At 73.0% G+C, this 55,235-nt stretch carries 54 protein-coding genes (1 of these 54 cut by a window edge); 25 read left to right on the forward strand and 29 right to left on the reverse strand.

The features are described 5' to 3' along the window. Positions 1 to 922, reverse strand: the 5' portion of a protein-coding gene (locus ACIBO8_RS08675) for a neprosin family prolyl endopeptidase (RefSeq protein ID WP_396114493.1). 158 nt of this gene lie to the left of the window's left edge; the window shows 922 of its 1,080 coding nt (coding positions 1–922); its start codon is at positions 920 to 922; its stop codon lies off the left edge, out of view. 291 nt (positions 923 to 1,213) lie between these two features. On the opposite strand from ACIBO8_RS08675, the gene ACIBO8_RS08680 reads away from it, so the two are divergent. Next, on the forward strand, positions 1,214 to 2,362 hold the full coding sequence (locus tag ACIBO8_RS08680) for a sensor histidine kinase (RefSeq protein WP_396114494.1): 1,149 nt from the start codon (positions 1,214 to 1,216) through the stop codon (positions 2,360 to 2,362). A gap of 169 nt (positions 2,363 to 2,531) precedes the next feature. On the opposite strand, the gene ACIBO8_RS08685 is transcribed toward ACIBO8_RS08680, so the two are convergent. Continuing rightward, positions 2,532 to 2,693, reverse strand: a complete 162-nt coding sequence (locus tag ACIBO8_RS08685; RefSeq protein WP_396114495.1) for a hypothetical protein — start codon at positions 2,691 to 2,693, stop codon at positions 2,532 to 2,534. Positions 2,694 to 2,994: 301 nt separating this feature from the next. Here ACIBO8_RS08685 and ACIBO8_RS08690 point away from each other — a divergent pair, with 301 nt between their 5' ends. Continuing rightward, positions 2,995 to 4,983: a diguanylate cyclase gene (locus ACIBO8_RS08690; protein WP_396114496.1), complete on the forward strand. Its 1,989-nt coding sequence runs from the start codon at positions 2,995 to 2,997 to the stop codon at positions 4,981 to 4,983. On the opposite strand, the gene ACIBO8_RS08695 is transcribed toward ACIBO8_RS08690, so the two are convergent. From ACIBO8_RS08695 to ACIBO8_RS08735, 9 genes are all read right to left on the reverse strand, one after another. After that, positions 4,957 to 6,321 (reverse strand): tannase/feruloyl esterase family alpha/beta hydrolase, encoded by a 1,365-nt coding sequence (locus ACIBO8_RS08695; RefSeq protein ID WP_396114497.1) that lies wholly within the window; start codon positions 6,319 to 6,321, stop codon positions 4,957 to 4,959. The two genes, ACIBO8_RS08690 and ACIBO8_RS08695, sit on opposite strands and share 27 nt — an antisense overlap. Positions 6,322 to 6,344: 23 nt before the next feature. Beyond that, entirely contained in the window at positions 6,345 to 8,219 is a 1,875-nt protein-coding gene (locus ACIBO8_RS08700) for a helix-turn-helix domain-containing protein (RefSeq protein WP_396114498.1), read from the reverse strand. Further along, complete coding sequence (locus ACIBO8_RS08705) at positions 8,204 to 8,959, reverse strand: 3-hydroxybutyrate dehydrogenase (RefSeq protein ID WP_396114499.1); 756 nt, start codon at positions 8,957 to 8,959, stop codon at positions 8,204 to 8,206. Before ACIBO8_RS08705 ends, ACIBO8_RS08700 begins: the two co-directional genes overlap by 16 nt. Beyond that, positions 8,917 to 9,912, reverse strand: a complete 996-nt coding sequence (locus tag ACIBO8_RS08710) for a branched-chain amino acid ABC transporter permease (RefSeq protein ID WP_396114500.1) — start codon at positions 9,910 to 9,912, stop codon at positions 8,917 to 8,919. The genes ACIBO8_RS08705 and ACIBO8_RS08710 overlap by 43 nt, the downstream gene beginning before the upstream one ends. Beyond that, the gene (locus tag ACIBO8_RS08715; RefSeq protein ID WP_396114501.1) at positions 9,909 to 10,781 is read right to left on the reverse strand and encodes a branched-chain amino acid ABC transporter permease; all 873 of its coding nucleotides are present in this window, start codon (positions 10,779 to 10,781) and stop codon (positions 9,909 to 9,911) included. Before ACIBO8_RS08715 ends, ACIBO8_RS08710 begins: the two co-directional genes overlap by 4 nt. Continuing rightward, positions 10,781 to 12,034, reverse strand: a complete 1,254-nt coding sequence (locus ACIBO8_RS08720; protein ID WP_396114502.1) for an ABC transporter substrate-binding protein — start codon at positions 12,032 to 12,034, stop codon at positions 10,781 to 10,783. Before ACIBO8_RS08720 ends, ACIBO8_RS08715 begins: the two co-directional genes overlap by 1 nt. A 10-nt stretch (positions 12,035 to 12,044) precedes the next feature. Continuing rightward, positions 12,045 to 12,740 (reverse strand): ABC transporter ATP-binding protein, encoded by a 696-nt coding sequence (locus ACIBO8_RS08725; protein WP_396114503.1) that lies wholly within the window; start codon positions 12,738 to 12,740, stop codon positions 12,045 to 12,047. Beyond that, on the reverse strand, positions 12,727 to 13,485 hold the full coding sequence (locus tag ACIBO8_RS08730) for an ABC transporter ATP-binding protein (protein WP_396114504.1): 759 nt from the start codon (positions 13,483 to 13,485) through the stop codon (positions 12,727 to 12,729). Before ACIBO8_RS08730 ends, ACIBO8_RS08725 begins: the two co-directional genes overlap by 14 nt. A gap of 99 nt (positions 13,486 to 13,584) precedes the next feature. Next, positions 13,585 to 14,550 (reverse strand): alpha/beta hydrolase family esterase, encoded by a 966-nt coding sequence (locus ACIBO8_RS08735; protein ID WP_396114505.1) that lies wholly within the window; start codon positions 14,548 to 14,550, stop codon positions 13,585 to 13,587. A 148-nt stretch (positions 14,551 to 14,698) separates the two neighbouring features. On the opposite strand from ACIBO8_RS08735, the gene ACIBO8_RS08740 reads away from it, so the two are divergent. Next, entirely contained in the window at positions 14,699 to 16,966 is a 2,268-nt protein-coding gene (locus ACIBO8_RS08740) for a putative bifunctional diguanylate cyclase/phosphodiesterase (protein WP_396114506.1), read from the forward strand. Here the strand turns inward: ACIBO8_RS08740 and ACIBO8_RS08745 are convergent. Both ACIBO8_RS08745 and ACIBO8_RS08750 read right to left on the reverse strand, forming a co-directional pair. Continuing rightward, the gene (locus ACIBO8_RS08745; RefSeq protein WP_396114507.1) at positions 16,933 to 17,685 is read right to left on the reverse strand and encodes an endonuclease/exonuclease/phosphatase family protein; all 753 of its coding nucleotides are present in this window, start codon (positions 17,683 to 17,685) and stop codon (positions 16,933 to 16,935) included. The genes ACIBO8_RS08740 and ACIBO8_RS08745 overlap by 34 nt on opposite strands. Before the next feature lie 4 nt (positions 17,686 to 17,689). Continuing rightward, positions 17,690 to 18,628 (reverse strand): LysR family transcriptional regulator, encoded by a 939-nt coding sequence (locus ACIBO8_RS08750; RefSeq protein ID WP_396114508.1) that lies wholly within the window; start codon positions 18,626 to 18,628, stop codon positions 17,690 to 17,692. 50 nt (positions 18,629 to 18,678) lie between these two features. Between ACIBO8_RS08750 and ACIBO8_RS08755 the strand changes: the two genes are divergently transcribed. Then, positions 18,679 to 19,347, forward strand: a complete 669-nt coding sequence (locus ACIBO8_RS08755) for a type 1 glutamine amidotransferase domain-containing protein (RefSeq protein ID WP_396114509.1) — start codon at positions 18,679 to 18,681, stop codon at positions 19,345 to 19,347. A 4-nt stretch (positions 19,348 to 19,351) separates the two neighbouring features. Here ACIBO8_RS08755 and ACIBO8_RS08760 read toward each other — a convergent pair whose 3' ends face one another. After that, on the reverse strand, positions 19,352 to 19,702 hold the full coding sequence (locus ACIBO8_RS08760; RefSeq protein WP_396114510.1) for an STAS domain-containing protein: 351 nt from the start codon (positions 19,700 to 19,702) through the stop codon (positions 19,352 to 19,354). 120 nt (positions 19,703 to 19,822) lie between these two features. Then, positions 19,823 to 21,172: an AI-2E family transporter gene (locus ACIBO8_RS08765; protein ID WP_396114511.1), complete on the reverse strand. Its 1,350-nt coding sequence runs from the start codon at positions 21,170 to 21,172 to the stop codon at positions 19,823 to 19,825. A gap of 120 nt (positions 21,173 to 21,292) precedes the next feature. On the opposite strand from ACIBO8_RS08765, the gene ACIBO8_RS08770 reads away from it, so the two are divergent. The 4 genes from ACIBO8_RS08770 to ACIBO8_RS08785 are packed head-to-tail and all read left to right on the forward strand — an operon-like array spanning position 21,293 to position 25,002. Then, on the forward strand, positions 21,293 to 22,699 hold the full coding sequence (locus ACIBO8_RS08770; protein ID WP_396114512.1) for a ferric reductase-like transmembrane domain-containing protein: 1,407 nt from the start codon (positions 21,293 to 21,295) through the stop codon (positions 22,697 to 22,699). A gap of 17 nt (positions 22,700 to 22,716) precedes the next feature. Then, complete coding sequence (locus ACIBO8_RS08775) at positions 22,717 to 23,160, forward strand: FMN-binding protein (RefSeq protein WP_396114513.1); 444 nt, start codon at positions 22,717 to 22,719, stop codon at positions 23,158 to 23,160. Between the two features lie 28 nt (positions 23,161 to 23,188). Beyond that, positions 23,189 to 24,196 (forward strand): nitronate monooxygenase, encoded by a 1,008-nt coding sequence (locus ACIBO8_RS08780; RefSeq protein ID WP_396114514.1) that lies wholly within the window; start codon positions 23,189 to 23,191, stop codon positions 24,194 to 24,196. Positions 24,197 to 24,246: 50 nt separating this feature from the next. After that, positions 24,247 to 25,002 (forward strand): VOC family protein, encoded by a 756-nt coding sequence (locus ACIBO8_RS08785; RefSeq protein ID WP_396114515.1) that lies wholly within the window; start codon positions 24,247 to 24,249, stop codon positions 25,000 to 25,002. 385 nt (positions 25,003 to 25,387) lie between these two features. Here ACIBO8_RS08785 and ACIBO8_RS08790 read toward each other — a convergent pair whose 3' ends face one another. From ACIBO8_RS08790 to ACIBO8_RS08805, 4 genes are all read right to left on the reverse strand, one after another. Then, positions 25,388 to 26,461: an acyltransferase family protein gene (locus ACIBO8_RS08790; protein WP_396114516.1), complete on the reverse strand. Its 1,074-nt coding sequence runs from the start codon at positions 26,459 to 26,461 to the stop codon at positions 25,388 to 25,390. Then, complete coding sequence (locus tag ACIBO8_RS08795) at positions 26,458 to 27,327, reverse strand: alpha/beta hydrolase (protein ID WP_396114517.1); 870 nt, start codon at positions 27,325 to 27,327, stop codon at positions 26,458 to 26,460. The genes ACIBO8_RS08790 and ACIBO8_RS08795 overlap by 4 nt, the downstream gene beginning before the upstream one ends. 74 nt (positions 27,328 to 27,401) lie before the next feature. Next, on the reverse strand, positions 27,402 to 28,061 hold the full coding sequence (locus tag ACIBO8_RS08800; protein ID WP_396114518.1) for a response regulator: 660 nt from the start codon (positions 28,059 to 28,061) through the stop codon (positions 27,402 to 27,404). After that, positions 28,058 to 29,278, reverse strand: a complete 1,221-nt coding sequence (locus ACIBO8_RS08805; protein WP_396114519.1) for a sensor histidine kinase — start codon at positions 29,276 to 29,278, stop codon at positions 28,058 to 28,060. Before ACIBO8_RS08805 ends, ACIBO8_RS08800 begins: the two co-directional genes overlap by 4 nt. Before the next feature lie 163 nt (positions 29,279 to 29,441). Between ACIBO8_RS08805 and fabG the strand changes: the two genes are divergently transcribed. The 7 genes from fabG to ACIBO8_RS08840 all read left to right on the forward strand — a co-directional run bounded on the left by fabG (position 29,442) and on the right by ACIBO8_RS08840 (position 35,754). Further along, positions 29,442 to 30,146, forward strand: coding sequence for a 3-oxoacyl-ACP reductase FabG (gene fabG / locus ACIBO8_RS08810; RefSeq protein ID WP_396114520.1), 705 nt, complete (start codon positions 29,442 to 29,444; stop codon positions 30,144 to 30,146). A gap of 21 nt (positions 30,147 to 30,167) precedes the next feature. Beyond that, positions 30,168 to 30,935, forward strand: coding sequence for an enoyl-ACP reductase FabI (fabI, locus tag ACIBO8_RS08815; protein WP_396114521.1), 768 nt, complete (start codon positions 30,168 to 30,170; stop codon positions 30,933 to 30,935). Between the two features lie 89 nt (positions 30,936 to 31,024). Then, entirely contained in the window at positions 31,025 to 31,579 is a 555-nt protein-coding gene (locus tag ACIBO8_RS08820; RefSeq protein ID WP_396114522.1) for a PadR family transcriptional regulator, read from the forward strand. A 14-nt stretch (positions 31,580 to 31,593) separates the two neighbouring features. Continuing rightward, entirely contained in the window at positions 31,594 to 33,306 is a 1,713-nt protein-coding gene (locus ACIBO8_RS08825) for an acyl-CoA dehydrogenase family protein (protein ID WP_396114523.1), read from the forward strand. Between the two features lie 32 nt (positions 33,307 to 33,338). Continuing rightward, entirely contained in the window at positions 33,339 to 34,367 is a 1,029-nt protein-coding gene (locus ACIBO8_RS08830) for a ferrochelatase (RefSeq protein WP_396114524.1), read from the forward strand. Continuing rightward, complete coding sequence (locus tag ACIBO8_RS08835; protein ID WP_396114525.1) at positions 34,364 to 35,143, forward strand: HAD-IIA family hydrolase; 780 nt, start codon at positions 34,364 to 34,366, stop codon at positions 35,141 to 35,143. Before ACIBO8_RS08830 ends, ACIBO8_RS08835 begins: the two co-directional genes overlap by 4 nt. An 11-nt stretch (positions 35,144 to 35,154) precedes the next feature. Further along, on the forward strand, positions 35,155 to 35,754 hold the full coding sequence (locus tag ACIBO8_RS08840; protein WP_396114761.1) for an SAM-dependent methyltransferase: 600 nt from the start codon (positions 35,155 to 35,157) through the stop codon (positions 35,752 to 35,754). Here the strand turns inward: ACIBO8_RS08840 and ACIBO8_RS08845 are convergent. Then, positions 35,751 to 36,404, reverse strand: a complete 654-nt coding sequence (locus ACIBO8_RS08845; protein WP_396114526.1) for a hypothetical protein — start codon at positions 36,402 to 36,404, stop codon at positions 35,751 to 35,753. The two genes, ACIBO8_RS08840 and ACIBO8_RS08845, sit on opposite strands and share 4 nt — an antisense overlap. Between ACIBO8_RS08845 and ACIBO8_RS08850 the strand changes: the two genes are divergently transcribed. After that, the gene (locus ACIBO8_RS08850) at positions 36,403 to 37,929 is read left to right on the forward strand and encodes a PP2C family protein-serine/threonine phosphatase (RefSeq protein WP_396114527.1); all 1,527 of its coding nucleotides are present in this window, start codon (positions 36,403 to 36,405) and stop codon (positions 37,927 to 37,929) included. The genes ACIBO8_RS08845 and ACIBO8_RS08850 overlap by 2 nt on opposite strands. Positions 37,930 to 37,938: 9 nt before the next feature. Here the strand turns inward: ACIBO8_RS08850 and ACIBO8_RS08855 are convergent, their stop codons facing one another. Next, complete coding sequence (locus ACIBO8_RS08855) at positions 37,939 to 38,322, reverse strand: ATP-binding protein (RefSeq protein ID WP_396114528.1); 384 nt, start codon at positions 38,320 to 38,322, stop codon at positions 37,939 to 37,941. Continuing rightward, entirely contained in the window at positions 38,315 to 38,644 is a 330-nt protein-coding gene (locus tag ACIBO8_RS08860; protein ID WP_396114529.1) for an STAS domain-containing protein, read from the reverse strand. The genes ACIBO8_RS08855 and ACIBO8_RS08860 overlap by 8 nt, the downstream gene beginning before the upstream one ends. 160 nt (positions 38,645 to 38,804) lie before the next feature. Between ACIBO8_RS08860 and ACIBO8_RS08865 the strand changes: the two genes are divergently transcribed. From ACIBO8_RS08865 to ACIBO8_RS08875, 3 genes are all read left to right on the forward strand, one after another. Next, the gene (locus ACIBO8_RS08865; RefSeq protein ID WP_396114530.1) at positions 38,805 to 39,545 is read left to right on the forward strand and encodes an alpha/beta fold hydrolase; all 741 of its coding nucleotides are present in this window, start codon (positions 38,805 to 38,807) and stop codon (positions 39,543 to 39,545) included. 85 nt (positions 39,546 to 39,630) lie between these two features. Further along, on the forward strand, positions 39,631 to 40,047 hold the full coding sequence (locus ACIBO8_RS08870) for a MarR family winged helix-turn-helix transcriptional regulator (RefSeq protein WP_396114531.1): 417 nt from the start codon (positions 39,631 to 39,633) through the stop codon (positions 40,045 to 40,047). Positions 40,048 to 40,110: 63 nt separating this feature from the next. Continuing rightward, the gene (locus ACIBO8_RS08875) at positions 40,111 to 41,298 is read left to right on the forward strand and encodes a methyl-accepting chemotaxis protein (protein WP_396114532.1); all 1,188 of its coding nucleotides are present in this window, start codon (positions 40,111 to 40,113) and stop codon (positions 41,296 to 41,298) included. Positions 41,299 to 41,301: 3 nt separating this feature from the next. On the opposite strand, the gene ACIBO8_RS08880 is transcribed toward ACIBO8_RS08875, so the two are convergent. Then, positions 41,302 to 41,805 (reverse strand): NUDIX domain-containing protein, encoded by a 504-nt coding sequence (locus tag ACIBO8_RS08880; protein ID WP_396114533.1) that lies wholly within the window; start codon positions 41,803 to 41,805, stop codon positions 41,302 to 41,304. Then, positions 41,798 to 42,580 carry a hypothetical protein gene (locus tag ACIBO8_RS08885; protein ID WP_396114534.1) on the reverse strand — a complete coding sequence of 261 codons (783 nt, stop codon included), beginning with the start codon at positions 42,578 to 42,580 and terminating at the stop codon, positions 41,798 to 41,800. Before ACIBO8_RS08885 ends, ACIBO8_RS08880 begins: the two co-directional genes overlap by 8 nt. Positions 42,581 to 42,668: 88 nt before the next feature. On the opposite strand from ACIBO8_RS08885, the gene ACIBO8_RS08890 reads away from it, so the two are divergent. Beyond that, entirely contained in the window at positions 42,669 to 43,478 is an 810-nt protein-coding gene (locus ACIBO8_RS08890; protein ID WP_396114535.1) for a DUF3097 domain-containing protein, read from the forward strand. Here the strand turns inward: ACIBO8_RS08890 and ACIBO8_RS08895 are convergent. After that, complete coding sequence (locus tag ACIBO8_RS08895; protein ID WP_396114536.1) at positions 43,475 to 44,788, reverse strand: serine hydrolase domain-containing protein; 1,314 nt, start codon at positions 44,786 to 44,788, stop codon at positions 43,475 to 43,477. The genes ACIBO8_RS08890 and ACIBO8_RS08895 overlap by 4 nt on opposite strands. Positions 44,789 to 44,904: 116 nt before the next feature. On the opposite strand from ACIBO8_RS08895, the gene ACIBO8_RS08900 reads away from it, so the two are divergent. From ACIBO8_RS08900 to ACIBO8_RS08910, 3 genes are all read left to right on the forward strand, one after another. Then, a complete protein-coding gene (locus tag ACIBO8_RS08900) occupies positions 44,905 to 45,354 on the forward strand; it encodes an NfeD family protein (RefSeq protein WP_396114537.1) in 450 nt (149 codons plus the stop codon). Positions 45,355 to 45,364: 10 nt separating this feature from the next. Continuing rightward, the gene (locus ACIBO8_RS08905; RefSeq protein ID WP_396114538.1) at positions 45,365 to 46,480 is read left to right on the forward strand and encodes an SPFH domain-containing protein; all 1,116 of its coding nucleotides are present in this window, start codon (positions 45,365 to 45,367) and stop codon (positions 46,478 to 46,480) included. A gap of 166 nt (positions 46,481 to 46,646) precedes the next feature. After that, complete coding sequence (locus ACIBO8_RS08910) at positions 46,647 to 47,372, forward strand: hypothetical protein (protein WP_396114539.1); 726 nt, start codon at positions 46,647 to 46,649, stop codon at positions 47,370 to 47,372. 6 nt (positions 47,373 to 47,378) lie between these two features. Here ACIBO8_RS08910 and ACIBO8_RS08915 read toward each other — a convergent pair whose 3' ends face one another. From ACIBO8_RS08915 to ACIBO8_RS08925, 3 genes are read right to left on the reverse strand one after another with little or no spacing between them, the layout of a single operon-like run. Further along, positions 47,379 to 47,915 (reverse strand): GNAT family N-acetyltransferase, encoded by a 537-nt coding sequence (locus tag ACIBO8_RS08915; protein ID WP_396114540.1) that lies wholly within the window; start codon positions 47,913 to 47,915, stop codon positions 47,379 to 47,381. A 27-nt stretch (positions 47,916 to 47,942) separates the two neighbouring features. Next, the gene (locus tag ACIBO8_RS08920; protein ID WP_396114541.1) at positions 47,943 to 48,749 is read right to left on the reverse strand and encodes a TrmH family RNA methyltransferase; all 807 of its coding nucleotides are present in this window, start codon (positions 48,747 to 48,749) and stop codon (positions 47,943 to 47,945) included. Between the two features lies 1 nt (position 48,750). Then, a complete protein-coding gene (locus ACIBO8_RS08925) occupies positions 48,751 to 49,338 on the reverse strand; it encodes a dihydrofolate reductase family protein (RefSeq protein ID WP_396114542.1) in 588 nt (195 codons plus the stop codon). Between the two features lie 155 nt (positions 49,339 to 49,493). Here ACIBO8_RS08925 and ACIBO8_RS08930 point away from each other — a divergent pair, with 155 nt between their 5' ends. Continuing rightward, on the forward strand, positions 49,494 to 52,379 hold the full coding sequence (locus tag ACIBO8_RS08930; RefSeq protein WP_396114543.1) for a hypothetical protein: 2,886 nt from the start codon (positions 49,494 to 49,496) through the stop codon (positions 52,377 to 52,379). Here the strand turns inward: ACIBO8_RS08930 and ACIBO8_RS08935 are convergent, their stop codons facing one another. Then, positions 52,380 to 53,681, reverse strand: a complete 1,302-nt coding sequence (locus tag ACIBO8_RS08935; protein ID WP_396114762.1) for a hypothetical protein — start codon at positions 53,679 to 53,681, stop codon at positions 52,380 to 52,382. It lies immediately after the preceding gene. 82 nt (positions 53,682 to 53,763) lie between these two features. Between ACIBO8_RS08935 and murD the strand changes: the two genes are divergently transcribed. Then, positions 53,764 to 55,116 carry a UDP-N-acetylmuramoyl-L-alanine--D-glutamate ligase gene (murD, locus tag ACIBO8_RS08940; RefSeq protein WP_396114544.1) on the forward strand — a complete coding sequence of 451 codons (1,353 nt, stop codon included), beginning with the start codon at positions 53,764 to 53,766 and terminating at the stop codon, positions 55,114 to 55,116. Positions 55,117 to 55,235: the final 119 nt, after the last annotated feature.

Here is a 55,235-nt window from a genome sequence, read left to right on the forward strand (position 1 = left end):
AGACCGGCAGGCCCTTGCCCATGTCGGTGCAGGTCGTCTCCGTGGCGGAGGCCACCTCGCCGAACCACTGGCTCAGGCCGCCCCGCGTGTAGGCGCCGTTCCACAGGCTGTCCGGGAACGAGCCCACCCACTCCGAGTCGTACGCGACCCACCAGGCGCCGCCCGAGTGCCGGATGCCGAACCGCTTCTGCACGCCGGTCGGCAGGGTGTCGCCGGGCTTGATGGACGCGTCGGCGTACATCTCGAAGCCGCAGGAGTTGTAGCAGGTCTTCTTGCCGTCTTTCCAGTAGTAGACGAACAAGTGCGGGTCGGTGTCGCCGTTGACCTTGCGGTCCACGTTCCAGCCGACCTCCACGATCTGCTTGCTGTCCGCCGACTGCATGGCGATCTCGGTGAGCGTGTGCGCGTCCGCCTGGGCGAGCTCCGGCTTGGCGATGCTCAGGTTGGCCCAGGTGCCGTCGGTCGCCCCCACCTGACGGCCGCCGGCGTAGTGGTAGAAGTCGTCCGACTTGGCTGCCGTCGCGACGCCCGGGGGAGCCGGGGCGGCGGCGTCGTCGTCCTCGTCGGGCGCGTGGCCCTTGGGCGCGTACACCGGGACCGGGACGAGGGAGCCGCTCGCGTCGGCCGATGCGGCGTCCGCGCCGGCGGCGGCGACCGCGGCGCTGCTGGCGCCGGCCCGGGCTCGCGTCAGCCTCGACGGGCGCTCGCCCCAGGGCAGCACGGACGGTGGCTTGCGCTCCGAGGTCACCGCGGCCGTGTCCGCGGCGGCCGGATCTGCTGCGACGGGGTCGGCGGGCAGGGCCACGGCGGGTGCCGAGGGCATTTCCGCCGCGCCAGCGTTCAGGGTCCAGGCGGCTCCGAGGGAACCGACCACGGCTGCGGTGAGGCCGGCTGCCAGCAGGCTGCGGCGGGGGTTCGACACGGGGGGTCCGTCCTTCGTCGGGGAGCTAACAGCCTTCAGGCCGGTTTTGGGTGGTGGGCGCGGTGGTGGGGCGGGAAAACGTGGGTGACCATACAACGGGCTGGATGTCCCTGGCTGCGGGCGAGCGCGCATTCGAGCTGAACGGCTGAGGCTGGGTTCCCTGGACGCGGCCTACGCGAGATTTGTCCCCTATACCCTTTCTGTATCGGCCGGACCCGGGTTCTACCCCTCTTCGGAGCCGGGCCGCGCATCGCGGCCCGGCAGGCCGCCGCGCTGTTTGCGCTCGCCGGGATGCTGGCGCTGGTGGCCATCGGCAACGACCCCAGCCGCGCGCAGGACCTGCTGCTGATCGCCCTGGCCGACCTCGTGCTGGCCGGGGCCGGGTGGCTGCTGCCCTGGCGGCGGTGGCCACCGCAGCGGCCCGCCGTCCTGGCACTACCCGGGTTCGCCGTGCTCGGCTTCTCCACCTGGGCCTTCGGCGGCGTCGCCACGGGTACCGGGCCCTTCCTCGTCCTGCTCTACACCTGGGCCGCCCTGCACTTCTCCCGGCGCATCCTGCTCGGCCTGCTGGCACCCGCGGCGCTCGCGTACGTGGTGCCGCTGGTGGTGACCCACCAGCCGCCGGCCGTGCTCGGCAGCGCCCTCGTCCTGCTGCCGGTGGCCCTGGCCATCGCGCTGCTCATCGAGGCGCAGGCCCGGCACCTGCGCGACGACCGCGAGCGGCTGGCCCGGATCGAGCGGTGGCGGGCGGCGATGATCGGGACGCTGGCCCACGACATCCGCTCGCCGCTGGCCACGGTGCAGATGACCCTGGAGGAGCTGCAGGACGGGGCCACCGGGCACACCGCGCGGATGCTCACCGCGGCGCTGCGGCAGACCATGCGCATCGACCGGCTGGCCACCGGGCTCCTCGACCTCAACCGCATCGACACGAGCGGCCACCTGCACCTGGACCGCCGGCCCACGCCGGCGCGGCTGGCGGTGCTCGAGGCGCTGTCGTACGTGAGCTCCGCGGAGGTCCAGATCGAGATCCCGCACGACCTCACCATCTGCGTGGACCCGGAGCGCTTCGAACAGATCATCGTCAACCTGGTCGGCAACGCCCTCCGGTACGGCCTGCCCCCGGTCACCGTCACCATCTCCTCCGCCGAGAACGTCGACCGGCTGGAGGTCCGCGACCACGGCCCCGGCGTCCCGGAGGAGCTGCGCCCTCGCCTGTTCACCCGCTTCGGCGTCGGCGACCCCCGTGGCGTGGGCCTGGGGCTGTGGATCGTGCGGGAGCTGGCGCGGGCGCACGGCGGCGAGGCGCGCTACGAGCCCGCCCACCCCGGCACCCGCATGATCGTGACGTTTCCGGTGATCGCCCCGGGCTCGCTCACCCCCGCCGGGCGCTCATCCGCACAGCGCGTGGTCGACGAGGGTACGGGTGACGTCGCCTGACGGTGCCGGCACGCCCGGCTCCCGCTTCAGGGAGTCGGTGTTGATCGGGACTACGACGCTGCCCATGATGTCGCCGCCGTGCGACCACGAGCCGCCGCAGGAGTTCGGGATCCACAGCAGCCGAGGCCGTAGCGGGCGCCGGGCCGGTCGCCGTCGTCGGTGGTGCTGATCATCTCCCCCCGGCGGCCCCGCCGAACGAGGGGTTGAGCCGGGTCGCGTCGACGGGCTCGCCGGAGCGCGGGTCGTCCGAGGTCGCGTCCGGCCCGGGGAAGCGCTCATAGCCGACGGCGTGGGGACGCGGCACCTCCTGGTACGTGCCGGGGGCGTACATGTCTCCAGCCCGACCAGCACCCCCGGGGCACCCTGCGCCAGCAACGCGTCGGCGTCGGGCCGGAGCGTGGCCCGGATGCCGGCGGGGTGGGCGGCGGCCGGTGCGGCGGGCTCGCCGCGTCGATCCAGGCCGCTGCCCGGTCGTGGTGGTGCCAGCACTACCACCGCGCTGCCACCGGGGTACTCCTCAACCTCATCGTCGTCCGGGCGATGGTGGGATCATGCCCGCTGAGACGACGGCTCTTGCGTCGCGCCCCCGGTCCGGTCGCGTTGCGGCCGTCCGGTCGAGCGCGCTGCGAGCCATGATCGTCCCCGGGATGGTGTGGCCGTACCTGGTGGCCACCTGGGGGGCGGGCAACCGCCCGGTCATGCTGGCGGTGGCCGTCGCGATGATCGTCCTCGCGGGGCTGAACTGGTGGCAGGCGCCGGCGATCGCCCGGTCGGCGTACCCGTCTTTCATCCGGGGCGGGGTCATGATCGTCACCGTCACCCTCTCCGGGACGCTGACGCTGCTCGACGGCGGCGTCGGCAGCCCGCTCGGCGCCATCCTGCCGTTCGCCCTGCTCTTCTACGCGGTACGCCTGCCGGCCCGGATGTACCTGGTCGCCTGCGTGGTCATCGGCGTGGCGTACTGGGCGATCGTGGTCCTGGGCGACCCCGTCCCGTCCGGGTACGCGGTCGTGTACACGCTCGGGATCGGCGGCGTCTCGTCCATCTGCATGCGGCACGCCACCGCTCTGCGGTCCCTGCGCCGGCGGCTCGCCCGCATGTCCGTCTCCGACCCGCTCACCCGCTGCCTCAACCGGCGCGGCTTCGACGAGCGGCTGGAGCGGGCGTACGCCGAGGCGGTGCGTACCGGCGAGCCGGTCTCGGTGGTGGTCGTCGACCTGGACCGGTTCAAGGAGGTCAACGACGAGTACGGCCACCAGGCCGGCGATGACCTGCTCGCCTGGATGGGGAGCACGCTGACGGCGGAGCTGCGCCACCAGGACGCGGTCGGGCGTCTCGGCGGCGACGAGTTCGCGGTCGTGCTGGCCGGTTCGGGTCCCGAGGAGGCCGACGCCGTGGTGGCGCGGCTCCGGGCCGCTCTCGGCGGGGTCGCGCCGGCCAGCTTCGGCCGCGCGTCGTACCCCTCGGAGGCGTCGGACCTGGACGAGCTGCGCCGGCGGGCCGACGCCTGCGCGTACGCCGACAAGGGCCGCCGGGACAGCCGTGCGCCCACCCCGGAGGGCGTCGCCCGGGCACGCCAGGAGGCCGGTCGCCGGACGTCGGCGAAGGTGTCCCCCCGGGAGCGGGGGCGGCGATCGATCGCGGACATGGGCCGGCTGGCGGCCTCGGACAGTGCCGTGGGCGTGGTGTACGCGGCGCTCTTCGCCGAGGGGGAGCCGCACCGGGTCCTGATCGGCGTGCTCTGCGGCCTCGGCGTGCTCTACGGCCTGGCCGTGGTGGCGGCGGCCGACCGGCTGATCCGGTCCCCGATCGTCCGGCCGCTGATGCTGGTCAACGCCGTCCTGCTCTTCGCCCTGGCGGTGGGCGTACCCATGCTCAACGGCGGGGTGGCCTCCGCCACCGGGGTGGCGCTGCTGGCGCCGATGCCGCTGGTCGCCCTGGGTGCGCCGATGCGGATCGCGGTGCCGGTGCTCGCCCTCGGCGCCGCGTCCTACGTCGCCGTTGCCGTCGGCTGGGGCGTGCCCAGCCCCTGGTACGTCGTGATGCACCTGGCCGGCATCCTCGCGGTCGCCGCCGCGTGCGCCATCCAGGGCCACGCGGCGGCCCGCCAGCGCCAGCTGCTCACCCGGTTGTCGCGTGTCGACCCGCTCACCGAGGTGCTCAACCGGCGCGGCTTCGAGGAGCGGTTCGCCGCGGAGCTGCACGAGGCCCGCCGCGCCGGGCGGGCGCTGGGCCTGCTGATCTTCGACCTGGACGGGTTCAAGCTGCTCAACGACACGGCGGGGCACGCGGCCGGCGACGAGCTGCTCCGCTGGGTGGCCGCCACCCTGCGGGCGGGCGTGCCGGAGCACGGCGTCGTCGGCCGGCTCGGCGGCGACGAGTTCGTCGTCGTGCTCCCCTCGGCGGTGGACGCGCCCGAGACGGCGGAACGGCTGCGCCAGGCCCTCGCCGAGCGGACCGCCGCCAGCGTCGGCACCGCGGTGCTGGACCCGGACGCCGCCGGCTTCGAGGAGCTGTACGCCCACGCCGACGCCGAGCTGTACGCCGAGAAGGCCGCCCGCACGCGCGTACCCCGCCGCACCCGGCCGGTGCGGTCAGCCGAGGGAACAGCTGTTCGCTAGGTCCCCGGCGGCGGGGCGGGCAGCCTTCAGTCCGATCGTGGGCGGTGGCGGGGTGGTTGGACGGGGCAGCGTGGCGGAGGCGGGCGGCGGCGTGCCGCGCTCGGTCCAATCGGTGAGTGCGGTGAAGGCGCTGCGGAAGCAGGGCAGGATCGGACGCAGCCGGTCCGGGTACGCGTCGTAGAGCCCGTCGACGTGGTTGCCGTCCTCGACCCGGTAGTAGCGGAAGATCCGGTCGCGATGGCGTGAGCGCACCATCACGGCGTACACGTCGGAATCCTGGGTGATCGGCAGCAGCGCGTCGAGCGTCCCGTGCAGGGTGATCATCGGTCGCTGGATCCGCCCGGTGAGGCCGATGCGCGCGATCGCCGCGCGTACCGACGGCGGCCGCAGCTCGTAGTGGTAGTCGGCGTCGCAGGCCGGTGTGCCGGGGGCGCAGAACGGCGTGCCGGCCTCGGCCGCGCCGTCGTAGCCGGGGTCCAGTTCCTCGCGGTAGATGCGCTGGGTGAGGTCCCAGTAGACCCGGTAGTGGTAGTCCCAGAGGAATTCCGAGCCGGGTGCGAAGCCGGCGGCCAGGATCGCCGAGTGATCCGGGTACGCGCGCAGCACCGGCGGCAGGAACGTCAGCAGGTTCGGCCGGCCGGGATGCCACAGCGTGCCCTCCCAGTCGACGCCGCCGTCGTAGAGCTCGGGGTGGTTCTCCAGCTGCCAGCGCACGAGATAGCCGCCGTTGGACAGGCCGGCCGCGTAGGTGTGCCGGGGCGCCCGCCCGTAGTGCCGTGCCGCCGTCGCCCGGGCCGCGCGGGTCAGCTGGGTGACGCGCTGGTTCCACTCGACGATGGCGTCACCGGGGCGCTCGCCGTCGCGGTAGAAGGCGGTGCCGACGTTGCCCTTGTCGGTGGCGGCGAACGCGTACCCCCGGGCGAGCACCCAGTCGCCGATGGCCACGTCGTTGGCATACTGCTCGCGCACGCCCGGGGAGCCGCTCACCACCAGGCCGCCGTTCCAGCGGTCGGGCAGCCGCAGGACGAACTGGGAGTCGTGATTCCAGCCGTGGGTGGCGTTGGTCGTCGAGGTGTCCGGGAAGTAGCCGTCGATCTGGACGCCGGGCACGCCGGTGGGGTTGTGGGTCGCGGCGGAGGTGAGGCCCGCCCAGTCGGCCGGGTCGGTATGGCCGCTCGCCACCGTGCCGGCGGTGGTCAGGTCCGCCAGGCAGGCAGCGACCTGGTAGGCGGCATCCGGGACGGCGGGTACGGGCGCGCAGGCCGTCGCCGCGGCTGCGGGCGGGGACAGCGGGGTGAGTCCGAGGACGGCGGCCATGGCCAGGGCGACGGGGTGCACGGCGGTTCCTCCACTTCGGTGGGTCACGGATGCCCGTTCTGCAGGCGGTGCAGGCGCAGGGCCAGCTGGAGTTCCAGGGCCCGCTCGGCGCCGTGCCAGTCGGTGCCGAGCACCTGGCCGATCCGGGCGATGCGCTGGGTGACGGTGTTCACGTGGACGTGCAGCGCCTCCGCGGCCCGGACGGTGCTGGCACCGGACTCGAAATAGGACTCCAGGGTGCGGACGAGGGCCGTGCCGCGTCGGCGGTCGTACTCCAGCAGCGGGCCCAGGGTGTCGTTCACGAACGCGCCGACGTCCCGGTCCGCGCCGACCAGCAGGCCGACGAAGCCCAGCTCGGCCGCGCTCGCGCCGTCGCCGGTGCGGCCCAGCGCGGTGAGGGCGGAGGCACAGCGTTGCGCCTCCGCGTATGCCGACGGCACGTCCTGCGGTCCGGTGAGCGGGCCGGCACCACCGCCGGTCACCGGAGAGCCGAGGTACGCCCCCAGCTCGCGCACCATCCGCCGGGCGGCGTCGCCGGGGTGCTCGCCGCCCACCAGCAGCGTCACGTTGCCGTCGCGCTGGGCGGCCAGCCCGCCGCAGGCCGCCGCGTGCGCGGCGCTCCACTGGGCGGCCCGGTCCCGCTGCCGTGGCGGGCAGGCCAGCACCACCAGCACGTGCGCGACGTCGAGGTCGACCCCGAGCCGGCGGGCCCGCTGCCGGACCCGGACCGGGTCGTCGACCCGGCGGCTGAGCAGATCCTCCAGCAGCTCGCCGCGGACACGGCTCTCGGCCTGCGCGAGGCTGCGCCGGAACAGCAGCAGCAGGGCGGTGACGACACCCGCGCGTTCCAGGATCCGGGTGTCCGTCTCGGTGAGCTCCTTCGGCGCGTGCAGCACCAGCGTGCACAGCGCCTCGCTGCCGGCGCCCGCGGCGAGCACCCAGTGGTCGCCGCAGCGGGTGGCCCGGCCCAGGCCGGCCCCGGCCGCGGCCTGCGGATCCAGGTCGGCGATCAGGCCCACGGTGGTCAGGCAGTGCCCGTCGGCGTCGAGGATCGCCAGCTCGCCGCCGAGCACCTCGGCGACGACGGCGGCGAGGTCGTCCAGGTCGCCGCCCCGCAGGATCACGTCGGCCATCCGGTCGTGCGCCTCGGCGGCACGCTCCAGGGACTCGCTGTGCCGGCGGACGACGGTGTTGACCGCGCTCAGTTCCTCCAGGGCGGCCCGGGTCTCGCCGAGCAGGCGGGTGTTGTCCAGCGCCACCGAGGCGTGCGCCGCCAGCGAGCCGAGCAGCGTCACCTCTTCCCGGGTGAACGGCCGGGCACTGCGGTTGGCGGCGAACAGTACGCCGAGCGCCCGCGTACCCAGCCGCATCGGTACGCCGAGGATGGCGACCAGCCCCTCCTCGGTCACCGCGTCGTCGATCTCGCCGGTGTGCTGGAACCGGGCGTCGGCCGCGTAATCGGCGGTGACGTACGGCGCCGCGGTCTGGGCGACCAGTCCGCCGAGGCCCGCGCCGAGCGGCAGCCGCAGCTGCTGGAAGCGGGCCGACACCGAGCCGTACGTGACCCGCATGTAGGTGTCGCCACGCTCCTCGTCGTTGAGCGTCATGTACGCCACGTCGGCGTCGAGCAGCTCGCGCGCCCGGCGCACGATCGCGGCCAGCACGGCGTCGAGGTCGCGAAGGGTGGCCAGGTCCCCGACGGTGTCCACCAGCGCGCTCAGCTCGGTCTCCCGGCGGCGCCGGCGATCCAGCAGCGCCCGGACCCGCAGGGCCGCGGTCTTCAGCCGGTCGAGCTCGGCCAGCGTCTCCGGCGGCGCACCCTCGGCCCGGGCGTCCAGCAGCGGCCCCTCGAACTCGACCGGCGCGGCCTCGCGCAGCAGCAGCTCGAGGAAGGCCGCCGCGGTCAGTGCGCCGTCCATCCGCCGTCCATCACGAGGGACGCGCCGGTGACGAAGGACGCGTGCGGCGAACACAGGTACGCGACCAGCTCGGCCACCTCGGCCGGCTCGACGAGGCGCTTGACGGCCGCCGGGGCGAGCATCACCTGCTCGACCACCTCCTGCTCGGGCAGGCCGTGACTGGCCGCCTGCGCGGAGATCTGCGCCTCGACCAGCGCGGTACGCACGTACGCCGGGTTCACGCAGTTGGACGTGACCCCGTGCTCGGCACCCTCCAGCGCGATGACCTTCGACAGCCCCTCGAGCCCGTGCTTGGCCGCCACGTACGCCGCCTTGTACGGCGAGGCGCGCAGCCCGTGCACCGACGACACGTTGACCACGCGGCCCCAGCCCTGGGCGTACATGTGTGGCAGGCAGCGTCGCACCAGCCGGAACGGAGCTTCCAGCATCAGCCGCAGGATGAGCGAGAACGTCTCCGGCGGGAACTCGTGCAGCGGTGCGACGTGCTGCATGCCGGCGTTGTTGACGAGGATGTCCACGTCGAGGTCGAGCCGGTCGATCGCGTCCAGATCGGACAGATCGATGGTCCGGGCGTCCCCGCCAACACTCTCGGCTACCCGCGTGGCCGCGTCGCCGTCGCGGTCGAGCACGACGACGGAGGCGCCGGCCCGGGCGAGCCGTTCGGCGCACGCGCGGCCGATCCCGCTGCCGCCGCCGGTCACGAGCGCTGTCCGGCCGACGAGCTCCTTCTCCGTGTCCATGAACCCTCCACAAGGTTGTCGATCGGTCGCGGGACGGTGCGGGCGGGGGGTCTCAGGCGGCGGGCGGCGCCCCACAGGCCCTGACGGAACAGGAGGACGACCAGGACGAAGACGGTGCCCGTGACGATGCCGATGCCGTCGAAGCCGGACGTCGACAGGTAGTCCTCGAGCTGCACGACGAGGGCGGCACCGAGCGCGCTGCCCCACAGGGTCCCGATGCCGCCGAGGACGACCATCATCACGGCCTTGCCCGAGGTGGTCCAGTAGACCTCCTGCAGCGACGCGAAGCCGTGGCTGATCGAGAACAGGCCGCCGGCCAGCCCCGACAGCGCCGCCGAGAGCACGAAGGCGAGCAGCTTGTACCGCTCGACGGGATACCCGATGGCCCGGGCGCGGGCCGGGTTGTCGCGGATCGCGACGAGCACGTGCCCGAACGGCGAGTGGACGATGCGCCACAGGCAGAGCAGCCCGGCGAGGATGATCGGGAGCCCGGCGTAGTAGAAGACGAACGGATCGCTCAGGTCGAGGCCGAACAGCTCGCGCGGGATGCCCTGCAAGCCGTTCTCCCCGCCGGTCAGGCCGCGCCACTGGTTGGCGACGAAGTACACCATCTGCGCGAACGCCAGCGTCACCATCGCGAAGTAGATGCCGGTGCTGCGGACGCTCAGGTAACCGATCGGCACCGCGAGCACGGCCGCGACGAGGGCACCGCCCAGCACCGCCACCGGGAACGGCAGTCCGGTGTGGATGGCGATCAGGCCCGATGCGTACGCGGCGCTGCCCCAGAAGGCGGCGTGGCCGAAGGACAACAGGCCGGTGAACCCGAGCAGCAGGTCGACCGCCGCGGCGAACAGTGCCCACGTCATGATGTCCATCGCCACCGGCGGATAGATCAGCCACGGCAGCGCGAGCGCCAGGAACAGGCCGGTGACGAGCAGCAGGCGGCGGATCACGCGGGAGCCTCCTCGCGGCCGAACAGCCCGGCGGGACGCCACAGCAGCACGCCGGCCATGACGATGAAGATGAGCGTCTGCGACAGCGCCGGCACGTAGAGGTTGCCGAGCGCCTGGATCAGCCCGATCGCGAAGCCGGCCAGCACCGATCCGAAGACCGAGCCGAGCCCGCCGATCACCACCACGGCGAAGACCGCGATGATCAGGTCGGCGCCCATCAGCGGGTTGACCGCCCGCATCGGCGCCGCCAGCACCCCGGCCAGTCCGGCGAGCGCGACCCCGAAGGCGAAGACGGGGGTCACCCAGCGGCCCACGTTCACCCCCAGGGCCCGGCTCAGCTCCGGCCGCTCCGTCGCGGCCCGGACCACCATGCCGACCCGGGTGCGGGTGAGCACCAGCCACACCGTCGCGCACAGCACGACCGCGGCCGCGAGCACGAACACCTGGTACGCCGGGTAGTCGAACAGCCCCAGGTTCAGCGAGCCGGACAGTTCCGCCGGGCGCGGGTACGGCTGCGACTGCACCCCGTACTCGCGCTTGACGGCGTCCTGCAGCACCAGCGTGAGCCCGAACGTGAGCAGGAAGTTGTAGAGGGGGTCGAGCGGCGCGAGGTGCCGGATCAGCGTGCGCTCCAGCACGGCACCGGCCACGAAGAGCATCGCGGGTACGACCACCAGCGCCGCCCAGAACGGCACACCCGCCTCGGTCAGCAGGACGTACGCGCCGAAGGCGCCGAGCATGAAGAAGGCGCCGTGGGCGAAGTTGACCACGCCGAGCATGCCGAAGATGACGGCCAGGCCCAGCGCCAGCAGCGCGTAGAAGCCGCCGCTGACCAGCCCGTTGAAGCACTGCTGCAGAAAGCTCGTCATCAGAGCGCGCAGCCGCCGGCGGTCTCCGGCCGGAACGCCTGGTCCGCCGGGATGGTCTTGAGGATCTTCTCGTAGTCCCAGTCGGTGGTGACCTGGCTCCGGGGCTTCACCTCGGCCAGGTACACGTCGTGGATCACCCGATGGTCCTTGGCGCGGATGGTGGCGTTACGGGCGAACACGTCGTCGTACTGGTAACCCTCCAGCTTGGACACCACCTCGTCGGACTTGTCCGTGCCGGCCCGCTGGACCGCCTCGAGGTACTGCATCGCGGCCGAGTAGTTGGCGGCGTGGGCGAACGACGGCCGGGTCTGCGTCTGCGCGGTGAACCGGTCGGCCCACTGACGGTTGCGGTCGTCGAAGTTCCAGTACCAGGCATCGGTGAAGGTGGTGCCGGCGAACGCGTCCGGGCCCAGCGAGTGGATGTCGGTGATGAACATCAGGCCGACCGAGAGCTTGATGCCCTTCTCCCGCAGCCGGAACTCGTTGTACTGCTTGACCAGGTTGACCAGGTCGCCGCCGGCCTGCATGGTGCCGAGCACGTCCGGCTTGGGGCTGAGGCCGGGCGCCTTGAGCAGGAACGTGGAGAAGTTGTCGTTGGGGAACGGCGTGGGGTCCTTGGCGATCACCGTGCCGCCCGAGGAGCCGATCGCAGCGCTGAAGGACTTCTCCATGTCCTGCCCGAACGCGTAGTCCGGATAGACGATGTACCAGTTCTTGCCGCCCTGCTGGGTCACCGCCGACCCGGTGCCGTTGGCGAGCATGTACGTGTCGTACGCGTAGTGGAAGGTGTACTTGTTGCACTGCTTGCCGGTGAGCTCGGTGGTGGCCGCGCCGATGTTGAAGTAGAGCTTCTTCTTCGCCTTCGCCACGCCGGCGACCGCGAGGGCGGCCGAGGACGTGGGGACGTCCAGGATCACGTCCGCCTGCTGCCGGTCGTACAGTTCCTGGGCCTTGGAATTCGCGATGTCGGGCTTGTTCTGATGGTCGGCGGTGACCACCTCGATGTCCGAGCTGACGGCCTTGTCGCCGTACTTGGCCTTGAAGTCGGCGACCGCCATCTTCACCGCCACGACGCTGTTCTTGCCGGACAGGTCGGCGTAGACGCCGGACTGGTCGTTGAGGACGGCGAGCACGATCTTGTCGCCGCTCACCTTCTCGTCGCTGCCGCCGCCGGGCCCGCCGCGGCCGCATCCGGCGACGAGCAGGGTGCCGGCGGTCAGCGCGGCACCCAGCGCTCTGGTCGTCTTGCGCATGGGGGATCTCCTAGATGCCGAGGTACGCGAGCAGTTCGTGTTCCCGCCGCCGCACGGCGCCGTTGTCGAGCGTCTCGACCACCCGCCCCTCGGCCAGCAGGTGATGGCGGTCGGCCACGGTGGTGGCGAAGTGCAGGTTCTGTTCGATGAGCAGCACGGTCACGCCGGCCGCCTTGATCTCCAGCAGGATGTCGCCGATCTGGCGCACCAGCAGCGGCGACAGACCCTCGGTCGGCTCGTCGCAGAGCAGCAGCCGGGCGCCGCTGCGCAGCACCCGCGCGAGGGCGAGCATCTGCTGCTCGCCGCCGGACAGGTTCGTGCCGGCGAACCGGCGCCGCTCGCGCAGCACCGGGAACGTGGCGTAGATCCGTTCGAGCGGCCACGGCTCGCGGCCCACGACCGGGGGGAGCAGGAGGTTCTCCTCGACGCTCAGCGTGGCGAAGATGCCGCGGTCGTCGGGTACGTAGCCGAGACCGGCGCGGGCGCGCCGATGTGCCGGCCGGCCGCCGAACGCGTTGTCGCCCAGGAACGTGATCCGGCCCGTGCACTGGGCGTGCAGCCCCATCAGGCATCGCAGCAGCGTCGTCTTGCCGGCGCCGTTGCGGCCCACCAGCGTGACGATCTCGCCCTCGGCGACCTCGAGAGCGACGTCCCGCAGCACCTGCGCCTCGCCGTACCAGGCGCTCAGGCCCTCAACCGTCAGCACGGGACTCTCCCAGGTACGCCGTGATGACCCGGGGGTCGGCGCGGACCTCGGCGTACCCGCCCTCGACCAGCACGCTGCCGTGCTGCAGGACGGTGACGCGGTCGGCGAGGCTGGCCACCACGGTCATGTTGTGCTCGACGAGCACGACCGTGCGTCCTTCGCGCACCCGGGCGATCAGGTCGACGGTGCGCTCGACGTCCTCGCCGCCCATTCCGGCGGTCGGCTCGTCGAGCAGGAGCACGCGCGGATCGAGCGCCAGCGCGACCGCCAGCTCCAGGGCGCGCTTGCGGCCGTACGCCAGCGCGCCGGCCGGCACCTCCGCGGCGTCGGCCAGCCCCACGGCGTCGAGCAGCTCCATGGCACGCTCGCGGAACCGGCCGAGCCCGCGTTCCGAGCGCCAGAACCGCCATCCCAGGCCGGTTCGCGCCTGCAGCCCGAGCTCCACGTGCTCCCGGGCGGTCACCTGCGGGAACAGCGTGGTGATCTGGAACGACCGGGCCATCCCGAGCCGGGCCACCCGGTCGCTCGGCAGGCCGGTGATGTCCCGGCCGTCGAGCGTGATGCGTCCGTGCGAGGGGCGCAGGAAGCCGGTCAGCAGGTGGAACAGCGTCGTCTTGCCCGCGCCGTTGGGGCCGACCAGCGCGTGCACGCTCCCCGGCGCGATGTCGAGGTCCACCCGGTCGACGGCCCGGAAGCCCCGGAACTGCTTGCCGAGGCCCCGGGCCTGAAGGATCGGCGGCTGCATCTGCCCTCCCAGCGGGGTGTCGTGCGTCACCCTGTGACGCGCAACACTATGGGTGGGGCTCGCGCTCACGCCATGTGTGCCGCAGCCATGGGGCAGCGACTATGTATGGCTCTGGTCCACACCGAAGAACAGGGCGTCGTAGTACGCCGAACAGATCGTGTCGAGGAAGTAGGGGCCCGCCGAGCCGCATTGATCGGGGTCTGCTCCCGGATCGACGGGGGTGCCGTGTCCCATGCCGGCGACCTGGTAGAGGCGGACCTGGTCGGCCCCGTAGACCTCGAGCCGCGTACCGGCGGGCAGCGACGACACCGCGGACGGCTCGGCGGGGACGCCCGCCACGTCGGTGAACTGGTCGCGCAGCTCCCGGCCGTTGGCCGGCACCACCGTGTAGTCGGCCTGGCCGTGCCAGATCGCCACCCGGGGACGCGGCCCCGTATAGCCCGGATAGGCCGCGCGTACGAGGTCACCCCACTGCCGTGGCGAGCGGTCCGGGGGTACGTATTGGCACAGGCTCGCCTGGCTCAGCGAACGGGCGCACCGGTACGGCAGCCCGGCCACGACGGAACCGCCCGCGAAGACGTCCGGGTACGCGGCCAGCATCACCGCGCTCATCGCACCGCCGGCGGAGAGGCCGGACACGAACACCCGCCGCGGGTCGAGCCGTTGCGTCGTGACCGCGTACGCGACCATCTGCCGTACCGAAAGAGCCTCGCCCCGGTCCCGGCCGGTGTCGCCGTCGTCGAACCACGTGAAGCACGAGGAGGCGTTGTTGGCGGTCCGCTGCTGGGGGAGGATCAGGGCGAAGTGCCACCGGTCCGCGAACGTGCGCCACCCCGACCGCTCGAAGTAGGTGGCGGCGTCCTGGGTGCAGCCGTGCAGCAGTACCACGGCGGCGGCCCCGTCCGGCAGTCCGCCGGGCCGGTAGGCGTACATCGCCAGGTTGCCGGGATTCGAGCCGAACGACGTCACCTCCTCCAGCCCGGAGGCCGTCGCCGGGGCCGGGTGTCCCGCCACGGTCAGCGTCGCCAGCAGTGCCGTCGCGATGCGGCGCCCGAACGTGCCCATCGCGTCCTCCCTTCATCGATGCCGATCCTTGCCGAAAGGTTACGAAGTGTGACGCATCAGTGACATGTGGTGATCACCCACAATTGCGGGTCAGGTCGCCCACCGCCCTGCCGATAGGACGCCCACGGACATCGGGAGGAGGGTCGGCATGGCAGGGCGTACGACGTCGCGCGCGGCGGTGTTCGTGCTGCTCGCGGGCTGGTGCGCGGTCGTCGCCTTTCTCGTCCAGCTGATCGTCTTCGGCGACCACGTCAACGTCTTCGTCACCGGTGCCGTCAACTTCTTCAGCCAGTTCCTGCCCGCCGTCGCATGCTGCCTCGCCGCAGCCGGTGCCCGGGGACGGCGCAGCGAGGCGTTTCTGGTCGCCGGCGGCGTCATGGCGTACTCGATCGGCAACCTGCTGCTCAGCGTGCTGACCGCGAACGACGCGTACGTGCCCTTCCCGAGCATCAGCGACGCCGCGTACCTGCTGTTCTATCCGGCCGTCATGGCGGCCCTGCTCATCGGCATGGCGCGCGAGCACCGGCGGATCCGCGCCTCGGTCGCGTGGGACACCGCCGTCGGGGCCCTGGGCGCCGGCACCCTGCTGGCGGTGGTGCTGCGACCGGCCATCGAGCAGGTCGGCGGCAACCCGCTGCAGATCGCGGTGGCCGTCGCGTACCCGCTGGGCGACGCGGTGCTGATCGCCGGCCTGCTCGGCATCGCCTGCCTGCACGGTGGCCGGCTGCCCCGGCGCTGGCTGCCGCTGATGGCCGGCCTGGCCCTGTTCTCCGTCGGCGACATCGTCTACTCCCTGCGCGTGTCGTCGGGCGGCTACCAGCTCCACACCCCGCTGGACGCGATCTGGTCCTTCGGGGTGGCCCTGGTCAGCACCTGGGCCGTGCTGCAGGCGCAACGGCCGGCCCGGGCCCGGGAGAGCGAGACGGGCAACTCGGCCGCGCTGATCGTCCCGGCGCTGGCAAACGTCGCCGCGCTGGGCGTGCTGCTGGCCGCCTCCGCCGGGATGATGTCCCGCCTCGCGGTGGTGCTGGCGATCGTCACCGGGCTGGCCGCGGCGGGCCGCACCCACGTCGCCTACCGGCAGCTGCGCCGGATGGCCGAGCTGATCCGGCAGGCGCGCACCGACGACCTCACCGGCCTGGCGAACCGCCGGGCGCTCTACGACCTCGCCACCGAGCGGCTCCGGCGGTCTTCCGCCGCGACCTCGGCGCTGCTGCTCATCGACCTGGACCGGTTCAAGGGGGTCAACGACGGCCTCGGCCACCATGTCGGCGACCGTCTGCTGGTGCAGGCCGGGCAGCGGCTGGCGGAGCGGCTACGGCCCGACGACGTCCTGGCGCGGCTCGGCGGCGACGAGTTCGCGGTGATCGCGGACGTCGCCGACGCCGAGGCGGCCACCGAGCTCGCCCGGCGGCTGCGGGCCGCGCTCGCCACGCCGTTCGACCTCGAGGGCATCGCCGTACGCATCGACGCCAGCATCGGCATCGCCCTGCACCCCGAGCACGGCGACGACATCCACCTGCTGCTGCGCCGCGCCGACGTGGCGATGTACCGCGCGAAGACCACCCGCCAGGGCCAGTGCCTGGCCGCGCCGGTGGCCGAGGGGGACGACGGCGGCGACCAGCTGCGCCTGCTCCAGGAGCTGCACGAGGCGCTCGCCGAGGACCAGCTGGTGCTGCACTACCAGCCCAAGATGGATCTACGGGACGGCACCGTCCGCGGGGTGGAGGCGCTCGTGCGGTGGAACCACCCCACGCGCGGGCTGCTCTACCCGGACGCGTTCCTGGCGGCCGCCACCGACGCCGGGCTCATGGACCGGCTCACCGAGACGGTGCTGCGCCTGGCGCTCGACCAGGCGTACCGGTGGCGCGAAGCCGGCCACGCCCTCACCGTCGCGGTGAACCTGTCGGCGCACAGCCTGCAGGACACCACGCTGCCGGTCCGGGTCGCCACCCAGCTGCGCGAGCGCGGCCTGCCCGGCTCCGCCGTCCAGATCGAGATCACCGAGGACGCGCTGATGGGCGACCGGACGCACGCCACCGCGATCCTCTCGCGCCTGCGGGCGCTCGGCGTCCAGATCGCGATCGACGACTTCGGTACGGGCTTCAGCTCCCTGGCGTACCTGCGCGACCTGCCGGTGGACGAGCTCAAGCTGGACCGTTCGTTCGTCGCGCCGGTGAGCACGGACCGGCACGCGGCCGCCCTGGTGGCGTCCACCATCCACCTGTCGCACAGCCTGGGCCTGCGCATGGTCGCCGAGGGCGTGGAGGACGACACCACGCTCGGGCACCTGCGCCGCGAAGGCTGCGACCAGGCGCAGGGCTACGGCATCTGCCGCCCGGCGACGGCCGAGGCGCTGATCGAATGGCTGCAGGACGCCCCTCACGCCGAAGTCACCTCGGCCTCGATGCCGTAGTGGTCGGACAGGTGGGCCCGGCGCCCGCCGGCCAGGTCCACCGGTGCCTGGAACACGAGCCGCGTGCGCGCGGTCAGCCCCGGCCGCAGCAGGACATGATCGAGTGCCGGTGGCGCCGGGAACCGCGATGTGGGCCGGAAGGTGGGCTCGCCGTCGCCGGCCCTGGCGTCGTGCAGCCCCGCCGCCACCAGCAGCTCGGCGAGCACCGGGGACGTACGCGGCAGGTTGAGATCGCCGGCCACCACCACGGGCAGCGCGGGGTCGATGCCCGCGACCACCTCGGCGAGCCGGTGCGCCTCCGCCCGTTGCATCGGCGTATGGCGGTTGCCGGCCGACCAGTCGTCGTCGTGGTTGGCCGAGAGGTGGGTGTTGACCACGGCGAGGCGGCCACCCGTCGTCTCCACCGTGGCCACCTGCACGCCCTTACGCATCAGCAGCTCGCGCCGCACCGGCCGGGTCACCGGGTACCGCACGAACCGCGAGGCGGTGATCGGCAGCCGCGACAGGAGGAGCAATCCGCCCCTCAGCAGCACCGGGCCGGTGCAGGCGTGGAACCCGTACGACCGGGCGATCCGCCGGATCAGGGCGGCATGGGCGCGGAACATGACCTCCTGCAGGCACACGACGTCGTGGTCGCCGTCCTCCAGAGCGGCGGCGAGAACCCTCAGCCGGGGCCGGACGTCACCGCGCATGAGCGTGTTGAAGGTCAGCAGGCGCACGCCGTCACCAGTCCCGGGCGTGGTGCAGGAGCTCGCGGCGGACGAGGTCGACGTGGTGCAGGACCGGAGCGCCCGCGCGGTGCGCCAGATAGCCGGTGTTGATCGGCGGATCGGCGGGTTCGAGCAGCGGCACCAGGTCGCCGGCGGCGAGCTCGCGGGCGCAGAGGTAGCGCGGCAGGACGGTGATGCCGGCGCCCGCGACGACGACGGCGAGCACGGCCCGCAGGTCGGGAACGACCACAGCGGCGCGGGCCGTCAGGCGGCGGTGGAACACATGGCGCCAGTAACGGCGCAGGATGGGCAGGTCCTCCGCGTAGCTGACCAGCGGCAGGTCGTCCAGCGAGCGGGAGTCGTCCGGGTCCACGGCGCCGGTCCGCCCCGCCCAGGCGCGGCCGGCGACGAGCACGAACTCCTCGTCCATCAGCGGCCTGGCGACCACGGCCCGGCTGCGCGGGCGTACGGCGGACAGCACCAGATCGAAGCGGCCGGCCCGCAGGCCCTCCAGGAGGTCGTCGGCGAGGCCGAGGGTGACCCGCAGGCGTACCCCCTGGCCGACGAGTGGCGCCAGCGCGGGCATCGCGCGGACGGCGACGAGCTCGGCCGGGCCGGCCAGGTGCACCGGCTCCTCGGGGACGGCGACGTCGGGGGAGGGCTCCGCGACGGCCGCCAGTTTGTCGAGCGGGTCGGCCACCCGGGCGGCCAGCGCCAGCGCCACCGAGGTCGGTGCGACGCCGTGCGGCAGGCGCTCGAACAGCTGCCGGCCGAGGTGCTGTTCCAGGGCCCGGAGCTGGCTGGTCACGGTCGGCTGGGAGAGGCCGAGCAGCCGGGCGGCGGCGGTGAGGGAACCCGCCCGGTGCACGGCGAGGAAGGTGCGCAGCTGCATAAGGTCCAGCGGCCGGGCGGCGGGCCGTACCGGCGGCTCATCAGATTTCTGATCGGCCATTGCAGGAATCCTATTGGTTGGTCGCGGGGCCGCGGCCGTACCGTCGACGCATGTCCAAGATTCTGTTCGTGATGACCGGCTCCGACCGGCTGACACTCGCCGACGGCACCCCGCACCCGACCGGGTACTGGGCCGAGGAGTTCCTCGCCCCCTACCGGGCGCTGACCGGCGCGGGGCACGAGGTCGTCGTGGCCACGCCGGGCGGGGTCGTGCCGCCCGTGGACCGGGCGAGCCTCGACCCGGAGCCGGTCGAGGCCGAGCTCGCCTCGATCGCCGCCCTGAAGGATCCGGCCCGCCTGGAGGACGTGCGGCTCGCCGACTATGCCGCGGTCTACTACCCGGGCGGGCACGGGCCGATGGAGGACCTGGCCGTCAGCCGCCCGTCCGCGGAGCTCATCCGGGCCACCCTGGCGGCCGGCAAGCCGCTGGCCGTGGTGTGCCACGGGGTTGCCGCGCTGCTGGCCACGGCCGACGAGAACGGCGCCTGGCCGTTCGCGGGCTACCGGCTCACCGCGTTCAGCAACGTCGAGGAGCGCGCCGCCGGGCTGGCCGACAAGCTGCCCTGGCTGCTGGAGGACCGGCTGGCCGCCCTCGGCGCGGACTTCTCCGCGGGCGAGGCGTGGGCGTCGCACGTCGTCGTGGACCGCACCCTCTTCAGCGGGCAGAACCCGGGATCCTCGGCCGAGCTCGCCGAGAAGGTGGTCGCGGCTCTGCGCTGACCCGTCAGAGGTCCACGGTGGACGTGCTCGCGACGCCGACGCCGCGCAGCCGGTGGCGGGCGACCCCGGCCGCGGTGAGCTGTCCGGCCACCACGGCCGAGGAGTTGTCGAGGAAGACGGCGACCTTGTGGTCGTCGCCCAGGTGACAGGCGGCGGCGAGGGTGCCGAGGTTGATCGGGTCCAGCCCCCGCACGTCCTGCAGGTCGAGGATGAGCCGCAGGGGACGTACGTGACGCACGGCGTTCACCAGGGCGCGCCGCAGCTCCACCGCGTCGTCGGCGTCGAGCACGCCATGGGGCTGGATGATGAGACTGCCGTCGGGACTGGTGGCGATGTCGACCGTGCCGTCGGCCATCGTGCTACCTCTCGTTACCCGCTGTTCTCCGGGCAGTCAGAGTAGAACCCCGTCCACGGCCCGGTCGATGGCTCGGCGAAGAATTCATCCGATCACCGCAAGGTCACGACCTCGCGCGGTTCAGCCGGTGCGGACGGCCGGTTCGGCCACCGAGCTGTCGTCCGGCGGCGGCTCGGCCGGGTCGGTGCGGCGCTCCGCCGCCTCCGAACGGTCGTCCGCCTCGGCCTCGCCGTCGGCGGCGGACTCCGTGCCGGGCGGTTCCCGGTCCGGGGTCGGTTCGCCGGAGGGATGCCGCACGAGGTAGCGGATGGCGGTGTTCAGCACCGCCAGCAGCGGGACGGCGATCAGGCCACCGACGATGCCTGCGACGACGATGCCGGTCGCGATCGCCAGGATGACCGCGAGCGGGTGCAGCGCGACCGCCCGGCCCATGATCAGCGGCTGGAGCACGTGCCCCTCGAGCTGCTGCACCGCGATGACCACGCCCAGCACGATCAGCGCGGTGACCGGCCCCTCGGCGACGAGGGCGACCAGGACGGCCACCGCGCCGGTCAGCGTGGCGCCGACGACCGGGATGAACGCACCGAGGAAGACCAGCGCCGCGAGGGGCAGCGCCAGCGGCACCCGGAGGATGAACAGCCCGATACCGATGCCCACCGCATCCACGAAGGCGACCAGCACGGTGGCGTGGACGTACGACACGAGGGTGTGCCACGAGTAGTGCCCGGCGCGGGCGGTGGCCACCCGCGCCTCCCGCGGCAGCAGCCGGCACAGGAAGGACCAGATCTGGCCGCCGTCGCGCAGGAAGAAGAAGAGCGTGAACAGCACCAGGAAGAACCCGGTGAGGACCTCACCGAGCGTGGTGGCGGTGCTGAGGGCGCCGGAGGTCAGCGCGCCCTGATTCTTGGAGATGGTCTGGCGTACGCGGTCGACGTACTGGCTGAGCTGGGCGTCGGTGAGGTGCAGCGGACCCTGGGACAGCCACGTCTGCACCTCCTTGATGCCGTCGCTGACCTGGGTGGAGAGCGTGTCGATCTGGGCGACGATGGTGCTGACGATCAGGCCGAGACCGCCGAAGACCAGTAACAGCGCGGCGAGCAGCACCAGGCCGGCGGCGAACGAGCGCTTCACGCCGCGCCGGGTCAGCGCCGCGGCGACCGGCTGGAACAGGGCGGCGAGCAGCACCGCGATCACCACCGGGATGATCACGACCCGCAGCAGGGACACCACCCGCAGGAACAGGTACGCGGCCACGACCAGCAGGATGAACCGCCACGCCCACGCCCCCGCGGTACGCACACCACGAGGCAGCACGTCGTCGTTGCTCGCCGGCCGCTGCACCAGGACGACGGGCGCCGACGAGTCCTGGAGCTCCGGTCCCACGGTGAAGGGCGGCGGGTGGTTGCGGCGCGCCGCCGCGAGCCGGTTGCGGGCCCGTTCCCGTACCGACTGCGCCCAGGTCTTGGCCATCAGAGCCTCCAGATTCAGGTGTCGTCACAGGGTGCCCCGATCGGACCGGCTTCATACACGCACAGGTTTCTCACAGCCGTGGCAAAGAGTCCGCGTAGCCGCGCCGCCGATCTTTGGACCATGACCACGACGATGCAGCCCCTTCCCGTCACCGTGCGGCGGGCGACGACTCCGCGCTGGTGGCCGGACGCCGGCGGGTCCGTCGCCGCGCTGAGCCTGCTGAGCGTCACCGCGCTCTGGGTGAGCAACGGAGGCGTGCAGCAGGCGCTGGGCGGCGACCTGGAGGCGTTCGGCCGGCTCGCCGGGCTCTGGGCCTCCGACCTGATGCTGCTCCAGGTGCTGCTGCTCGCCCGGATCCCGCTCGTCGAGCGCGCGTTCGGCCAGGACCGGCTCGCCCGGTGGCACCGCTGGACCGGCTTCACGTCGTTCCACCTGATGGTGGCTCACATCGTGCTGATCACCCTGGGCTACGCCGCCACCGCGCACACCGGCGCGTGGGCCGAGTTGTGGGACATGTTGGTCTCGTACCCGGGCATGCTGCTCGCCGCTGCCGGCGCCGCGCTGCTGGTGATGGTCGTGGTCACCTCGATGCGGGCGGCCCGGCGCCGGCTGCGCTACGAGTCCTGGCACCTGCTGCACCTGTACGCGTACCTCGGCGTGGGCCTGGCCCTGCCGCACCAGCTCTGGACCGGCGCGGACTTCATCGGTTCGCCGGTCTCCACGGCGTACTGGTGGACCCTCTACGCGGTCTCGGCGGGTGCGGTCCTGGTCTACCGGGTGGGCCTGCCCCTGTGGCGCACCTGGCGGCACCGCCTCGTGGTGAGCCGGGTCGTGCCGGAGGGACCGGGCCTGACCTCCGTCTACCTCCAGGGCCGCGCCCTCGACCGGCTGCCCGTCCGCGCCGGCCAGTTCTTCCAGTGGCGTTTCCTCGACGGGCCGGGCTGGAGCCGCGCGCACCCGTACTCCCTGTCGGCGACGCCGCACGGTCACCTGCTGCGGATCACGGTGAAGGACCTCGGTGACGGCAGCGCCCGCGTCGCCCGGCTGCGGCCCGGGACCCGGGCGCTCATCGAGGGACCGTACGGAAAGCTGACCGGCGAGACGTACACCGGCGGGCCGGTGGTCATGCTGGCCTGCGGCATCGGCATCACCCCGCTGCTGGCGCTCCTCGGCGAGCTTCCGTACGCCCCCGGCCAGGCAATCCTGGTGTACCGGGCCCGCACCGAGGCCGAGATGGCGTTCCGCGGCGAGCTCGAGTGGTTCGCCCGCCACCGCGGCGTCCGCGTCGTCCCGCTGCTCGGCCCGCGCGCCGCCCGCCCGTCCTGGCTCCCGGCCGCGTACGCCGAGGACGCCGACGCCGACGCCGAGGACGCCGACGCCGAGGTCCTGCGGCAGATCACGCCGGCGATCGCCCATGCCCACGTGTACGTCTGCGGGCCGCAGGAGTGGACCGGGGCGGCGAGCGCTGCGGCCCGTGAGGCCGGGGTGCCGGCCGGACGCGTACACACCGAACTGTTCTCCTGGTAAGCGAAAGAGAGACGACGATGCGACGGATCACCCTGTGGCTGCTCTCCACGGTGGCGGTGCTGGTGCTGCTGTTCAGCTACCGCACCAGCACGAACAGCCCGGAGACCCCGGCCGCGGCCTCGGCGCCGCTCGACACCGCCGGCACGTCGGACAGCTCCTCGTCCGGCTCCTCGTCGGGCGGCGCGAAGACCTACACCGGGTCGGTCGCGCAGACCCGATGGGGGCCGGTGCAGGTCAGCATCAGCGTCTCGGGCGGCAAGGTGACCGAGGTGACGGTTCCCGTCTACCCGACGGACAACCACCGCGACCAGGAGATCAACCAGTACGCCCTGCCGATCCTCCGGCAGGAGGCCCTGGCCGCCCAGAGCGCGGACATCGACGCCGTCTCCGGCGCGACCGTGACCAGCGACGGCTACAAGCAGTCGCTGCAGGCCGCCCTGGACGCCGCCCACATCTCGTGATCGCCGGACCGGGGGGCATGATGGCGTGATGGTGTGGGAGTTCGGCAGTCCCGTGATCGTCGCCCCGATGGCCGGCGGCCCGTCCACGACCGCTCTGGTCCGCGCGGCCGCGGCCGCCGGCGCCGTCGGGTTCCTCGCCGCCGGTTACAAGACGCCGGACGTGGTCGCCCGTGAGGTCGGTGAGCTGCGCGAGAGCGGACTTCCGTACGGCCTCAACATCTTCCTGCCCACGGCCCCCGCCGATCCGGCAGCGGTCAGCGAGTACCGGCGCCTGCTGCAGCCCGAGGCCGAGCGCTACGGCGTCGAGCTCCCGCACCCGCCGCTGCACGACGACGACCACTTCGCGGACAAGGTACGGCTCGCCGTGCAGGCCCGGGTGCCGCTGGTCAGCTTCACGTTCGGCGTACCGGATCGGGACGTCGTCGCCGAGCTCCACCGCGCGGGGTCCACTGTGCTCGTCACGGTGACCACCGCTGCCGAGGCGCGGCTCGCGGCCGCCGTGGGTCCGGACCTTCTCATCGTGCAGGCGGGCACCGCCGGCGCTCATTCCGCGACGACCACGCCGGCGGACTACGACGGTTCGTCGACCGCGCCGCAGCTGGTGCGGGAGGTTGCGGCGGCCGTGGAGCTCCCGCTCGTGGCCGCCGGCGGCACCGGCACCGGGGAACACGTACGGGAGCTGATCGCTGCGGGGGCGGTGGCCGTGCAGGCGGGCACGGCTTTCCTGCTGGCCGACGAGGCGGGGACCCGGCCGGCACAGCGGGCGGTGATGCTCTCCGGGCGCTATACCGAGACGGTCGTGACGAGGGCCTTCACCGGCCGGCCGGCGCGCGGGCTACGGAACCGTTTCATCGACGCCTACTCGGCGGCGGCCCCGGTGGGCTACCCGGCCGTGCACCACCTGACCGCGCCGATCCGGGCCGCGGCGGCCGCGCAGGACGATCCGGAGGCGCTCAGCCTCTGGGCCGGCACGGCCTTCGCCGACGCCCGCCCGGGACCCGCAGCGGCGATCGTGGCCCGGCTGAGCGAGGGGTGAAGCGGGTCCCCGAAAGTCTGATAAACGCCGGCGGCTCTTGGAGCCGGGTCGTGGGGGACGGTACTGAGGTACGCATGTCTCGCCCCGCGCTCACCGCAGAACTGTCCCGCTACGTCCTTCCCCCGGTCCACTTCGACGGGTTGTCCCTCGAGGCCGCGGACCCGCGCGGGCTCGCCGCGTTCTGGCGGGTGGTGCTCGACGGCACCCTGCTCGACCTGGGGGACGGCGGGTGGCGGGTGGATCCCGGCGCGGGGCGGCCCGGCAACGAGATCGTGCGGGTCCGGCCGGGGACCCGGCCGCCGAGCCGGCAGACCCGCGTGCACCTCGACGTACGGCTGGCCGGCGCCGAGCCGGATGCGATCGTCGCCGCCGGAGGGCGGATCCTGCGCGAGCCGGGGGCGGAGCCCTGGTACGTGCTCGCCGACCCGGAGGGCAACGAGTTCTGCGCCTACCCGGCCGTGGACGACCGGCCGGCGGGCATCTTCGAGCTCGTGGTCAAGTGCCGCGACGCCGTGGCGCAGGCGCAGTGGTGGAGTGCCCTCCTGGGCGGGAGCGTGGCGCTGGAGGGTGAGGCCGCGGCGGTGCGGGCCGCGCCCGACTTCCCGTGGGAATACTGGCTGTTCGACCCGGTGCCCGAGGCCAAGGACGGGCCGAACCGCCTGCACTGGCACGTCATCCTGCGGGACGGCGAGCCCTCCGACCTGGTCGCGCGGGGTGCGACGGTGCTGCGCGCCCCGGCGGGCCGGGACGACGCGTGGGTGCTGGCCGACCCCGAGGGCAACGAGTTCTGCGCGGGGCCGGCCTGACGGCTCAGGGGGTGTTGTGGACCAGGACGAAGACCACAACGACCCAGGCGGCGGCGATGGTGAAGCTGAGCGGAGCGACAAAACGGTTCATGGCCATGACTTTCCGGCGAGAAGCGACAGGGAAAGTGCGCACACGAAGCGTCGCGACCGGCACCCTGCTCCGTCGCGGCGCGACGGCAGGGAGCGGGTGGGTTTTCGTAAGTCAGCGGGCAGGGCCCGGCTTCACGGCCTGGCGCGCGCGTGGCGCACGGCGCGGCGGAAGCGGGTCAGAGCGGCTGACGAGCGGCCCGGCCACGACTGGGAGGATCGCTATCTCGCACAGCGATCACCTCCATCAGTTAGTGCGGGCTTCGGACCGTCGAAGAGCGTACCTCTTAAGCGCAATTTAAGAAACGCGGGCCCGTGCGTGTCGCCGGCCACGGACCGCCAGGGCCAGGCCGAGCGCGAGAAGCGGCAGCCAGGCGAGCCGCGCCACCACCCACGCCGGTCCGTCCGGCGGCCCCACGAGGCCCGGAACCCGGGTGCCGACCAGGGCGGCAGCGGCCAGCAGGACGCTCTGGTGCCCGAGGTACACGGGCACGGCGACGCGGTTCAGACGGGTCACCGCGCGGACGGCGTACGGCCGCCGCAACAGCCTCCCGAGGGCCCCGCGCAGGAGCAGAAAACCACCGATCTGGGTGACGGCGAGGGCTACGGCGGCCAGCGACGGCGGGGAGAGATTCGAGCGCCCTTCCCCGGGTACGCCCACCGCGCTCACCGGGTATCCACCCACCGCCGTCAGGAGCGCCAGCAGGGCAACGCCGCCGAGCAGGAGCAGCACGGGCGCCCGCCGTCCGCCCCACCGCCCGAGCGCGACGGCGATGCCGAGCAGCCAGGGCACCGCCCATGCGGCCGGGACGGCGAGCCATCCGGGCAGCAGGCCCGCGTCGGCGCCGGCGACGATCAGGGCGGGCACCAGCGCCACTGCCGGACCGTAGCGTCGTACCACCCGGCAGAGCGGGCGTGACGCGATCCGCAGGGCCACGTAGGGGACGAGGAACCACAGAGGACTGACCACGAGAGTGGCCACGGTCTCGAGTGTTCCGGCCGGCGCGCCCAGCACCACGCCCACGCCGAGCACGAGCGCCCAGCCGGCGAGCAGCGGAAGCAGCGCCCCCAGCAGCCGGTCCCGGGTACGCCGAGCGCCGCCGTCCCGGGCCCGCGCCGCCGCGAACCCGCCGGCGAAGAAGAACAGGCCGAGGGTCTGGAAGAGCCACGTGACCGGAGCGAGGTGGGGCATCGCGCTCAGCGGGCTCGCGGTGTGCCAGCCGTCCGGACCGGTCACCAGGCCCGTGACCAGCCAGTGCCCGCCGACGACGCCGCAGATGGCGAAGGCGCGCACCGCGTCGACGGTCCGGTCTCGCCCGGAGGCCGTCGTCACACCGCCGTCGGGGATCACCACGATGCTGCCGGAGCTCATGCTGCCGCCGCCACGTCGGCGCGGCCGGTCACGACGCCGGCCACCGCGGCGAGCGTGGCGGAACCGGGGCACAAGTAGCCGTCGTGCCCCGCAACACCGGTGGTCGGCAGCTCGCGTGCGCCGAACCGCGGTGACGACGGGCGACGGCCGTGTCCCAGGTGCAGGATCCGCAGCTGGGGCACCCGCCGGATCCAGTCGTCCGCCGCCAGCGCCGACCACACCCGGGCGCCGCCCAGGTCGGACGCGTGCGCGGCACCCATTCCCGGCGCGCCCAGCGCCACCACGTCGGCGACCCGGGGCAGCCGGGGAGCGGCCAGGCCCACGACCAGCGCCCCGTAGCTGTGGCCGATCAGCGTGACCGCAGCGTGGGGTGGTAGCGCCTCGACGAACGCGACCAGGTTCGCCGCTCCGGCGCGCGCCCGCAGGTCCCGTGCGGCCTCCAGCGACAGGCCCTCGGGCGGGTCGTACCCGAGCCAGGCGACCACTGCGATCCGGGCCCGGGGGTCGGCGGCCCGGGTTGCTTCGTACAGGGCCCGTGCCTGGACCGAAGGCGCCCGCCGGGCCACCCCGCCGAGGCCGCGGTCGAAGTCGCGCAGGGTGGTGTCGACGCCGGGCACGAGCACGGCGACCCGGTCGGCGGTGGCGAGGTCCCCGACGACCTCGACGGCCCGCCCGTCGCCGCGGGAATCGAAGGAGAGGAAGTGGCGCCCGGAGCGCGCCCAGCCCGCGTACGGCTCACCGGCCGCCGCCATCGCGGCCGGCACCGGGATCGTGGAGGCCGGATCGGCCGGGGGTGGGCCGGCCCAGGTCGCCGGGAGGTCGACGGAGGCCAGCGCGAGGACGAGGAGAACCGTGAAGATCCGCATGCCGGGCAGCGTGCGGGCACGGCCACGGGCATCTCGTCACCCTGCGGTGCTCATTGCGGGGTGCTACCGCGGGGCTATTCGCCGGCGGCGACCAGGCCCGACTCGTACGCGAGGACGACCGCCTGCGCCCGGTCCCGCAGCCCGAGCTTCGCCAGGATGCGTCCCACGTGCGTCTTCACCGTCTGCTCGGCGACCACCAGATCCGCCGCGATCTCCTGATTGGACCGCCCGCGCGCGATGAGGCGCAGCACCTCCGTCTCCCGGGGCGTGAGGGCGTTCAGGGCGGTGGGCCGCGGCCGCTGCGAGCGGGGGCGGGCGGCGAACTCGGCGATGAGCCGCCGGGTCACCGACGGTGCGAGCAGGCCGTCGCCGGCGGCCACCACCCGCACCGCCTGGACCAGGTCGGCGGCGGGCGCATCCTTGAGCAGGAAGCCGCTGGCGCCCGCGCGCAGCGCCTCGTAGACGTAGTCGTCCAGGTCGAAGGTGGTCAGGATCAGCACCCGGGGACCGGCGCCGGGGGAGGCGGCCAGCTGCCGGGTGGCCTCCAGACCGTCCATCACCGGCATCCGGACGTCCATCAGGACCACGTCCGGGTCGAGCCGCCGGGCCTGCGTGACCGCGGCGGCGCCGTCCGCGGCGTCCCCCACCACGAGCAGGTCCGGCTGGGCGGCGAGCAGCGCGCCGAAGCCCTGCCGGACCATGGCCTGGTCGTCGGCGATCAGTACCCGGATCATGCGTCCTCCGATGCGAGCGGCAGCCGCGCCGCCACGAGATATCCGCCGCCGGGCTGCGCTTCGGCGTGCAGCGTGCCACCCAGCAGGACCGCCCGTTCGCGCATCCCCACCAGCCCGTGGCCACCCTCGCCCGTGCGCCGTTCCGCCGGCCCGGCCGAGCCCGGCCCGTTGCGGACCTCGACCCGCAGCGCGAAGCCGTCGGCGCGGACCGAGACGTGCACCGGGCCGCCGGGCGCGTGCCGGGCCGCGTTGGCGAGCGCTTCCTGCACGATCCGGTACGCCGCCAGCCCGACCGCGTCCGGCACGTCCGCCGGCAGCCGCCCGCCGCCGTCGAGGGTGACGACGAGCCCCGCGCGGGAGGCGGTGCTGACCAGCGTCGCGACGTCGGCCAGCCCTGGCTGCGGTTCGCGGGGGCTCTGCTCGGCGTCCGAGCGCAGCACGCCGAGCAGCCGCCGCATGTCGGTGAGGGCGGCCCGCGCCGCGCTCGCGATCGACGCGAACTCCTCCTGCGCCGGTGTCGGCAGGCCGCTCACCCGGTAGGGCACCGTCTCGGCCTGCACGGCGATCATGGACATGTGGTGGGCGACCACGTCGTGCATCTCCCGGGCGATCCGGGTCCGCTCCTCGAGCACCGCCCGCCGCTCGTGCTCGACCCGGGTCAGCTGGGCCTGCTCGGCGAGCTCGTCGCGGGACCGCCGTCGCCGCGACACCAGGTCGCCCGCGAGCGCGATGGCGATCAGCAGCGTCGCGGAACCCCAGGCGTTGGCCGGCGGCGAGAACAGGAACACCGGCAGGACGGTGAGCGCGGTCGCCCAGCCGATCACCCCCGACAGCTCCCGGAAGACCAGCGCCGTGAAGACCACGAGGGTGGCCAGGATCTGCACCGTGCTCCACGGCCACGCGTCGGTTCCGAGGCGCCCTCCGAGCACACCGAGAAACATCATCGGGTACGCGAACCGCCAGGCGATCAACGGCCGGCCGGCGGCGGTCAGCGCCACGGGCAGCAGGGTGGCGAACGTGAGCAGCGCGGCGATCAGCTCCGGCAGGTGCCGGCTGCCCACCAGGTCCGCGACGTTCACGAGACCCAGTCCGAAGAGTGCCACCAGGCCGAGCGGTGCACCGTACAAGCGGATCCTGCGCCGCCGTGGCGACCCGGCCGGCGGGCGCCGACGGTCCGGACCGGTGAGCAGCCGGCGCAGCGGACCGAGCATCTCCATGCGAGGCAGGCTACGAGCCGCGCGCATCCCCGGTCGTGCCGCCACGGACCGGTCTTGTACCCCCTACCCAGGTATGACGCCCGGACCGGGTTCCGCCTACCAGGTGGTAACGCCTAGTCTGCGATCGGTCCGTTTCATGTAACCGAAGAGAAGGAGCAGCGCCTTGGCCCGCACCGTGTTGGTGACCGGAGGTAACCGCGGGATCGGCCTGGCGATCGCGCGGGCGTTCGCCGAGCAAGGCGACCGGGTGGCCGTCACGCACCGGGGCAGCGGCGCCCCCGAGGGACTGTTCGGCGTGAAGTGCGACATCACCGACGGCGAGGCCGTCGACGCCGCCTTCACCACCATCGAGAAGGAGCTCGGCCCGGTGGAGGTGCTCGTCGCCAACGCGGGCATCACCGACGACACGCTGCTGATGCGAATGTCCGAGGAGCAGTTCACCCGGGTGCTCGACACCAACCTCACGGGCGCATTCCGCTGCGCCAAGCGGGCGAGCACCAAGATGCTGCGGGCCCGCTGGGGCCGGATCATCTTCATCTCCTCGGTGGTGGGCCTCTATGGCGGCCCGGGCCAGGTGAACTACGCGGCGAGCAAGGCCGGTCTGGTGGGCATGGCCCGCTCGATCACGCGGGAGCTCGGCAGCCGTAACATCACGGCGAACGTGATCGCGCCCGGCTTCATCGACACCGAGATGACCGACGTGCTGACCGACGCCCGCCGCGAGGAGATCCTCAAGGCGATCCCGGCCGGCCGGCTCGCGGCTCCCGAGGAGGTGGCCCGGGCGGTGACGTTCCTGGCCGGGGACGGGGCGGCGTACATCTCGGGTGCGGTCGTGCCGGTCGACGGCGGCCTCGGCATGGGTCACTGACCCCCGACATCAGGAGAGAGCGTGTCTGGACTGCTGGCCGGTAAGCGGCTGCTCATCACCGGCATCATCACCGACGCGTCGATCGCGTTCTCGGTGGCGAAACTGGCCCAGGAGAACGGCGCGACCGTCGTGCTGACCGGGTACGGCCGCCTGTCGCTGGTCGAGCGGATCGCCAAGCGGCTGCCCGAGCCGGCACCGGTGATCGAGCTCGACGTCACGAACGCGGAGCAGCTCGCGGGCATCGCCGACAAGGTGCGCGAGCACGTCGACGGCCTCGACGGCGTGGTGCACTCGATCGGGTTCGCGCCGCAGAGCTGCCTCGGCGGGGGCTTCCTCGACGCGCCGTGGGAGGACGTGGCGACGGCGGTGCAGGTGTCGACGTACTCGTACAAGTCCCTGGCGACCGCCTGCCTGCCGCTGATGGGCGCGGGCGGCAGCATCGTCGGCCTGACGTTCGACGCCACCAAGGCCTGGCCGGTGTACGACTGGATGGGCGTGGCGAAGGCGGGCCTCGAGTCGGCTTCCCGCTACCTCGCGCTGCACCTCGGTAAGCAGGGCATCCGCAGCAACCTGGTGTCGGCGGGGCCGCTGCGCACGATGGCGGCCAAGTCGATCCCGGGCTTCGAGCAGTTCGAGACGGCCTGGGCGGAGCGGGCGCCGCTGGGCTGGGACCTGGTCGACCAGGAGCCGGCCGCGCGCGCGGTATGCGCCCTGCTCTCCGACTGGTTCCCCGCCACCACGGGCGAGATCGTCCACGTGGACGGCGGTTACCACGCCCTCGGCGCATAGCTTCACCTGAGAAGGGCCGGCGGATTCGTCCACCGGCCTTTTTCGTGCGCTCGCTTGCTATGCAACTAGTTGCATAGCATGATGCTCGCGTGGCGTTGGAGCATGCGATTCTGGTCTCGCTGCTGGAGCAGCCGGGGTCCGGATATGAGCTGGCCCGGCGCTTCGAGCGGTCCATCGGCCGGTTCTGGACGGCGACCCACCAGCAGATCTACCGCGTCCTGCGGCGCATGGAGGATGACGGCTGGGTCACCGCCGAGGAGGTCGGCCAGGGCGGGCGCCCCGACAAGCGGTCGCACTCCGTGACCGACGCCGGTCGCGAGATCCTGACCACCTGGCTGCGCGACCCGGTGCAACCCGAAGCGGTCCGGCACGAGCTGGCTGTCAAGGTTCGCGGCGCAGCCTTCGCCGACGCCGCGGGGCGCACCGCGCTGGTGGCCGAGGTCGAGCGCTACCGCAAGACCCACGAGGACACCCTGGCCCGCTACCTCGCCGGGGAGCGCCGCGACTTCCCCGAGCCCGAAGCCCTCGACGACGGGCAACGGCTGCAACACGTGGTGCTGCGCGGCGGCATCGCGTACGAGCGGATGGTCCTGGCCTGGCTCGACGACGTCCTCGACACGCTGCGCGGCCTCGGCCGCGACTGACGAAGGAGACGGCAATGCTGCTGCTCAACCCGCACACGTACGACCCGGAGCACCTCGACCCCGAGTCGCGCCGGCTGCTGCGCGCCACGATCGACTTCTTCGAGACTCGCGGCAAGAAGGCGCTGATCGACAGCTACGTCGCCCGGGAGTGGTACGCCGACTTCCTCGAGTTCGCCGCCAAGGAGGGCCTCTTCGCGACCTTCCTGACCCCGGCCGCCGACGGGGAAGGCGACCCGGCCAAGCGCTGGGACACCGCCCGTAACGCCGCGCTCAGCGAGATCCTCGGCTTCTACGGCCTCGGTTACTGGTACACGTGGCAGGTGACCGTCCTGGGCCTGGGTCCGGTCTGGCAGAGCGCCAACCAGGCGGTCCGCGAGCACACGGCCCAGCTCCTCGCCGACGGCCACGTCATGGCGTTCGGCCTGTCCGAGCGCAGCCACGGCGCCGACATCTACGCCACCGACATGGTGCTCACCCCGGACGGCTCGGGCGGGTTCCGGGCGAACGGCACCAAGTACTACATCGGCAACGGCAATGTGGCCGGTCTCGTCTCGGTCTTCGGCCGGCGCGCCGACGTCGAGGGCCCGGACGGCTACGTCTTCTTCGCCGCGGACAGCCGCCACCCCGCGTACCACCTGGTCCGCAACGTCGTGAACGCGCAGATGTACGTCAGCGAGTTCCGGCTCGAGGACTACCCGGTCCGCGAGCAGGACCTGCTGCACACCGGAAAGGCGGCCTTCGACGCGGCGCTCAACACCGTCAACGTCGGCAAGTTCAACCTGTGCACCGCCGCCATCGGCATCTGCGAGCACGCCATGTACGAGGCGGTCACCCACGCCCACCGGCGGATGCTCTACGGCAAGCCGGTCACCGACTTCGCGCACGTCCGCCGCGAGCTCACCGACGCGTACGCCCGGCTCGTCGCGATGAAGCTGTTCAGCGACCGGGCCGTCGACTACTTCCGCTCCGCCGGCCCCGACGATCGCCGGTACCTGCTCTTCAACCCGATGACCAAGATGAAGGTCACCACCGAGGGCGAGAAGGTCATCGACCTGATGTGGGACGTCATCGCGGCGAAGGGCTTCGAGACGGACACGTACTTCGACAAGGCGGCCAAGGACATCCGCGGCCTGCCCAAGCTCGAGGGCACCGTGCACGTCAACCTGGCGCTGATCCTCAAGTTCATGCCGAACTACCTGTTCCGGCCGGCGGAGTTCGCGCCCGTACCCACCCGCCACGACGCCGCCGACGACGAGTTCCTGTTCCGCCAGGGCCCGGCGCGCGGCCTCGGCGCGATCCGGTTCCACGACTGGCGGACGGCGTACGACGCGCACGCCGACCTGGCCAACGTCGCGCGGTTCCGGGAGCAGGCCGACGGCCTCTGCGCGCTGCTGCGCGACCACGCCCCGGACGAGAGCCAGCAGAGCGACCTCGACTTCCTGCTCTCGCTCGGTCAGCTGTTCGCGCTCGTCGTCTACGGCCACCTGATCCTGGAGCAGGCCGAGCTCACCGGGCTGGACCGGCAGCTGCTCGACGAGATCTTCGCGGTGCTCGTCCAGGACTTCTCCGGGTACGCGACCGAGCTGCACGGCAAGGCGGCGACCACCGACGAGCAGGCGGCCTGGGCGCTGGCCCACGTACGCCGCCCGGTGCTGGACCCGGCGCGGACCGCCGCGGTCTGGGCGCAGGTCGTGGCCCTCTGCGGGGCGTACGAGATGCACCCGTAGGGCGCAACGGGTGGCCGGGTAGATTCGGCCCGGTGGGTTATGACGCGTTTCTGCTGCTGTCCTTCGGCGGTCCGGAGCATTCCGACGACGTGATGCCCTTCCTGCGCAACGTGACGCGCGGGCGGGGCATCCCGGAGGAGCGGCTGGCCGAGGTCGCCGAGCACTACTACCACTTCGGCGGCGTGTCGCCGATCAACCAGCAGTGCCGTGAGCTGCTCGCCGCGGTGCAGGCCGACTTCGCCGCCAACGGGGTGGGGCTGCCGGCGTACTGGGGGAACCGGAACTGGCAGCCCATGCTGGCCGACACCGTGGCGCAGATGCGTGACGACGGCGTCACGTCCGCCCTGGGGTTCGCGACCAGCGCCTACGGCGGCTACTCGTCCTGCCGGCAGTACTGGGAAGACATCGCGCAGGCGCGGGCGAAGGTCGGCCCCGGCGCCCCGGCGATCACCAAGCTGCGGCAGTTCCACGACCATCCCGGCTTCGTACGGCCGCACGCGGACGCGGTCCGGGCGGCGCTCTCGACGCTGGATGCCGGGCGGCGCACGACCACGCGGATCGTCTTCACCGCGCATTCCATCCCGGTGTCGATGGCGGCCACCGCCGGACCGACCGGCGGCCGTTACGAGGCGCAGCTGCAGGAGACCGCCGCGCTGGTGCACGCCGCGGCCGCGCCCGAGCTGCCCTGGGACCTGGTCTGGCAGAGCCGCTCGGGGCCCCCGCAGGTGCCGTGGCTGGAGCCGGACGTCAACGACCACCTCACGGCGCTGGCCGAGAAGGGCGTCACCGACGTGGTGGTGAGCCCGATCGGCTTCGTCTCCGACCACCTCGAGGTCCTCTGGGACCTCGACAACGAGGCCCGCGACACCGCCGCCGGCCTCGGCCTCGGGTACGCCCGCGCCGCCACCCCCGGCACCGATCCCCGCTTCGTCACCATGATCCGGGAGCTGGTGCAGGAGCGGACCGGCGGAGAGCAGCGCGAACGGCTCGGTACGCTCCCCGTCTGGGACGTGTGCCCCGCCGACTGCTGCCCGGCACCGCAGAGACGAGGAATCCGATGACCGAGCGCAAGCCCGTCGAGAGCTGGCTCACCGACATGGACGGGGTCCTCGTCCACGAGGGGGTGCCGGTTCCGGGGGCGCCCGAGTTCGTCAACCGGATGAAGACGTCGGGCAAGCCGTTCCTCATCCTGACCAACAATTCCATCTACACGCCGCGCGACCTGCAGGCCCGGCTCGCTCGGATGGGCTTCGACGTGCCCGAGCAGTCCATCTGGACGGCGGCGCTGGCGACCGCGCAGTTCCTCGCCGACCAGCGACCGGGCGGCACCGCGTACGTGATCGGCGAGGCCGGCCTGACCACCGCGATGCACGCGGCGGGCTACGTCCTCACCGAGTTCTCGCCCGACTACGTCGTGCTGGGGGAGACCCGCACCTACAGCTTCGAGGCGATCACGAAGGCGGTCCGTCTGATCAACGACGGGGCCCGGTTCATCTGCACCAATCCGGACGCGACCGGACCGTCCAACGAGGGCGCGCTGCCGGCGGCGGGTTCGGTGGCGGCGATGATCTCGAAGGCGACCGGCGTGGAGCCGTACTTCGTGGGCAAGCCGAACCCGATGATGATGCGCTCGGCGCTGAACGTCATCGGCGGGCACAGCGAGAGCACCGCCATGATCGGCGACCGGATGGACACCGACGTGCTGTGCGGGCTGGAGGCCGGGCTGGAGACGATCCTCGTGCTGACCGGCATCAGCACCCGCGAGGAGAGCGAGCGCTACCCGTACCGGCCGTCGCGCATCGTGGACAGCGTGGCCGACCTCATCGGAGAGATCTGATCGTGACCAGGATGCAGGGCGACGCCGAGGCGCCGCGCGCGACCGTGTCGGACGAGCATTTCCTCGGCATGTACCTGGCCAAGGACGACCCGTGGGACGTCGCGACGAAGTGGCACGACCAGCGCAAGTACGCGGTCACGATGGCGAGCCTGCCACGCCCCCGCTACCGCAGCTGCTACGAGCCGGGCGCCTCGATCGGCCTGCTGACCCGGATGCTCGCGCCGCGCTGCGACTCGCTCCTCGCGGTCGACTGCGTGACCTCGGCCGTTGACCAGGCCCGGGAGGCGGTGCGCGACTTCCCGCACGTACGCGTCGAGCGGGCCATGCTGCCGGCCGAGCTGCCCGACGCGACCTTCGACCTCGTCGTCATCGGCGACCTGCTCTACTACCTCTCCGCCGAGGACCTGAACACCCTGCTCGACGGCCTGGTGGCGCGGCTGGAGCCCGAGGGGGACATCGTCGCCGTTCACTTCCGCGACCGTCAGAACGGCGGCAACTACGACGGCTTCAACGTGCATGCCGCCCTCGCCGCGCGTCCCGGCCTCGACCGGATCGTGCACCACGAGGACGAGTGGTTCCTGCTCGACGTCCTGCGCCGGCTGCCCGCCTAGGTGTCGTAGACGCCGCTGTCCCAGGGCGCCGCGAAGGCCATGTAGTCGCCCGGCTCGACCGTCACCCACCAGAGGTCGTCGTCCGCGTCGGGTTCGTGGACGATCAGCCCGAAGGTGTTGCCGTATCGGTGCACCTCGAAGGGCTCTACGACGATCCGGTCATAGGTCACCTCGCCGAGCTTGCGTACCTGTTTCTTCGCGTCGGCGTCGGTGAGCACCTGGTACAGGTCGTCGCCGCCTTCGGTCGGCTCGATCTCCGCTTCGAGGAACCGGCCGTCGGCGGTGAACAGATACGTCGCCACGAAGGTCCGTCCCTCCTCGCCGGACTCGAACGGCGTGGTCACGAAGAACTGGCGGCCGTCGGCGGTGTGCCCGACGTAGCGGGCGCCGAAGTCGTCGTGATCGATCGCCAGGCGCTCCGGGCGTCCGTCTCCGGAGCTCGCCGCGGGCAGCGTGCTCTCCCACCGCGAGCTGACGGTGCAGCCGCCGAGCAGAGCGGCGAGGGTGACCAGCGCTGCGGCGGAGCGGATCGGCGACCAGGTGATCATGGTCGCCGACTGTAGGTGGCGGAACCGCTCCGGCGCCTTGGCCGTTCGGGTGAGCTTCGCGCCGGGGACGGTGGCCCCGGCCTGCCGATAGGCTGCGCGCATGGCAGAGGGAGGAATCCCGGGGGAGCCGCCCGTCGCGCTCGTGCAGGAGATCCTCTCCGCGATCCCCTCCGGGTGCACGTGGCTCCTGCCGGTGACCGGCGACACCGGCGAGGTCGTGGACTTCACCGTCGCGGCGACCAGCGACCGGGTGCAGGACGTCCAGCGCCGGGGCGCCCGCCGCCGCCATGCCCGGCTCAGCGAGCTGTACCCCAGCATGGTGGGTGGTCCGCTCTGGTCGCTCTACCACCAGGTGGTCGCCGACGGGGTCCCGGGCGAGCTGGCCGACTTCGACTACGAGGACCACGGCGCCGGCGTCGTCGCGCACTCGCGGTTCGTCGTCACGGTGCACCGGGTGCTCGGCGGCCTGCTGGTGTGGTGGCAGCGGTCGGACGAGCACGAGCGCCGGCTGGAACGTACCGAACAGCTCGGCAGTCTCGGCTGGGCCGAGACCGACCTCGTCACCGGCCGCAACGAGTGGTCACCGGGCATGTACCGGATCTTCGAGCGCGATCCCGCGCTCGGGCCGTTGCCGCGGGCGGCACAGGGCGCCGCCATGCTGGCCGAGGACCGGGGGATCGCGGAGACCGCGTGGCAGACCCTGGACACCGGCGCGGCCTCCGACGTCACCGTGCGCTTCCGCATCGGTACGGGGATCAAGCACCTGCGCATCCTGTCCGAGGCCGCGCGCGACGCCGACGGGGCAGCGGTGAAGATCTATGCCGTCGTGCAGGACGTCACCGCCCGTGAGGACTCCCGCTCGGCGATCGAGCGGCTCGCCGACCAGCTGCGCACCCGCGAGACCACCGCCCTGGCCGAGCACCGCCTTGCCGGCCAGCTCCAGCACCTGATCCAGCCCGTGCCCGTCGAACCGGTGCGGCTGCCCGGCCTGGAGGCGAGGGTGGGTTACCTGCCCGCCGAGAAGGCGGTACGCGTCGGCGGAGACTGGTACCACGCGCAGGCGTTGCCCGACGGTCAGGCGCTGCTGGCCGTGGGTGACGTCGCGGGGCACGGGCTCGAGGCCGCCAGCGGCATGGCCCACCTCCGGTTCGCCCTCGTGGCGTGGTTGTCGATCGGCATCCACGACCCCGGCACGCTGCTCGCACACATGAACAGGCTGTGCGTGGAACTCGGCATCACCGCCACGGCGGTGGTAGGCCGGCACGACCCGGCGACCGGGACGCTGACGTGGGCCCGCGCCGGGCACATGCCGCCGCTGCTGTCCCGCGCGGGCACCTCCACCGAGCTGCCGAAGCCGCCGGGTCTGCTGCTCGGCGCCGAAGCGCAGGCGCGCTACCCGATGGTCTGCGCGCGGCTCGAACGCGACGACCTGGTCCTGCTCTACACCGACGGGCTGGTGGAGCGGAAGACGGTCGGCGCCGAGGACATGCTCGAGCAGGTCAAGACAACCCTGGCGGACGCCTCCGCGCGCCCCGGCGAGGACGCGCTGGCCCGGCTGCAGGGGCTGCTGCGCTCCCCGAACCCGGACGACGACACGTGCCTGCTCGCCGTACGCGTGCTGCCCTGAGCCGACCGGTCAGAGCCGCAGCCGGATGCGGACGCGGGTGCCCTCCGCGACCGCGGAGGTCTCCACCTCGTCGCAGACCCGTTCGACGATGGCCAGACCCCGGCCACCCACCGCGTCCGCGGCGGGCATGCTGCGTCCGAGCTGCCGCAGCGGCCCCTGGTCGACGACGTCGCAGACGAGTTGGCCCGGCTGCGCGAACACCCGCACCACGCCGCCGCCGCCGGTGTGCTGCAACGTGTTGGTCGCCAACTCGCTGACCGCGAGGACCAGCAGCTCGATCCGGCGGCCGGGCAGCCCCATCGCCGCGGCCCGGGCCGCGACGAACGCGCGGACGTCGGCCAGGTCGCCGGGCGCATGATAGCCGAGCGAGTCGGTGCCGTCGTGGTCAATCACGGGTGGTGTCCTCGGTGCGGGAGCCGAGCAGCCGGTCCACTCCGGTGAGTTCCAGCACGGCGGCGACCGCCCCGGAAGCGTTGACCAGCTCCACCCGCCGGCCCGAGCGTTGCGCGGCGTGGTGCGCCGTGACGAGGCCGTGGATGCCGCTGGAGTCGATGAACGTCAGCCCGGCCAGGTCGACGACGACCAGCTCGGCGCTGTCGACCGCGGCACCCAGCACGGCGATCAGCTGGTCGCGGCCCTCCAGGTCGCATTCCCCCGTCAACGCCACGATCAGTCGGCCCGCCCGGGTCGACGTCGCCGCCTGGAAGTGCCCCATGGCCCGGTAGCACCCTTCGCTCGGCAACGGAGATTCGCACATCATGCCATCGAACGCGGCCGGATGACGGACCGGATCGAACGATCCCGTACGGCTGAAGGGCGGGACCCGGGCCGGCTCGCCGCTGTCCAACGGGCCGCGCCCCGGAAATAATGCGGGCATGGTGACGACGGTGGGTCGTGGGCCCCGCAAAGTTCTGGCGTTGCACGGTTGGTTCGGCTCGTCGCGGGGCTGGGGGCAGCTGCCGCAGCTCATCGACGGCGAACGATTCACCTGGGCGTTCCCGGATCATCGCGGCTACGGCGACCGCCGGGACGTCCCGGGCGACCACAGCATCGCGGAGATGAGCCGCGACGCCCTGGAGGTGGCCGACGGCCTCGGGTGGGACCGGTTCGCCGTGGTCGGTCACTCGATGGGCGGCAGCGTGGCGCAGCACCTCCTCGTCGACGCCCCCGACCGCATCACCCATCTCGTCGGCATCAGCCCGGTTCCGGCCGGCGGCGTGCCGTTCGACGAGCAGGGCTGGGCACTGTTCGACGGGGCGGCGCGCGATCCCGCCAACCGCAAGGCGATCATCGACCTGACCACGGGCAACCGGCTGTCGTCGTACTGGCTCGACACGATGGTGCGCCGGAGTCTCGAGGACTCCACGGTGGAGGCGTTCGCCGCTTGTCTGCCGGCGTGGGCGCGTACCGATTTCTCCGCGTCCGTGAAGGGCAACCCGGTGCCGGCGCTGGCGATCGTGGGTGAGCACGATCCGGCGCTCGGCGCCGCGACGATGCGGGGAACCTGGATGACGACCTATCCGAACGCCCGCCTCGAGGTGCTCGCCGAAGCCGGGCACTACGCGATGGACGAGACCCCGGTCCGCCTGGCCACGCTCCTGGAGCAATTCCTCTGACCTGGTTTGCCGCGGCTGTTTCTGGCCACCCCATTTCCGTGCGGCGGACGTCGCCGCGCGGCCGAGGACGGGACGGGATCTGTCGATGGGTCGTACGGCGCCTGAGGTCGCACTGCTGGTGAAGCGGCTGCAGCACAGCCACCATCGTGCGCTCACCGCGGCCCTGGCCGATCTCGGCGTCTCGCTCGTGCAGTGGGACACGCTGCGGCACCTCGACCGGCACCCCGGGGCCTCCCTGCACGAGCTCGCCCGGCTGACCTTCCAGACCGACCAGGCGCTGGGCTCGCTGGCGGCCCGCATGGTCGACCGCGGCATGCTCGAGCGCGTACCGGGGCCCGGGCGGATCGTGCGGCACCGGCTCACCGAGCTGGGGGAGCGGCTGCGCCATGAAGGGCAGGGCCGCGCGGACCGGGTGTACGCGGAGACGTTCGCGCCGCTGGACCAGACCCGGCTCGACCAGCTCGGCGATCTGCTGGAGGCGCTGGTCGCCGCCCGGGTCTGAGCGCCGGAGCCGCGAAAGTGGCGTGCGTCTCAACTCAGACGTTTACCGGCCGAACAGTCAGGCATGGTGAAGCTCCTGGAGCGGCTGCCCGTCAAGGCCCGCACCTCCCTCGCGCTGCTTTCCTTCATCGGCGGACTGATCGGTCTCGGGCTGCTCACCCGCTCGGTCGCCGGGTCGGTGGCGGAGACGCTGCCCGCCGGTTCCGCCGGCCGCGAAGACCTGGAGCGGCTGGCGAGCGTCGCGACGTGGCTGCCGCTGATCCTGGCGCCGCTGGGCTTCATCATGCAGATGTCGACGTGGTTCAGCATCGTCAAGGTGCTGCGCATCGACGCCGGAGTGATCAAGACCGCCGCCGGCGGCGACCTCAGCCCCCGGATGCCGGTGGTCGGCAAGGACGAGCTCGGGCAGATGGCCCTGGCGTACAACGCGATGATGGACCGCTTCCAGGACACGGTGAACGGCATCCGCCGCGCCGTCGAGGAGGTCAACACCTCCGCGGGCGCCCTCCAGCAGGTCAGCACCACCATGACGAAGGCCGCCGACGCCGCCGCCGGGGAGCTGGAGACCGTGGCGCTCTCGGCGCGCCGGACCAGCGACGAGGTCGGGGCGATCGCCGACGGCACGCACCAGATGCGGGCGGCGATCGAGGAGATCAGCACCAACACCTCGGACGTCACCCGCATGACCGACGAGGCGGTGACCGGCGTCGCCCTCGCCACCGGCAACGTCACCCGGCTGCGGGACTCCAGCCAGGAGATCAACGACGTGCTGCGGACGATCAACGCGATCGCCGCGCAGACCAACCTGCTCGCCCTCAACGCCACCATCGAGGCCGCCCGGGCCGGCGAGGCGGGCCGCGGCTTCGCCATCGTCGCGGGTGAGGTCAAGGAGCTGGCGCAGGCCACCGCGCAGGCCACCGAGGAGATCGCCCGCCGCATCGAGGGCATCCAGCACGACACCGGCGAGGCGGTCGAGGCGGTCAGCGGCTTCTCCACCATCATCGGCGCCATCGCCGAGCACCAGGTCACCATCGCCGCCGCGGTCGAGGAGCAGTCCGCGACGACCGGGACCATGGTGCACGGCGCGAGCCTGGTCAGCAGCGGAAGCGAGCAGATCAGCCAGGCGATCGGCGCGGTCAGCACGGCGGCCGGCGAGGTCCGCGGCGCGGCCGAGGAGACCTACCGCGCGGTCGAGGGGCTGACCGGCACGGCGGCGCGCCTGCACGACCTGGCGGAGGTCTTCCGCTCGTAGGTCCTACAGCCCGGCGGCCACCTGGGCGAACCAGCGGCCGGCGACCCGGGTGTGCAGCTCGAAGCCGAGCTCTTGCGGCTCCCGCAGCACCAGCCGCTCCCGCGTCTCACCGGTCGCGGGGGCCTCGGGGAGATCGGCGGCCGTGGCCACGGCCGGGAAGAGGCCGAAGATCAGCAGCGTGCCGTCGGGGGCGCTGAGCGCGTCGAACAGGCGTACGGAATCCGGGTCGGACCGCAGCCCGGCCTCCTCCCACAGCTCCCGGGCCGCGGCCTGCTCCCATGTCTCGCCGAACTCGATGAAGCCGCCCGGCAGGGCGAGCCGATCCTCCGCCGGCGGGATTCCGCGCCGGATCACCAGCAGGCCGCCACCGACCGGCTGCAACGCCACGGCGACCGGCGCCGGGTTCCGGTAGCTGGTCTCGCCGCAGGCCCCGCAACGCCGCGGCCACGGCTGGCCCGGGATGAAGCGGGCACCGCAGAACGTGCAGTGCGCGAACCGGTCAGCCATGCAACGGGGAGTTGCAGGCCGCGACGAGCGCCTGACGGCAGGCCGTGGTGAGCGGGCGCAGTGCCGCATCGCGCTGCTGCGCCTCGTACGTGTTGACCGCCCCGCCGGGAGCGCTGTGCTCGGCGAGCGCCAGCACCTGGTCGAGGATGCTGGCGCGGGCGAACAGCCGCCGCGACCGCGGGTCGAACCCGGGCGGCAGCGTCGCCGTGCTCTCGGGGCGGCGCAGCGCCTGCAGCGCCCCGGCCAGCTCCGGCCGCCACTGGGCGACGTCGAGGCGGGTGAGCTGGGTGGTCGCCTCGGCCAGCGCCTGCGTGAGCTGCGCCTCGGCCTCCGCCGATCCCATCTGGAACACCGGCCTGTACTCGGCGACCGGGTAGAAGCGCCACAGCACCGTCTCGAACGAGACGCCCGAGCCCGACGTGTGCCGGCGCACCTCGGGGACGATCCCGAACGTGGGCGTCACCAGCGCCTCGCCGGCCACCAGCGCGGCGCCGGTGAGGTCGCCGGGGCCGGGCAGGCCGCGCGGGTCGCCGGGAACCGGCAGAACCAGGCGGATCTCGTCGGGGTGCAGCTTGGCGAACGCGGGCAGCGCCTGTCCCAGTGGCACGTCCGTCCAGGTGCCGGGGGCATCGGCGACGAGGTGCTCCTCGTCGCCGGCGATCTCGTCGGCCAGCTCGTCGAACGGGACGAGACCGGCGCGCCAGGCGCGTACCCACGCGACGAGCCGGGTGGACCGGCGCGCAGTGAGGGTCGCCGCATCTGCTGCGGGGGACATGCGAGCAAGGGTACGTGCCCCGCGCCGACGTTGTCTCGGCCGGAGCGTCGCAGCCGGCGTGTCCGCGCGGACGGGTTACGGTGCGGACATGTATGGGGAGGACGTACTCGCGGGCAATTGGCGGCGCCGAAAGGTGATACCCGAGGTGGACGCCGAGCCGGGCCTGGTGGTCGAGGACGCGGAGGCCGGCTTCTGCGGCGCCGTGGTCGGCTTCGAGTACGGCGCCGTGGTGCTCGAGGACCGCCACGGCCGCCGCCGCAACTTCCCGCTGGAGCCCGCGGCGTTCCTCCTCGACGGCCAGGTCGTGACCCTGCGCAAGCCGGCGGCCGCCGGCCCGGCCGCGCCGAAGCAGAAGCGCACCGCCTCCGGGTCCGTCGCCGTCCAGGGCGTACGCGCCCAGGTGGCCAAGGCCAGCCGGATCTGGGTCGAGGGCATCCACGACGCCGCCCTCGTCGAGCGCATCTGGGGCGACGACCTGCGCATCGAGGGCGTGGTGGTGGAGCCGCTCGACGGCATCGACGACCTGGCCGGGGCCATCCGCGACTTCCGCCCCGCCCGGAATCGGCGCGTCGGCGTCCTGGTGGACCACCTCGTGCCGGGATCCAAGGAGAGCCGCATCGTCGCCGCGGTCAAGGACCCCGACGTGCTGGTCACCGGCCACCCGTACGTCGACGTGTGGCAGGCGGTGAAGCCGGAGCGCGTCGGGCTGCGCGAGTGGCCCGTGATCCCGCCCGGCCGGCCCTGGAAGGAGGGCGTCTGCCGGGCCGTGGGCATCGCGGAGCCCGCCGACATGTGGCGCCGCATCCTGGGCAGCGTGAACAGCTACAAGGACGTCGAGACGCCCCTGATCAACGCCATGGAACGCCTCATCGACTTCGTGACGGAGCCCGCCGATTAGGCCAGGTGGTGGGGGTCGCGGCTGAAGACGAAGGTCGCGATGTCCAGCTTCTCGACCGAGCCGTCGGCCGCGCGCAGGACGGCCAGCACCTCGCCGGCGTTGGCCCCCGCCGTGCCGCGCCAGCGGTCCGGGGCCTCCCGGGCGAAGCGCCACGGCGCGCGGGCGGCGAATCCGGTCGGCGCCATCACCAGCTCTTCGCCCTCGGCGGTCACCTCGAACTCGCCGCCCATCCACCACCAGCGCCCGCACAGCTCAGCGGCCTCGCCCTCGGGGGCCGGCGCCGGGCGCCACGGCTGCGGCGGTGCCGGCTCGGCGTCCAGGACCGCGGTCAGCGCCTCGAGGGCCACCGCGCGGATGCTGGTGCCGCGCAGGCCGTACGAGTTGGCGAACGCGACCACGCCGGTCCGGCTGGGGCGGTGGACCAGCAGCTGGGAGACGTAGCCGGGCATCGAGCCGCCGTGACCCACGTACACGCGTTCGCCGACCCGGTTGAGCTCCGGGCCGAGACCGTGCCCGGCCGTCCAGGTCTCGTCCTGCATCACCACGGGCGTGCACATCTCGTCGACGGTCTCCCGGCTCAGCACCGTGGGCGCCGGATCGGCGAGGAACGCGGCCCATTTCGCCATATCGGTCACGGTCGACCACAGCTGCCCGGCCGGGGCCATCGCGCCCGAGTCCGGCCGGGGCTCCTCGTGCAGGCTGCCGTCGAGGGAGTGGACGACGTATCCGCGGGCGAACGGCTCCACGGGGGAGTAGGTGGTCCGCTTCATCCCGAGCGGGTCGAGCACGCGCTTGCCGACGAGATCCGCCCACGACTCACCGGTGACCCGCTGCAGAACGGCCCCCAGCAGCCCGTACGCGAGATTGGAGTAGTGATAGGTCCGGAACGGCGGGCCGGCGATCTTGTCGAACGCGAGGTCGGTCAGCAGCCGGTCCACGCTGACGCCGGCGGTGCGCTCCCACCAGGGGCCGTCCGGTTCGCGCTGCAGGCCCGAGACGTGACCGAGCAGCTGGCGCAGCGTGATGCCGCCGACCGGTGTGCCCGGGAGATGCCGGTACAGCAGGTCGTCCAGGGCGAAGAAGCCCTCGTCCCGTAGCTGCATGACCATCGTCGCGGTCAGCGTCTTGGTGATCGAGCCGAGCCGGTACTGCGTCTTCGGGTCCGGCGGCGGGGTCTCCCCGGCGCCGGTGAAGTGCAGCAGCGAGCGGTCGCGGACCACCGCCAGCGCCAAGGACGGCGCCCGGCCCGCGGACTGCGCGCGGGCGGTGATCTCGGTGACACGTCGGCCGGTTTCCGGCAGCAGGGACACGGTGAGCCTTCCTGATGGGGAGTCATGAGTACAACTGCGGCACGCGGATATGGCTACGCGGGAACAGCAGCCGCCGCGATGTCGCTGCGCGTGCGCGAACGTGTCACGATCTGGGTGTGGAAGCTGTTCTCTGGTTGGTACTCGCCATCGCCCTCGCGATCGCGGAGGCCTTCACCGCGACCTTCCTCATCATCTTCTTCGCCGTCGGCGCCCTCGCGGCGGCCGGCGCGGCGGCGCTCGGCGCCCCCTTGCTGCTGCAGGCCGTCGTCTTCGCCATCGTCTCGGGCCTCTCCGTCGGCGCGCTCCGCCCCATCATCATGCGCCACCAGCGGCCGGCCGCTGAGACGGGCGAGACCGCGTTCGGCATCGAAGCGATCGAGGGTTCCCAGGCGACGGTGCTCGAGGAGGTCGACGCCGACCACGGCCTCGTGAAGATCGACGGTGAGCTCTGGAGCGCGCGCTCGTTCGACGGTGCCGAAAAGTATCTGCCGGGCGAACGCGTCCGGGTCATCAAGGTCAGAGGCGCCACTGCCATCGTGTGGCGCGACGACATGCCCACCATCTAGAGAGGCACCCATGGAAGCGGTTGTCGGTGTACTCATCTTCGTGATCGCGCTGTTCGCGGTGATCACCCTTATCCGGTCCGTCCGGATCGTCCCCCAGCAACGCATGGACGTCGTGGAGCGGCTCGGCAAGTACAAGCGGACGCTCTCCCCGGGCCTGAACCTCCTGGTGCCGTTCGTCGACGCGGTGCGCACCAAGGTCGACATGCGCGAGCAGGTCGTCAGCTTCCCGCCGCAGCCGGTCATCACCTCCGACAACCTCGTGGTCAGCATCGACACGGTGCTCTACTTCAAGGTCGTCGACCCGGTACGCGCCACGTACGAGATCTCGAACTTCCTGCAGGCCATAGAGCAGCTGACGGTCACCACCCTGCGAAACGTCATCGGCTCGCTCGACCTCGAGCGCGCGCTGACCAGCCGCGAGGAGATCAACCGCCACCTGTCCAGCGTCCTCGACGAGACCACCGGCCGCTGGGGCATCAAGGTCACCCGCGTCGAGATCAAGGCCATCGAGCCGCCGCCGAGCATCCGCGACTCCATGGAGAAGCAGATGCGCGCCGAACGCGAACGCCGCGCCACGATCCTCAACGCCGAGGGTCACAAGCAGGCCCAGATCCTCACGGCCGAGGGCGAGAAGCAGGCCGCGGTCCTGCGCGCCGACGGTGACCGGCAGGCGCGCATCCTGCAGGCCGAAGGACAGGCGAAGGCCATCCGTACGGTGTTCGACGCCATCCACACCGCCAACCCGTCGCAGAAGGTCCTCGCGTACCAGTACCTGCAGTCCCTGCCGCAGATCGCGCAGGGCTCGGCCAACAAGGTCTGGATCGTGCCGACCGAGCTGACCAAGGCCCTCGACGGCCTCGGCGGCGCCTTGGGCGGCCTGGCCAACATGGCCGGCGACAAGCCGTCGGAATCGGTCGACTCGGACGCCGTCGAGCGCGAGGCCGCCGCGGCGGCGCGCGCGGCGGCTGCCGAGGCGGAGGCCGTGAACGCGCAGGTCCGGGCCGCGGAGGCGCAGGTCTCGGGGGACAACGGGGCCAAGGGGCTGCCGGCGCCGGAGCCCATCCCGCCGTCCGCCGCGCTCGGTGCGGCGGACTACAACGGCGCAGGGGAGCCCGAGCGCGCCTGAGAACACCATCCGGGGCGGGGGCGGCACCGGCCGCCCCCGGTCGGGTGCGAGATCGTAGCGAATATCGCAAAAGGCCGCGGATCGCCGCGGCTTTTTGCCATGGTGGATCCAGGATTCCCGACCGGTGCCCCCGGCCGCTCGGCTTGAGCCCGATCAAGGCGGAGCCATGAGCATCAGTCAGCACCAGACGGCCAGCGGCCGCCCGCTGCGCGTCGCCCCGGCCTGGGTAGGCGCCGCCCACCCGTCGGCGGCCGACGATCACCTGCTCCCGATCCGGGAAGCGGTCTGGATCTGGTCGGTACGCCGGTACGCCCGCATCGCCCTCTGGGCCCTGCCGGTGGGCGCGGCCCTCTACGGCTGGTCCACGCTGGGCGTGCCGAGCCCCGCCGGTCAGCTGGGGGTGCAGGTCGCGGCGGGCTGGCTGTGCACCATCGCGATGATCGCGCTGGCGGGACTGCTCGCCGGCTCACGAACCCGCCGGCCGGCCGCGGCGGGCCTGCTGATCGGCCTGGCCGGCGCCCTGCTGTGGCTGCCCCTGCTGACCCTGCCGGGCGGCGGCACCACGAGCGCCGCATCGTCCGGCGCCGCGGCCGGCGACGTACCGGCGGAGGTCGGCGGGCTGCCGGATCTCAGCCTCACGGCGGCGCAGGTCCACACCGCGTCCGTCATCGCGGCGGCCGTGATGGGCACGGGCTGGCTGCTGCTGGGCTGGGCGGTGCTGCGCTCCAAACTGGTCAATCCCGCGGACGGCGTGCTGCTGATCCTCGCCGCGGTGTCGATCGGGGCCGGCTCGTTCGCCGTCAAGCCACTGCCGACGGTCGGCGCCCTGATCCTGCTGGCCGCCGGCATGGGCCTCGCCTGGACCGGTTCCCGGCTGATCCCGCCCGCCTGACCTTCCTCAATGGCGCTTGATGCGGTAGACCACCGAGCGCCGCAGCGGACCCGGCGGGACGGTCGGGTCGTCGAAGTCGTCCGCCGGGTCGCGGGTCATGCCGAGCCGGTGCATCACCGCCTGTGACCGCTGGTTGCCCGCGGCGCAGATCGCCAGGATCTCACCCAGCCCGAGGACGTCGAAGCCGAAGTCCAGGCACGCGTGGCCGGCCTCGGTCGCGTAGCCGTTGCCCCAGGCCTGCCGCGCCAGCCGCCAGCCGACCTCGACGCCCCGGAACGGCAGGGCGTCCTCCACGGGGTCGAGGCCGGCCATGCCGATGAGCTCGCCGGTCGCCGCCAGCTCGAGGGCCCACCAGCCCCAGCCGCGCCGGTCCAGGTCGGCGCGGAAGGCCTCGATCGAGCCGGCGCTCTGCTCGTACGTCAGGGCGGCGGGGAAATACTCACGGACGGCCGGGTCGGCGTTCATCGCCGCCCAGGGCAGGACGTCCTCGTCGCGCCATCGGCGCAGGATCAGCCGTGCGGTCTTGAGCTCGGAGATGGTCATCGCGTCCCAGGGGAGTAGGCGAGGTGGTCAGAGGTCGTCGTCGCGGCCCAGTTCCCAGAAGGCCACCGCTGCCGCCGCCGCCACGTTGAGCGAGTCCACGCCGCGGCGCATCGGCAACCGTACCGGGGTGTCGCTCGCCGCCAGGGCGTGCCGGGACAGGCCCGGCCCCTCGGCGCCGAGGAGCAGGGCCGGCCGGGCACGCTGGGAGGCGTCGAGGCGCTGCATCGGCAGGGCGCCGGCGGCGGGGGTCAGCGCCAGCACCGTGAAACCCGCCGCGCGGACCCGGTCCAGGCCGTCCGGCCAGGGCTCGAGGCGGGCGTACGGCACGGCGAACACCTCGCCCATGCTCACCCGTACGCTGCGGCGGTAGAGCGGGTCCGCACAGGACGGTGACAAGAGGACGGCGTCGATGCCGAGGGCAGCCGCCCCGCGGAAGACGGCACCGATGTTGGTGTGGTTGTTGACGTCCTCGAGGATCGCGACGCGCCGGGCCGTGGCGAGCACCTCGCCGGCGTCGCGCAGGGGCAGCCGATGGAAGGACGCGAGCACGCCGCGATGCACGTGGAACCCCGTCGCCCGTTCCAGCACGGCCGGGGTCGCCGCGTAGACCGGCGCATCGCCGAGATCGTCGAGCTGGTCGACCCGCTTGGCGTCCACCAGGTACGACCGGGGCCGGTAGCCGGCCCGGCGGGCCCGGCGCAGCACCAGCTCACCCTCGGCGATGAAGAGACCGTTCGGCGGCTCCCACTTGGTGCGCAACTCGAGATCGGTGAGGGCGCGGTAGTCGCCGAGCCGCTCGTCGTCGGGGTCGGTGATCAGGTGGACCTCGGGCACCTCAGTCCACCCGGTAGGTGAGGTGGGTGGCGTGCCCGGAGACCCGCACGTGGACCTGGCGCAGCGCCCGGGGCGTGGCACCGGTGAAGAGCGGGGTGCCGGAGCCCAGCAGGACGGGCGCCAGGTGCAGCCGCAGCTCGTCGACCAGGCCGGCGTCGACGGCACCGCGGATGATCCGGCCCCCACCCATGATCACGGCGTCGCGCTCCTCCGCCATGGCGCGGGCCTTGGCGACGGCACTGCGCAGCCCGTCGACGACGAACGTGACCCGCTCGCCGAGCCGGGCCCGGTCCGGCGGGTTACGCGTGACCACCAGGATCGGCGGCGGGGCGGCCAGGTCGGCGCCGTAGCCGATCTCGTCGCTCCACCCGTGCGGCCCGTCGATGATGTCGAACAGGTTGCGGCCCATCACGATCACGCCGGTCGCGTCGGTGGCGGTGGTCAGCACCTCCCGGTCGACCGCGTCCCCGTCGAAAACCCAGGTGTGCAGCGCCTCGCCCCCGCGGCCGAGGCCGTGGGCGAGATCGGGGCCGGGGCCGGTCACGAACCCGTCGAGCGACACCGAGATGTCGGCGACCACCTTGCCCATGCGAATCTCCTCGGCTCGTCCGCTTGCAGAGCGAGCATGCCATCCGGGTACGACAGCGGCGGGAACGGCCCGGCCACGGGGTAGCGGCGGCAGACCGCGCCGGACGGCAGTACGGTTGTACTGTTCGCGTCGTTCGGCGGTCGGGGGGTGTGCTGGTGTCAACCGGTTCCGGATCCGACCCCCACATGCTCGCGTTGCTCCGTGCCATGCGGCTGCGCTCGGCCGCCCCCGACGCGGCCGCGGCCGGCGAAGCGGACGCCGCCGCCGCGCTGAGCGCCCGGGCGGCGCAGGAGGCGGACCCCGAAGGCGCCGAGCCGGTGCACCCGGAGGCGCTGCTGCACCCGCACTGGCCCGCGGCACACCAGCCCGCCGAGCAGCACATTCTCCCGCAGGCCGAGCTGCCGTCCGCACACCCCCTCCACGAGCTGCAGGAACCGGGCGTGCCCCGGCCGGAGCGCACCCCCGCCGAGGCGACCGGTGACTTCCGGGCCGGTCTAGCTTCGGTGCCGTCCGCCCCGCGGCCCTCCCAGCCCGCCGTCCCGCCCGCGACCCCGGCCAGCACCGGCCCGTCGACCGGCTCGGACACCACCGCGACCGCGACCGGCTCCGACGTCTCCAGCTCGGCAGCGGGGAGCTCCGGGACCGCCGCACCGGCGGCCGGGGTCAGCATTCCCAGCTCCCCGGGCTACCCGCTCCCGTCATCGCCGGATCCTGAGTCCGGGTCGGTCTCCGGCAGCACCCCGTCCGCCGCGACCAGCGAACCGATCGTCGACGGCCCCACGCCGAGCGCGACGCCGACCGCATCCGTGATACGGACGCCGGTGACCTCGCCGACACTGCCGACAGACGTCAACCCCGGCCACCTCATGGACCTCCTCCCGGAGCACCTCGCGCGGCAGACACCGACCCCTGCGCCCTCGCAGAACCAGCAACCGCAGGCCGGGTCCACCATCCCGGCCGCCGCGTTGCCGCCGGGCACGCAGACGCCGACCATGCCGGGCGCTTCGGTTCCGCCGCCGGCAGGTGCTCAGCAGCCGGGCACTCCGACCGCCGGCGTGCCGTCGCCAGGCACCCCGGCTGCCGGCGCCTCGCTCCCGGGCGCTCCGCTCGCGGGCACCCTGATCCCAGGCGCTCCCACCCCGCTGCCGGGCGCTTCGGCTCCGGGCACCCCGCTCCCGGGCGCTTCGGCTCCGGGCACCCCGCTGCCGGGTGCTCCGACCGCGGGCACCACGCTGCCGGGTGCTCCAGCTCCGGGCGCCCCGCTGGCGGGTGCTCCGAGCGCGGGCACCCCGCTGCCGGGCACTCCGGCCGCGGGCAGGCCGGCCCCCGGCACGCCGGCACCGGCCCCCGGCACCTCGGCCCCTGGCACCCCGGCCCCGCCCGTCCCGGGCGGCACCGGTCCGGGCAATCTGCCGATCCCGACCGCCTCATCGCCGGTCATGCCCCGGCCACCCCAGGGCAGTCCCGTCCCGGGAACCCCGATCCTGCCCCCGGGTGCCGTCACGCCGGCACTCCCGCCGGTCCCGGGCGCGACGACGCCCGCCCTGCCGTCGGTCCCCGGCGGCGCCACACCGGCCCTGCCATCGGTCCCGGGCGGCGCCACGCCGGCCCTGCCGCCGGTCCCGGGCGGCGCCACGCCGGTCCTGCCGTCGCCCACCCATCTGCCGGGAGGCACCCGCACCGGCGTACCGGCCGGCCGGCCCACCATCCCGTACCCGCCGGGCGCGGGGCCCTGGCCGGGCGGCCTCCCGGCCTCCACGACCCGGCCGATCGAGGGCATCCCCGGCATCGGCGGCCCGCGGCCGGTCGGGCCGGCGTGGCCGGGTGACCCGGTCCAGCTGGTCGGTCCCGCGCCGCCGTTGCGCCCGGCGGCCCCGATCCCGCCGGCCCGGACCATGGCACCGGTCGACGGCATGAACCCGGCCGACGACGCGATGATGCACGAGGTGCAGCGCCTGCTCAGCAACAGCTTGTCGCTGGCCGGGGGGCCGCCGGAGGTCGCCGCCCGGCTGCGGGCCGCGCTCGTGCAGGCGGAGCCCGGGCTGTTCCGTACCGTTCCGGGCAATGCCGCCTCGCAGACCGAGCAGCTGGCGGACGGGCTCACCTGGCTGGTGCACAACTTCGACCAGCCGCCGGCGCTCGTGGCCGGGTTCGGGCGGCTAGGCGCCGCGCTCGCCGAGTGCGGTATCGCCCCGCAGCAGCTGCAACTCGCCGGGGCGGCGCTGGCCGAGGCGATGCGGGCGGGCATGGCCGCCAACGGGTGGCGGCAGGACTTCGACCAGGCGTGGCGGTCGACGTGGCAGCACGCGTACGAGTGGATCGCGCACGGGATGGCCACCGCCCGGTACGAGCCGACGACCTGGACCGCCGTGGTCGTCTCCCACGAGCGGCGCCGGGACGACCTGGCGGTCGTGCGGCTGCGGCCGTACCTGCCGATGCCCTACCTGCCGGGGCAGTACGCCCGGATCGAGGTGCCGGAGCTGCCGGGGGTGTGGCGCCCGTACTCGCTGGCCGGTGCGCCCCGCCGGGACAACGTCGTGGAGCTGCACGTACGCGCGAAGTCGCTGAACGGCGTCAGCGGCACGCTGGTGCACCGCCTGGCTGCCGGCGACAAGGTGCGGATCGCGCGGGCCGAGGGCCGGATGTGCCTGCCGGATTCGGGCCGCGACCTGCTGATGATCGCCGGGGACACCGGGGTGGCGCCGCTGAAGGCGCTGCTGACCGAGCTCGCCGCGACCGGCGATCCACGGTCGGTGGTGCTGTTCTGGGGCGCGCGGACCCTCTCGGAGCTCTACGACATCGACGAGATCGCGGCGATCGCGGGTTCGGCGCGGCGGGCCACGGTCGTGCCCGTCATCTCCGAGGGGCCGGCCGGCCCGTACGCGTCCGGCCTGGTCACCGATGCGGTGGCCGCCTACGGCGAGTGGTCCGAGCACGAGGTCTATCTGGCCGGGCCGCCGCTGATGCTGGCCGCCACCACCGCCGCGCTCTACCAGCTGGGGGTGGCTCCGGAGCGGATCCACCACGACGCACCCGAGTGATCACAGCATCAAGGACAGGGCTTTCGCGTACGCCGGGGGCACGAACGTCTGCCCGCCCGGGGTGAGCACCGCGTCCCGGGACGCCTCGGCCCACGCCGCGGCCGGAACCGCCTCGCGCAGCGCCGCCACCACCGGCGCGTCGCGCCACTGCGGGTCGTCCGCGAGCATGGTCAGCGCGACCAGGGACTCCTCGACCTCGCCGACGCACTCGAACGGCTTGTGCGCGTCGATGCCGAGCAGCTCGAGGTAGCCGGGGACCTGGGCCGGGTCGGCGAACAGGTCCCGGCCGAAGATGCGGGTGAGCCGCTCGCGGGGCATCGACGGCGCCATGGCGAGGGCGACGAAGCGGCACTTCGGGCAGTCCCCGCACCAGCGGGCCGTCGGGTCGTGCAGCTTGAACGCCTTGTTGCAGCTGGTGACCACGTCGTCATACGCGTCGAACCGGGCGAACAGCTGCGCGATGTGCAGCTCCGACAGCGACCGCAGCAGCGAGAAATACGGCTCGGTGAGCCCGGCGTGGGCGGTGACCGCGGCCCGCAGCAGCCCCTCGGCCTCGACGCCCTTGGACCACTGGTGGTTGATCGGGTGACCGTTCCAGATCAGGTTGGGGTCGGACGCCGAGCGCTCGTTGGACATCACCACGGGACCGAGCCCGTGCAGCGTGGCGGTGGCGATCGCGATAAGCGAGTTGATCGCGGTGACCGGGATGTGGCCGTTGCGGGCGCCCGCCTTGTTCAGCTCGAACAGGCGCGGGTCGAGCTTGCGGCGGGCGGCCAGGGCGGGCAGCCCGGAGGCGGCGTTGACGTTGACGATCACCGGGTTGGGGTTGACCGAGAACGGCACCGGGTCCATGCCGGCGGCGCGCAGGATCTCGAGCGTGACGATGGAGTCCTTGCCGCCGCCCACGGCCGACAGGGGACGCCCCTCGGCGTTGTCGACGGGTGCGGCCGGCTCGGACACGCCCGGCACGCCGACGGTCATGTCGAGCACGTACGGCAGCTGATTCACGTACGCGTATTCGCCGAGGCCCTTGCTGTAGACGGCGTCGAACAGGGCCTTCGCCTTGGCCGGAACGGCGGTGGGCGCCTCGATGCGCGCGGGCGCGCCGACCTTGTAGTAGCTCACCCCCGCGACCACGTGCAGCAGCTCGAGCACCCGGCGGAAGGTCTCCGGCACGGCGCCGCCCTCGGGCACCGGGAAGGTGATCGTCTCGGTGAAGGATTCGGGGGCGGGCCCGTCGAGCAGGTAGTCGAACGTCGCGACCCCGGTGGCGGGGTCGTATGCGTACGAGGGGAAGCGCATGACGTCGAACTGCACCCGCGAACTCCTGTCACTGGACCGACGGGCAATACTAGTGCGGCGACTTGAGAGAGGGAGTGTTCCAGTGCGCCTGGCAGACCTGCGCGGACGGTCCGTGGCCGTCTGGGGTACCGGCCGTGAGGGCCGGGCCGCCGTGACGGCGATCGCCGCGCACGGGCCGGCCCGCCTCATGGCGGTGGACGACAGCGCGAATTTCCTCTCGGTGCCGTGGGAGGGCGAGCTGGCGTCGCTGGCACCGCTCGCCGGCGGCGACCACGCCTTCCCGACGCTCGCCGCCGCCGACGTCGTGGTGCGCTCGCCCGGGGTGCCGCAGACCCATCCATGGATGGCCGAGCTGCGCGGGCGCGGGGTGACCATCACCGGTGGCAGCGCCCTCTGGATGGCCGATCACGCCCGGCAGACCGTCGGGGTCACCGGCAGCAAGGGCAAGAGCACCACCTCCGCGCTGATCAGCCACCTGCTGGCGGCGGCCGGCCGGCCCAACGTCTTCGGCGGCAACATCGGTGTGCCGCTGCTCGACCTGCCGCCGGCCGAGCAGTACGTGCTCGAGCTCTCCAGCTATCAGTGCAGCGACCTTGCCGATTCGCCCCGGGTAGCCGTGGTCACCTCGCTCTTCCCGGAGCATCTGGACGCGCACGGCGGTGAGCGCGAGTATTACCGCGACAAGCTGAACCTGCTGGCGCACGGACCGGAACTGATCATCGTCAACGGTGCCGACCAGCGGCTGGTGCGCGAGACGATCGCCGTACGGGATCTCAACGGCTTCCCCGCTATCCCGGCCGGTTCCGGCGACTCGCGGTTCCGCGTCGACGACGACGATCTCGTCTACTGCAGTGACGAGCCGCTGTTCCCTCGCGACACGCTGCGGCTGCGGGGTAAGCACAACGGGCGCAACCTGTGCGTGGCGCTGGCCGTCCTGGACGGGATGGGCATCGACGTGCCGGGCCTGCGGGACGTGCTGCGTGCGTCGGTCGCGTCGTTCGAGGGGCTGCCGCACCGGCTCGCGGAGATCGAGGATCCGTCCGGGCTCACCTTCGTCGACGACACGCTGTCCACGAGCCCGTATTCGGCGATGCACGCGATCGACGCGTACGAGGGCCGTCCGCTGACCGTGCTGGTCGGCGGGACGGATCGAGGGCTGGACTACACGCCGCTGCGCGAGCATCTGCGGGGCCGGGAGATCACCGTGATCGGGTTGCCGGACAGCGGCCCGCGGATCCTGGCCGAGCTGGCGGGGTTGCCGGGCGTTCGCACCGAGGCGGCCGAGGATCTGCCCGCCGCGGTGCGCCTCGCGCGCAAGGTGACGCCGGCCGGCGGGGTCGTGCTGCTGTCGCCGGCCGCCCCGAGCTATGGGCGGTTCCGCAACTTCGAGCACCGTTCCGAGGTCTTCGCCCAGGCCGTTCGGGACAGCGCTTAACCGGTTCTGGGCATAATTTTCGCCAACTGACGGAACACCCTCGCAGATTGCGAGGGTGTTTCACGTTGTGCCACAAAACCGCTGTTCGGAGGGCGGGGCGTGGGCCGTACGGACGATGA

The sequence above is a fragment of the Actinoplanes sp. NPDC049681 genome, from assembly GCF_044465265.1.
Taxonomy (GTDB): domain Bacteria; phylum Actinomycetota; class Actinomycetes; order Mycobacteriales; family Micromonosporaceae; genus Actinoplanes.

Excerpts from the sequence above, each read along its gene's own strand:
- ACIBO8_RS08885 (WP_396114534.1), bottom strand. The coding sequence starts at position 42,580 with ATGTCCCCCGCAGCAGATGCGGCGACCCTCACTGCGCGCCGGTCCACC.
- ACIBO8_RS08915 (WP_396114540.1), bottom strand. The coding sequence starts at position 47,915 with ATGACCATCTCCGAGCTCAAGACCGCACGGCTGATCCTGCGCCGATGG.
- ACIBO8_RS08865 (WP_396114530.1), top strand. The coding sequence starts at position 38,805 with ATGGTGACGACGGTGGGTCGTGGGCCCCGCAAAGTTCTGGCGTTGCAC.
- ACIBO8_RS08755 (WP_396114509.1), top strand. The coding sequence starts at position 18,679 with ATGTCCAAGATTCTGTTCGTGATGACCGGCTCCGACCGGCTGACACTC.
- ACIBO8_RS08790 (WP_396114516.1), bottom strand. The coding sequence starts at position 26,461 with ATGAGCTCCGGCAGCATCGTGGTGATCCCCGACGGCGGTGTGACGACG.
- ACIBO8_RS08690 (WP_396114496.1), top strand. The coding sequence starts at position 2,995 with ATGATCGTCCCCGGGATGGTGTGGCCGTACCTGGTGGCCACCTGGGGG.
- ACIBO8_RS08835 (WP_396114525.1), top strand. The coding sequence starts at position 34,364 with ATGACCGAGCGCAAGCCCGTCGAGAGCTGGCTCACCGACATGGACGGG.
- ACIBO8_RS08800 (WP_396114518.1), bottom strand. The coding sequence starts at position 28,061 with ATGATCCGGGTACTGATCGCCGACGACCAGGCCATGGTCCGGCAGGGC.
- ACIBO8_RS08770 (WP_396114512.1), top strand. The coding sequence starts at position 21,293 with ATGACCACGACGATGCAGCCCCTTCCCGTCACCGTGCGGCGGGCGACG.
- ACIBO8_RS08910 (WP_396114539.1), top strand. The coding sequence starts at position 46,647 with ATGAGCATCAGTCAGCACCAGACGGCCAGCGGCCGCCCGCTGCGCGTC.
- ACIBO8_RS08740 (WP_396114506.1), top strand. The coding sequence starts at position 14,699 with ATGGCAGGGCGTACGACGTCGCGCGCGGCGGTGTTCGTGCTGCTCGCG.
- ACIBO8_RS08705 (WP_396114499.1), bottom strand. The coding sequence starts at position 8,959 with ATGGACACGGAGAAGGAGCTCGTCGGCCGGACAGCGCTCGTGACCGGC.
- ACIBO8_RS08730 (WP_396114504.1), bottom strand. The coding sequence starts at position 13,485 with ATGCAGCCGCCGATCCTTCAGGCCCGGGGCCTCGGCAAGCAGTTCCGG.
- ACIBO8_RS08720 (WP_396114502.1), bottom strand. The coding sequence starts at position 12,034 with ATGCGCAAGACGACCAGAGCGCTGGGTGCCGCGCTGACCGCCGGCACC.
- ACIBO8_RS08935 (WP_396114762.1), bottom strand. The coding sequence starts at position 53,681 with ATGCGCTTCCCCTCGTACGCATACGACCCCGCCACCGGGGTCGCGACG.
- ACIBO8_RS08735 (WP_396114505.1), bottom strand. The coding sequence starts at position 14,550 with ATGGGCACGTTCGGGCGCCGCATCGCGACGGCACTGCTGGCGACGCTG.
- ACIBO8_RS08685 (WP_396114495.1), bottom strand. The coding sequence starts at position 2,693 with ATGTACGCCCCCGGCACGTACCAGGAGGTGCCGCGTCCCCACGCCGTC.
- ACIBO8_RS08780 (WP_396114514.1), top strand. The coding sequence starts at position 23,189 with ATGGTGTGGGAGTTCGGCAGTCCCGTGATCGTCGCCCCGATGGCCGGC.
- ACIBO8_RS08845 (WP_396114526.1), bottom strand. The coding sequence starts at position 36,404 with ATGCGCGCAGCCTATCGGCAGGCCGGGGCCACCGTCCCCGGCGCGAAG.
- ACIBO8_RS08750 (WP_396114508.1), bottom strand. The coding sequence starts at position 18,628 with ATGGCCGATCAGAAATCTGATGAGCCGCCGGTACGGCCCGCCGCCCGG.
- ACIBO8_RS08905 (WP_396114538.1), top strand. The coding sequence starts at position 45,365 with ATGGAAGCGGTTGTCGGTGTACTCATCTTCGTGATCGCGCTGTTCGCG.
- ACIBO8_RS08860 (WP_396114529.1), bottom strand. The coding sequence starts at position 38,644 with ATGGGGCACTTCCAGGCGGCGACGTCGACCCGGGCGGGCCGACTGATC.
- ACIBO8_RS08765 (WP_396114511.1), bottom strand. The coding sequence starts at position 21,172 with ATGGCCAAGACCTGGGCGCAGTCGGTACGGGAACGGGCCCGCAACCGG.
- ACIBO8_RS08715 (WP_396114501.1), bottom strand. The coding sequence starts at position 10,781 with ATGACGAGCTTTCTGCAGCAGTGCTTCAACGGGCTGGTCAGCGGCGGC.
- ACIBO8_RS08775 (WP_396114513.1), top strand. The coding sequence starts at position 22,717 with ATGCGACGGATCACCCTGTGGCTGCTCTCCACGGTGGCGGTGCTGGTG.
- ACIBO8_RS08825 (WP_396114523.1), top strand. The coding sequence starts at position 31,594 with ATGCTGCTGCTCAACCCGCACACGTACGACCCGGAGCACCTCGACCCC.
- ACIBO8_RS08880 (WP_396114533.1), bottom strand. The coding sequence starts at position 41,805 with ATGGCTGACCGGTTCGCGCACTGCACGTTCTGCGGTGCCCGCTTCATC.
- ACIBO8_RS08760 (WP_396114510.1), bottom strand. The coding sequence starts at position 19,702 with ATGGCCGACGGCACGGTCGACATCGCCACCAGTCCCGACGGCAGTCTC.
- ACIBO8_RS08925 (WP_396114542.1), bottom strand. The coding sequence starts at position 49,338 with ATGGGCAAGGTGGTCGCCGACATCTCGGTGTCGCTCGACGGGTTCGTG.
- ACIBO8_RS08870 (WP_396114531.1), top strand. The coding sequence starts at position 39,631 with ATGGGTCGTACGGCGCCTGAGGTCGCACTGCTGGTGAAGCGGCTGCAG.
- ACIBO8_RS08795 (WP_396114517.1), bottom strand. The coding sequence starts at position 27,327 with ATGCGGATCTTCACGGTTCTCCTCGTCCTCGCGCTGGCCTCCGTCGAC.
- ACIBO8_RS08875 (WP_396114532.1), top strand. The coding sequence starts at position 40,111 with ATGGTGAAGCTCCTGGAGCGGCTGCCCGTCAAGGCCCGCACCTCCCTC.
- ACIBO8_RS08840 (WP_396114761.1), top strand. The coding sequence starts at position 35,155 with ATGCAGGGCGACGCCGAGGCGCCGCGCGCGACCGTGTCGGACGAGCAT.
- ACIBO8_RS08680 (WP_396114494.1), top strand. The coding sequence starts at position 1,214 with ATGCTGGCGCTGGTGGCCATCGGCAACGACCCCAGCCGCGCGCAGGAC.
- ACIBO8_RS08890 (WP_396114535.1), top strand. The coding sequence starts at position 42,669 with ATGTATGGGGAGGACGTACTCGCGGGCAATTGGCGGCGCCGAAAGGTG.
- ACIBO8_RS08805 (WP_396114519.1), bottom strand. The coding sequence starts at position 29,278 with ATGGAGATGCTCGGTCCGCTGCGCCGGCTGCTCACCGGTCCGGACCGT.
- ACIBO8_RS08700 (WP_396114498.1), bottom strand. The coding sequence starts at position 8,219 with ATGGACGGCGCACTGACCGCGGCGGCCTTCCTCGAGCTGCTGCTGCGC.
- ACIBO8_RS08850 (WP_396114527.1), top strand. The coding sequence starts at position 36,403 with ATGGCAGAGGGAGGAATCCCGGGGGAGCCGCCCGTCGCGCTCGTGCAG.